The organism is Agromyces bracchium (genome assembly GCF_009709675.1).
Classification (GTDB): Bacteria; Actinomycetota; Actinomycetes; order Actinomycetales; family Microbacteriaceae; genus Agromyces; species Agromyces bracchium.
Genome location: NZ_WMLB01000025.1, coordinates 286,049 through 343,719, shown reverse-complemented (window position 1 = coordinate 343,719; position 57,671 = coordinate 286,049). Strand labels below are relative to the sequence as shown.

Below are 57,671 nucleotides of genomic sequence, written 5' to 3'. Positions count from 1 at the left end.
CCCAGTGGTCGCGGCCGCGGCGGGCGTTCGTCGCCGCGGTGAACCCGGCGTCCAGCAGCACGTCCTGTCCGGGCGAGCGGATGACCCAGACGAAGTAGTCGAGCTGCATGTGCTCGTCGTGCGGGTCGCCGTCCGGTCCCATGAAGTAGTGGCCGCGGAGGCCGGTGAGGTTCTGCCCGTACTTGACGGCGTAGATCTCGTGGACCGCGGGATCGGTCATCAGACCGCTCCCTCGATCACGCGCACGACGGCCGTGTGGTACGCCGTGCCGAGGCCTCCGTCGACGGCCTTGCCGAGGAGGTCGTGCGCGAGCGTGGCCGACGGGAGCGTCGTGTCGAGCTGCTCGGCCAGCTCGAGCGCGTAGCCGAGGTCCTTTCGCATGTACGCGGCGGGGAACACCCCTTCGGCGTGCACGTCGGGCAGGAGCGCCTTTCTGCCGTGGTTCTCGAGGGTGAAGCTCGCGGCCGAGCCCTGGCCGAGCGCATCCCACGCGAGCGCGGGGTCGACCAGCCCGCTGCGCCGGATGAGCGTCAGCGCCTCGGCGAGCGCGACGACGGTCTCGAACACGACCATGTTGTTGACGAGCTTGATGAGCGCGCCGGCGCCGTTCGCGCCGCACCACGTGACATCCGTCGCCATGGTTCGCAGGAGCGGTTCGACGCGGTCGAACACCGCGCGGTCACCGCCCGCAGTGATGCTCAGCGTGCCATCGATCGCGGCCTGCCGGGTCCGCGCCACAGGCGCGTCGATGAAGGCGAGACCGCGCTCGTCCGCGGCCCGGCCGATGCGCTGGGCGACCGCGACGGGGACCGTCGAGAGGTCGACGACGATGGTGCCGGGCCGGGCGTTGGCGAACACGCCGTCCTCGCCGAGCACGACCTCCTCGACCTGAGGTCCGCCGGGAAGCGACAGGAACACGACGTCGCTGCCGGCCGCGACCTCGGCCACGGAGCCCGCGGCACGGGCGCCCGCCTCGACGAGGCGATCGACCGCCTCGGGGAACATGTCGAACACCGTGACGGGCAGCTCCGCCTTGCGGGTCAGGTTGGCGGACTGGCCGCTGCCCATCACGCCGAGGCCGATGAACCCCAGGCGATCGAACGGCCGCTCGGCGGTCATCGGGCCACCGCCTCGAGTTCGCGGACCCGCTCGGCGGCCGCGTTGCGGCCGGCGATCCGCCCGAACACGGCGCCGCGCACCAGCCCGGCACCTGCGCCGTAGTTGTGGTAGAAGAACCCGCCCGTGATCTCGCCCGTGGCGTACAGACCGGGCATGGCGTGGCCCTCCTGGTCGATCACGCGAGCGTCGGCGTCGATCCGGATGCCGCCGTAGGTGAAGGTGATGCCGCACATGACGGGGTAGCAGACGAACGGGCCCTCTTCGAGCCTGCGCGCCCAGTTCGACTTCGCGGGCTGGTCGGCGGGCTCTGCCGAGACCCCGTCGAGCGCGAACGGGTCGACCCGATCCTCGGCGTCGTCGGCCACGGCGTCGTTGAACTCGGCGACCGTCTTGAGCAGGTTGCGGGTGTTGATGCCGAGCACGGCGGCGAGTTCCTCGAGCGTGTCGGCCACGATGGGAGTGCCGGTCGCGTACCGGGGCTCGAGGAGGTGGATCGTCTTCTGGTCGAAGATCTGGTAGGCGATGCCGCCCGGCTGCGCGCGCACCGCCCAGCCCGTCTTGGCGTAGGTGAGGAACACGTTGTCCTCGCCCTCGTCGATGAAGCGGCGGCCGTCGCGATTGACGAGCAGGGCGTACGGGTAGGAGTAGCGGCTCATCTTGTCGGTGATCCTGAGGTCGCCGACGGGCGGAGCGGATGCGTCGATCGGCACGGCGTGCGCGCCGCCCCAGTGACCGACGGGCTGCGCGCCGGCAGCGATCGACTTCGTGTGCATCTGGCCCATGTTGAAGCGCGTCCCGCGGACCTTGACGAGGTCCCATCCGTAGCCGAGGTACCGCAGGCGCATCTCGGGGTTCGCCTCGAAGCCGCCCGACGCGAGCACGACGGTGCCGAGGACGTCGACGAACTCGTCGCCCTTGCGCACGCGGATGCCGAGAACAGTCGATCCCGAGGTGATGAGGTCGTGCGCGGGCGAGTCATACCAGACGTCGATGTCGGTCGCCTCGACCGCCGCGAAGAGGTCGTCGACAAGCCCGACGCCCTCGTGCAGCACGCGCAGGGCCCCGCCCGGCGCGAGCGTGATCGTCGTGTGCTCGTCCTGCTTGTCGGGGTCGACGAGCTTGTTCGCGGTGAGCTCCCACTTGACGCCCTTGCCGTGCATCCACTGCACGGTCTCGAACGACTTCTCGATGGTGAGCCGCATGAGCTCGTCGTCCTGTCGGCCCTCGGAGGTGCGGTTCCAGTCCGCCGCGTAGTCCTCGGTCGAGTAGGGCGCGACCGCGACGCGGTGGTACCACTTCTCGTTCATGGGGTCGAGGATCGGCTTCAACGAATCGAGGCCGTCGTGGATGACACGGAAGATGGCACCGGTGAAGCGGCTGTTGCCTCCCCGCTCCTCCCGGCTCGCGGCTTCGAGCACGAGCACTCGGGCGCCTTCGTCGTGCGCGGCCAGAGCCGCCGTGAGGGCCGCGTTGCCGGCGCCGGCGACGATGACGTCGTAGTGGAGTTCGGTCATGGTGTTGCTCCTTGCTTCGTGGGTCGTGCGGGTTCAGGTGCGGATGACGAACGGGTCCCGGGCCTCGCTCGAGGTGTCGACCATCACGTTCTTGACGTAGGTGTAGTCCTCGAGCGCCTCCTCGCCGCGTTCCCTGCCGTAGCCGCTCTGCTTGGTTCCGCCGAAGGGCGCCTGCGCGGCGGAGGCGCGGTAGGTGTTCACCCAGACCACGCCGGCGTCGAGCGCGTTCGTGAGCCGGAAGGATCGGGCGAGGTCGTTCGTCCACACGCCGGCGGCGAGACCGAAGCCGGTGCCGTTCGCGATGCGGATCGCCTCGGCCTCGTCGTCGAACGGGATGATCGCGAGGACCGGACCGAACACCTCCTCCTGGGCGAGGGTGCTGTCCGGGTCGACGTCGGCGAACACGGTGGGTTCGATGAAGAACCCTCGCTCGAGATCGGCGCCCTCGGCACGGTTCCCGCCCGCGGTCGCGGTCGCACCGGCACCTCGCGCGGCGTCGATGATCGACAGGATCCGCTCGAACTGCGGGCGGTTCGCGACAGGCCCCATCTCGGTCGCGCGGTCGCGCGGATCGCCGAGGCGGACCTGCCGCGCTCGAGCCGACACCGCGTCGCGGACGTGCGCGTACGCCGATCGTTCGACGAGCAGCCGCGAGCCGGCGACGCAGGTCTGGCCGGCGGCGCCGAAGATGCCGGCCACCGCGCCCTGCACGGCGCGGTCGAGGTCGGCATCGGCGAAGACGATGTTCGGCGACTTGCCGCCGAGTTCGAGGCTGACCGGCACCAACCGCTCGGCCGCGTTCGACGCGATGCGCCGCCCGGTCGGGCCGCCGCCCGTGAAGCTGATCTTGTCGACGTCGGGATGCCGCGTCAGCGCGTCGCCCACGAGGCCGTCTCCGGTGACGACGTTGATCACGCCGGGCGGGAAGCCGACCTCCGCGGCGATCCGCGCGAGTTCGGTGGTGGTGATGGACGCGTGCTCGCTGGGCTTGATCACCACGGTGTTGCCCGTGGCGAGCGCCGGGGGGAGCTTGTTCGCGAGCAGTGCGAGCGGGCTGTTCCATGCGGTGATCAGGGCGCACACGCCGAACGGCCGGCGCACCGTGTAGTCGAACATCGTGGGGGTGTCGAGCGGGATGGTGCGGCCGTAGAGCTTGTCCGCGTAGCCGGCGAAGAACCGCACGTTGCGGGCGACGAACGACATCTGCGGTCGCGTCTCGCGGATCACCTTGCCGTTGTCGGTGCTCTCCCATTCGGCGAGGCGATCCGCCTCCCGCTCGATCGCGTCGGCCAGCCGGTGCATCAACTCGGCACGGCGGATGCCCGGCGTGTCGCGCCATCCTGGGAACGCCTCTCGTGCCGCACGGACGGCGGCGTCGACGTCGGCGGCGGTCGCGGCGGGGACCGTGCCCCACGCCGTGCCGTCGAACGGGTCGACGGCATCGAAGACGGCGCCGTCCGAAGCGGATGCCGCCGAGCCGCCGATCATCATCTGTGCCTGGATCATCGCTCTCCTCCTGCGGCCTCGGCCTCGATCGACGCGATCATCGCCGCCATCGCAGCGCGCATGTGCGTCCGCATCGCGGACTCCGCGGCATCCGGGTCGCGTCGGACGACGGCGTCGAAGATCGCGTGGTGCTCGTCGAGGGCCCGACGGGCGCGTTCCGGCGGGCTGCCGGTCCGCGACCTGGCGAGGCTCAACTGCCGCTTGACGTCCCCGGCGGCGGTCGCCAGTCGGGGGTTGCCGGCCGCGGCGGCCAGCGTGCCGTGGAAGTCGACCCCACGCGGGTACGGCGTGGCCGGGTCGCACAGTGCTGATTCGATCTGCGTCATCTCGGTGCGGATCGCCTCGACGGCGTCGTCGGCGGCGCGCTCGGCAGCCAGTCGCGCGATCTCGCACTCGAGCGCGATCCGGAGGTCGCCGAGCTGCGAGACGGACTCCAGGTCGAAGCTGGCCACGGATGCGCCGCGACCCGGCGTGAGCACGACGAGCCCTTCACCGTGGAGGACGCGGAGTGCTTCGCGCAACGGTGGGCGGCTGACCCGGAGTTCCTCCGCCAGGGCGACCTCGCTGATGCGCTGCCCGGGCTGCAGCGAACCGGAGAGGATCCGGTCTCGGAGGACATCCACCGCGATGTCGGAGAACCTGCGCACCTGGAACAGGTTGGCCTCGGCGGCGTTCGCGCTCATCGTGCCACCGCCTCGGGGGAGCGGCGGCCCATCCACCGGTAGTCCGGCAGTTGGAGTGCGACCACCTCGTCGCGGTCGTCGCCGACGACGCCGCCCTTGAGCAGCGACCGCTGCTCCGACGTCGCATCGGTCGTGCTGACGGCACCGAGCTCGATGTGGTACGCCTGCGAGCTGTGCGAGATGGCGAGTGCGGCGTTCTGCTCGGCGACGAGGACGCTGAGTCCGTCGCCGTTCAGCCTCGACACGACCTGGAAGATCTCCCGCACGAGGAGCGGCGCGAGTCCGAGCGACGGCTCGTCGAGGATGAGCAGGCGGGGCGAGCCCATGAGCGCACGGGCGATCGCCACCATCTGCTGCTGGCCGCCGCTGAGGCTGCCGGCGGGCTGCCGACGCTTCTCCTCGAGGATGGGGAACAGCTCGTGCACGAGCCCGAGGTTCTCGGCCGCCCTCCGGCGACGCTCGGCGCGGGGGAGCGGGACGGTACCGACGGCGAGGTTCTCCGCGACGGTCATCGAGGCGCAGAGCTCGCGGCCCTCGGGCACGAGCATCAGGCCGCGCCGCGCTCGCTCGTCGGTCGTCGCGCGGGTGAGATCGTCGCCGTCGAACACGATGCGGCCCGACCGCGCGGGGAGCAATCCCGCCAGGGTTCGCGCGATCGTCGACTTCCCGGCGCCGTTCAGGCCGATCATGGCGACGATCTCGCCGGTGCCGACGACGACGTCGGCGTCGAGGAGCACGTCCGGTCCCTTGCCGTAACCCGCTCGGAGTCCATGCGCTTCAAGCAATGTCCTCCTCCTTCCCGAGGTATGAGTCGATGACCCGCTGGTCGTTCGCGATCTCGACCGGAGTGCCGTCGGTGATCTTCCGACCGAACTCGAGGACGACCACGTGATCCGCGATCGAGAGCACGAACGGCATGTTGTGCTCGACGAGCAGGATCGTCGTCCCCCGATCGCGGAGCGCGGCCAGGAGCTGCCGGAGCGAGTGCACCTCCTCCGGGTGGAGGCCCGCGGCCGGCTCGTCGAGCAGCAGCGTTCGCGCCCCGGTCATGAGCGCCTTGGCGATCTCGACGAGGCGCTGCTGGCCGTACGGCAGTTCGTGGACGCGGCGTCCTGCCAGGTGGTGGAGCCCGAGGGCTTCGAGGGTCGCGTGAGCCTCCGATGCGAGGGTCTCCTCGCTCGACCGTGCTCCGGGGAGGGCGAGGATCGAGTTCCAGAACCCCTGCCCCGACCGCCAGTGCCCCGCGGTCATGATGGTCTCGAGGACGGTGAGTTCCCGGAAGGACCGCACGAGCTGGAATGTCCGGGCGATGCCCGCGTCGAGCACCCGTGACGGCCCGAGTCCGGTGATGTCGCGCCCGTCGAGCGTCACCGTGCCCGAGGTCGGCCGGTGGAGTCCCGCGATGCAGTTGAACATGGTGGTCTTCCCGGCGCCGTTCGGGCCGATCAGCGCGGTGAGCTTGCCGGTCTCGACGGTGAAGCTCACGTCCTGGAGTGCGGTGTTCCCGCCGAACGTCTTCGTGACGCCGTCGACGACGAGGCTCATGCGGACACCTCCTCTCCGCTGGTGCGGGTTCGGCGCAGCGATCGGATCGCGCTGCGGACCCCGCCGACGAGCCCACCGGGGAGGAACAGCAGGATGCCGAGCACGAGAAGTCCGAACACGAGGTTCTCGCCCTCCTGGAGGAACTGCAGCCACTCAGGGACGAACACGATCACGGCCGCGCCGATCACGGCGCCGATCCGGCTCGACATCCCGCCGATGATGACGATCAGGAGGACCTCGATCGAGGTCCCGAAGCCGAATGCCTCCGGGGTGACGACCTGGGTGTGGTGCGCGTAGAGCACGCCGGCCGCCGCTGCCAGGCCGCCGCCGATCATGAACACGAGCGTCTTGTAACGCGTCACCGGCACGCCGAGGGCTGCGGCGCCGTCAGGATCGTCGCGGAGTGCGAAGAACGCGCGACCCATTCCGCGTTGGGTGAGGTTGCGCACGAGCCAGTACGCGAGCACGAGGAACCCGACGACGATGTACGGGAACCTCGCCTGCACCCATGGGCCCAGGTGGATCGCGCCGGGGAGGAGGATGCCGTCGTGCCCGCCGGTGACGGGGACCAGTTGCACGAGGAGCGTCTCGACGATGAGTCCGAGTGCAAGGGTGCCCAACGCGAGGAAATGGCCGTGGATCCGAAGGAGCGGGAAGCTCAGGATCAGTGCCGATCCCATTCCGAGGGCGATGGCCACCACCCACGCGATCGGCGCGGGGACGCCGAGCGCGGTCTGCAGGATTGCGGAGGTGTACCCGCCCACGGCGTAGAACGCCGCTTGGCCGAGCGAGATCTGACCGGTGTATCCGAAGATCAGGGTGAGGCTGAGGGCGAGGATGCTCCAGATGGCGACATCCTGCAGCAGCCGGAGCTGGTACGCGCTCGGGATGATCGCGGGAAGCGCGAGGAGGACGACGCTGCCGATGACCTCGGCCCAGAACACCGCTCGTCGTGAGCCGTGTCGGACGGGCCGGGCGATCTCGGTCTGCGTGCGGATCGCGGTGGTGCTCATGCGGTTGCTCCGCTCTTCCTCACCCGGGCCGGCATGAGCACGAGGGCGAGGAACAGGATGGTGTAGGCGATGACCGGGGCGTACGCGCTGCTGATGTAGTACGACGAGAGCATCTCGATGAGACCGATCGCGACGCCCGCGACCATGCCGCGGTACACGCTCGACATGCCGCCGAGCACGGCGGCGGCGAAGCCCTTGACCGCGATGGCGAGTCCCATGCTCGGTCCGGCGCCGATGATCGGCGCGACGAGGGCGCCGCCCACCGCCGTGACGATGACGCTCAGTGCGAAGGCGACGGTGATCAGCCGGCTGACGCGCACCCCGCTGACCGCGGCCGCGGTCCGGTTCAGTCCGACCGCCCGAAGGGAGACCCCGGTCAGCGTCTTCGTGAAGAAGAACCAGACCAGGCCCACCAGGACCCACGCGACCGCCGTGATCACGATCGACTGCGTCTGCATCGAGACGCCGCCGATGGCGATCGGTGCGCCGGGGAAGATGGGATCGACGCCGTATCGGGTGTTGCCGATCCCGAGTTCGGCGGCGGCGGTGAGGACGAGTCCGAAGGCGATGGTCGCGACGACCATGTTCTCGGTGGGTGCTCCGCGACGGACCATCGGACGATGGATCCCGTAGCGGAACACGAGGGCGAGGAGCAGGGCGACCACGACGACGCCGAGCAGCACCAGCGGGTAGCCCAGGTCGAGCTGCATCAGCAGCACGTAGGCGGTCATCGCGCCGGCCATGAGGAGCTGGCCCTGTGCGAAGTTGACGAGTCCGGTCGCGTGGTAGATCACCAGGAATCCCAGCGCGACCAGCCCGTAGATGCTGCCCAGCGCGATGCCGCTGACGGCGAGCTGGAGGAAGGTCGTCATCGTGGTCGCCCCGTCCGCACTAGGGCCGGGTCGACTGGACGTCGCGGCTGTACAGCTGGTACTCGCCGCCCTCGATCGTCCAGAAGGTCAGGAAGTCGTCGCTCGGTGCACGGTGGTCTCCGTACGTGTAGGTGAGCGTCGAGCCCTCCTTGCCCGAAGCGGCGTCCTCGAGTGTCACGTCCTCGAGCGCGGAGGCGAGCGCCTCGCCGCCCTCGAATCCACTGGCCTCGAGGCCGGCGGCGAGGAGCATGACGCTGTCATAGCCGAGGGCCGAGAAGGTGTGGGCCGGGTCGTCGTCCTCGCCGAACTTCGCGTCGTACGCCTCGATGAACTCCTGCGCGGATGCCTTCTCGGGGTCGATCACGCTCGGGAAGATGATGCCGTCGCCGGCCTCGCCCGCGATCGAGAGGAACGCCGCCTGGTTGAGACCGCGCCCACCGATGACCGGGACCTCCCAGTCGACCTGGTTCACCGTCTTCATGAACAGCGCCGCGTCCTGGCCGTAGTCGAACAGGTAGACGGCGTCGCATCCGGCGTCGCGGAGCGAGAGCACCTGCGGGGTGAGGTCGGTCGCGTTGACCTCGTGAGAGACGGCCGTCGCGATCTCGAGCCCGCGCTCTTCGAACACGGTGCGGATGGTCTGGATGCCGCCCTGGCCGTACTCGGTCGTGTCGGACACGGCGCAGATCGCGTCGTACGCGCCGTCCTCGAAGAGTTGCACGATGGCGCCGACGTCGTACGAGTTGTTCTCGGTGACCTGGTAGGTGAGGTCGGCGCCGGGGGTCTCGGGGTCGATGAGGTTGTCGCCCTGCGCGACCGTGATCAGCTGCACGACGCCCGCCCCCGTGATGATGGGGTTGTTCGCGAGCACCGTGCCCGAGTTCGGGCCGCCGAGGACCGCGACGACGCCGTCCTCGGTGACCATGCGCTGGGCCGCGGCGGCCGACTTGGTGGCGTCGGCCTCGTCATCGACCGCGACGAGCTCGAGCTCGCGCCCGAGGTCGCCGGCTTCGTTGAGCTGGTCGATCGCGAGCTCGATGCCGTGCTGGATCGGCACGCCGAGCGACGCCGAGCCGCCGCTGAGCGCGCCGATGTAGCCGATCTTCACCGGGCCTTCGGATGAGGTGTCGCCTCCGGACTGCGCTTCGCTCGAGCCGGCGGTGGCGCAGCCGACGAGAGCGATCGAGGATCCGAGGGCGAGGGCGGCCAGTGCCGCACGACGGGGACGGGGGACGTTCACGAGGGGCCTCCTTGCTCCTGTGGTCTGTATACAGCCGACAGACGGCTGACGAAAGACTACTGAGGGCAGTCGTCAACGTCAAGGGTTCCCGTGTTCCGTGCGAACCGCTGGGCCGTGGGTGCGCCGCGAGCACGCGAACTCAACCATCCGGACGATTCGACCTCGGCATCGACGCTCCTACGCTGGCGGCATGACATCCGGGATCGAGCCGTCCGCGCTGCGGAACTTCATCACGCACACCGAGGGCACCGTCTCGCCGAAGGGCGTCGCCGCCCTCTACGGTCGTGCCGAGATGCTCGCGAGGCTGCCGCTCGGCCTGCAGCGCCGCATCGTGGCGCACGCCCGCGGCGACGAGTACATGGGCTTCGTCGTCGAGCCCTACTGCACGTTCCTCGCGTACGAGATCCGCGACGAGGCGGCCGCGAGTCGGCTGCTGCCGCCGGGCTACCGCCTCGTCCCGAGCGCCATGTTCGCCGATGACGAGCCGCGCACGTGCGCGATCCTCGGCGCATTCAACGTCCACGCGTCGGTCTTCTGGGGGGCTCGGGTCGAGCTCTACCTGATCGCGGAGGACGTGCGGACGGGAATGCTCACCTGGGTCATCTGCGACTACGAGTCGAACACGATCAACTACGACCCCGCGCAGGGGTTCTCGGCCTCGACGACCAGTCGCGCCGTGGTCACGACATCGCATTCCGGCGAGGTGATCGTCGAGGTCCGAAGCGCGGAGCGGGCGAACGCGCTCACGTTCACGGCGCCGCTCGCAACGGCCTCGATGAGGCCACTCGACCAGCGGCTCTGGGTCGACGGCAACCTCTCCGTCGACTACGGCGGACGACTCGAGCACGCCGATTCCGTCCCGTTCGGGCTCGTGTTCGACCCGGGGAGATGGCTCAGGCGCTGCGCCTCCCGCCGGAGGCGGTCGAGGTGGAGCGCAACACCTTCGGCGTCGACTTCCGGGCCGACGACCCGTTCTCGGTCGCGTGCTTCCCGTACGCCCAGCACTTCCTGACGACGAGCTACCCCCGTTCGACCCCGATCCGCGACCGGTGGTCGCTGGAGCGAGCGGTGCGCTCGCACGCGGCCCAAGCCGTCTGAGGCGGCGCCGTCGATGCGCCGCGGGTGCGTCAGCCGGCGCGCATCCCGGTCGACCCCAGCACCCGCTCCACGGTCAACTCGAGCACGACCCGCCTCGGATTCGGGCGCGGATGCCGATAGCGCTCCGCGTAGAGCTCGACCGCGAAGGCCACCGATTCCGCGTCGGTCAGCACCCGTACCGGCCCCTCGAAGCTGAGCCACCTGGCGCCGTCGACGGTGTTGACGCTCGCCCGGCCGCTCCGTTCGGCGTTGACGAACTTCTGCGAACCGCGACTTCCGATCACCCGGACGATCCCGTCGTGGTAGGTGATCCCGACGGGGACCGAGTGGATCCGGCCGTCTCGCCCGAGGGTCGAGAGCGTCGCGAGGTGACGCTCCCGCAGGAACGCCCGCGCGGCGTCGGTGAGGGGCGTCCCGGCCCGCGGTCGCGGGTCGGCGTCGTCCGTCGGCATGCGCGTGCTCACCCCAGCTTCCGGATGACGCGCCCCAGCCGCTCGGTGAGGTGCCCGGCGTCGATCGGGGGCGGTGTCCCGTCGCCGGCCCGCCGTGCCCAGCTGAGGCCGACGTAGCGCATGAGGCCGGCGAGCAGGTGCGTGATGATCTCGGCCTGCTCCGGGAGATCGGCGAGTTCCGCGTCGTCCGCACCCGCCTTGATCGCGTCCTGTCGGAGCCGGAGGGCGATGATCTGGCGCAGTTCATCCTCGATCGCGGTGAGACGCTCCATCTGCCGGGCCAGCAGCATCGGGTTCTGCGAGACGGCGTCGATGCGACGCACGATGAGCGACGGATCGGCCGGCAGCCGGTCGGGCTCGATGCGGACCAGCCCGGCGGCCTCGGCGAGGAGCGGCCCGTCGGAGACGATGAACTCGCGAGCCGCCTGCTGGTCGATGGCCGGCTCGTCGGTGCCGAGCAGAGCGGCATCCTTCGTCTTGAAGTGGTTGAAGAAGGTGCGCTGGCTGATGCCGGCGGCCTGGCAGATCATGTCGACCGTGACCTGGTCGTACCCGTGCTCGATGACGAGGTCGATCGCGGCGCTCTCGATCGCGGCGGTCGTCTCGGCGACGCCGCGACGCCTCGTTCCGGGTTCGGTCGACATGATCCGCCTCCTGCTCGCTTACTCGTACCGTAGCGAGTCGATCGGATCCTGGCGGGCAGCCCGGCGGGCGGGGAGCACGCCGGAGACGAACGCGACGAGCATGATCACGAGGATCACGGCGAGCACGTTGACCGGGTCGAACAGCAGGATGGAGAGGCCCGGCAGGTCGGCCAGCGGTCCGGCCGCGAGCGCCGACGAGATCAGCGAGCCGAGGCCGATCGCCGCGAGCGCGCCGATCGCCGACCCGAGGAATCCGATGACGACCGCCTCGAGGCTGAACAGCGAGAAGACCCTGCCGTTCGACATGCCCATGGCCTTCATCAGGCCGATCTCGCGCGTGCGCTCCTGCACGCTCATGAGCAGCGTGTTGACGATGCCGAAGGATGCCGCGAGCAGGGCGATCACGGAGAACGCGCTGAGCACGCCGATGATGCCGTTGATGACGGTCTGGATGACGCCGAGCTGGTCCTCGACCGTCTGGCCGGTGAGGTCGGCGTCGGCGAGCTGCGCCTTCACCTGCCGGATGTCCTCCTCGGTGACCGCACCGCCGCCGGGACCGTCGAGATGCGCGACGGCGAGCACGTACGCCTCGGGCTGCCCCGGGATCGCCTGGGCCTCGCTGACCACGTCGGTCAGGCTCGCGTCGACGCCGGCCCCGGAGGCGAACAGGCTCGTCCGGGCGATCCCGACGACCTCGGCCTCGATGCTCCGTGCGACGTGCGCGGCGTCGGTGTAGCCCAGCTCCACGGTCTCGCCGATCGCGGACTCGGCGTCCCCGAAGCCGAGCGCGTCGACGTACTCGTCCTGCAGGACGATCTGCGCCGCACCCTTCCCGTCGTCGAGCTGCTCGCCCGCGATGAGATCGCTTCGCCCGAGCGACGAGCTCGGGTTGATGTCGAGCTCGTAGCGGTCTTCCTCGGTTCCGTCGGCGGGGGCCACCCAGTCGATCACGACCTGGCGCACGGGCTCGACACGCTCGATGCCGTCGATGCCCTGCATGGTCTCGAGGTCGTCGGCGTTCAGCAGCGTTCCGGACCCGAGCGGATTCGGCTGGGTCGACTGCTGCCGGCCGTCCGGGTCGAACCGGGTCGGGCCCTCGGACGAATCCGCCGATGCCGCCGGCGTGACGAGGAGTGCGTCGCCGGTGCTGACGGTGGCGACCTGCCTGCTGACGTAGTCGTTGACCCCCGCGCCGAGCGCCGTGGTCAGGGTGAGCGTGAACGCACCGACGAAGAGGCTCAGCACGGTGAGCGTGGTGCGGAGCTTGCTGCGGAACGCGTTCCGCGTCGCGTTGGTGACGACGTCCGTGGTCCTCATCGGTCCGCTCCTCCCACGATCAGGCCGTCGGCGATGGTGACCCGCCGGTCGCATCGGGCAGCGAGGTCGTCGTCGTGGGTCACCACGACGAGCGTGATCCCGCGCTCGCGCTGGAGTCCGAAGAGGAGGTCCTCGACCTGCTCGCCGGTGGTCGAGTCGAGGTTCCCCGTCGGCTCGTCGGCGAAGATCACGTCGGGTTCGTTCACCAGTGCCCGGGCGATCACGACGCGCTGCTTCTGGCCTCCGGAGAGGTCGTTCGCCCGGTTCCTCGCCTTGTCGGCCAGTCCGAGCGATTCGAGCACGGCCAGGCCCCGGCGGGCGCGCTCGCGGGGTGCGACGCCCGCGACGAGGAGGGGCAGCGTGACGTTCTCCAGCACCGTCTGCTGCGCGGTGAGGAAGAACTGCTGGAACACGAAGCCGAACCGTTCGTTGCGGAGCCGGTTGATCCGCCTGGTGGGGGCGGATGCCGCATCCTCGCCGTCGATCTCGACGACGCCGGTGCTCGGGCGGTCGAGGAGCGCGAGCAGGTGCATGAGGGTCGACTTGCCCGAGCCCGACTTCCCGACGATGGCGAGCGACTCGCCGCGGTGAACCTCGAGTGAGACGCCCTTCAGCGCGTCGAACCTCGACTGCCCGTCTCCGTAGGTCTTGGTCAGCGCCTGTGCGCGGAGCACCGGTGGGGCACCCGGTGCGGGGGAGCTGGTCATGGTGGACGATCCCTTCAGTCATTGCAGGATTAAGTGCAGTGACTGCAACAGTGACTGAGATTGCTGGGAGATCACCCGGAGACGCCGGCGGGTCGGACGACGTGCGTGCACCTGATCGACGACGCCGGCCGCGAGCCGGGACGCCCTGCAGAGCCGGATCGGCCTGTTCGCCGCGCTAGCGTGGGCGGATGGACCTCCAACTCACCGGTCGCGTGGTGCTCGTCGTGGGCGGCGGCGGCTTCATCGGTTCGGCGATCGTGCGGCGGGCCCGCGACGAGGGGGCGACCGTCGTCGTCGCGTCGAGGGATCCGAGCGACGGCATCGCGCTCGACGCCCGCGACGACGCCTCGGTGCGGGTCGCGATCGAGCGGCTCCTCGAGCGGCACGGTCGACTCGACGCCGTCGTCGTGACCGCGGCGCCGCCCGCCCACACGCTCGATCCCGCACGCAGCAGCGACCCGGCGCAGGTCGCCGAGGCGTTCGACGCGAAGTCGCTCGCATTCCTGCGCGTCGCGAACGCGGCCATCCCCGTGATGACCGCTGCGGGCTTCGGCCGCATCGTCGGCGTGAGCGGACAGAACGCGTTCCTCACCGGGAACATCACCGGTTCCGTGCGCAATGCCGCGCTGAACGTCATCGCGAAGAACCTCGCCGATGCGACCGCCGGCACGGGAGTGACGGTCAACACGGTCAATCCGGGGCTGGTGCGGAACGAGCCATCCGTCGACGTCGAAGCCGGGAAGGGCGGCGAGTCCTCGCCGGCGCAGATCGCCGACCTCGTCGCCTTCCTCGTCTCGCCGCGGTCGGCGGTCTCGGGCGAGGCGATCGCCGTGGGCCATCGCGTTCGCGGGGTGATCTCCGGGTAGCAGGGCGCGCGGCGCGCCCGGCGTTGCTTTACAAGGGCCGATCGCTGAGGTTCGATGGAAGGCGAGGCCGAGGAGGACCGGAACCCTGCATCCGGTCCCGTCATGGGGACGGCCTCGGAAGGTCGGGGTTGGTTCGATGATGTACGGCGACACGCACGATCGCGCGGTGACCCGACCGCGCACGTTCGGGGGTGTCCTCGGCGGGCTGCTCGGCCTCGTCGCGGTGAGCGCGGCCGCGGCACTGCTCGTGGCCGCCGCGGTGACGCCGGCGATCGCCACGGCGGGCGTCGCGGCATCCGGCACCATCTCGCTGTTCGAGAACCTGCCGAGCTACCTGAAGATCGGCGAGCTCTCGGTCAAGAGCAACATCTACGCCAAGCAGTCCGATGGCAAGCAGAAGCTGCTCGCCTCGTTCTACGACCAGAACCGGGTCGAGGTCGAGTGGGACGAGGTGAGCCAGTACGTCAAGGACGCGGCCATCGCCGGCGAGGACCCCCGCTTCTACGACCACAACGGCGTCGACCTGCAGGGCACCATGCGCGCGGCCGTCACGACGGCGAGCGGCCGCGAGACCCAGGGCGGTTCCTCGATCGCCCAGCAGTACGTCAAGAACGTGCGCGTGCAGGAATGCGAGCGCGAGGCCGTCGACGAGGAGGAACGCGACGGATGCTACGACGCCGTCACGGAGACCTCGATCGATCGCAAGCTCAAGGAGATGCGCCTCGCCATCGGCGTCGAGAAGCGCTACACGAAGAGCCAGATCCTGCTCGGGTACCTCAACATCGCCGGCTTCGGCGGCACGGTCTACGGCATCGAGGCGGCCGCCAACTACTACTACGGCACGAGCGCCTCCAGGGTGACGCTCGCCCAAGCGGCGTCGCTCGTGGCGATCGTGAACAACCCGTCGAAGTTCCGGCTCGACCAGCCCGACAACGAGGTCAACGGCGCGGCCGACGGCTACGCCGCCAACCACGGCCGTCGCGATTACATCCTGCAGAGCATGCTCGAGGAGTCGAAGATCACGCAGGCCGAGTTCGACGAGGCGATCGCGACGCCGGTCGAGCCGAAGATCACCGAGCCGAGCACCGGCTGCCAGACCGCGGGCGGGAGCGCCTACTTCTGCGACTACGTCAAGCACATCCTGCAGAACGACCCGGTGTTCGGCGAGGACGAGGCGTCGCGGCTGCTGAACTTCCGCCGGGGCGGATACAACGTCTACACCAGCCTCGACCTCGACCTGCAGGCCGCAGCGGAGCGCGCGATCGCCGCGCACGTGCCCGCGACGTACCCGGGATGGGACGTCGGCGGCGTCATCTCCACCGTCGAGGTCGGGAGCGGTCGCGTGCTCGCGATGGCGCAGAACCGCACCTACAGCCAGGACCCCAAGGTGCTCCAGAAGGGGCCGCAGTACACGAGCATCAACTACAACACCGACTTCGACTACGGCGGCTCCCGCGGCTTCCAGCCGGGATCCTCGTACAAGGTCTTCACGCTCGCCGAGTGGCTCCAGGAGGGTCACGGGCTCGCCGAACGCGTCGACTCGCGGCCGAAGAGCAACTGGGGCGTCTTCCAGGACAGCTGCCTCGGACCGCACTTCGCTGGCGACTGGAATCCGAGGAACGACGCGAACGAGGCCGGTGCCAACTACAGCGCGCTCGAGTCGACGATCGGATCGATCAACACGGGCTTCATCGGCATGGCGAAGGTCCTCGACCTCTGCGGCATCCGCAAGACCGCCGAGGCCTTCGACGTGCATCGAGCCGACGGCAACGTGCTCGTGCAGGGGCCGTCGTCGGTCATCGGCACGAACGAGGTGGCGCCGCTGTCGATGGCGGTCGCCTTCGCGGGCATCGCGAACAACGGCAGGACGTGCTCGCCGATCGCCATCGACCGGATCACCGGGCGCGACGGCGAGGAGATCCCGCCGCCGAAGTCGGAGTGCCGCCAGTCGGTGCCCGAACCCGTGGCCGCGGCCATGCACACCGCGATGGGCATGGTCATGACGCAGGGCACCGCGGTGGCGTCGCGCGCCGCGACCGTCCCGGCGGTGCCGCTCATCGGCAAGACCGGTACGACGGATGGCGCGAAGGACACGTGGATGGTCGGCGCGAGCAGCAGGGTCGCGACGGCGGCCGCGGTCGTGAGCGTCAACGGCGACGCCAACCAGCGCGGCATCTCGTTCGCGACCGGGCAGGCCGCCACGGCACGACACCGCATGTGGCCCGAGGTGATGTCCGTGGCCGCCGCCAAGTACGGCGGAGAGGCGTTCACCCAGGCGGGCATGGGGCCCGTCGTCGGCGCCGGATCCTTCCCCGACGGGCGCGTCGTCGAGCCCGATCCGCCGGCGTCGAGCGAGCCCACCTCGGGGCCCGACTCCCCGGGTGAGCCGCCCTCCGACGGTGGTGGCGACGGCGGCACGGACGGCGGAGGTGGCGGCGACGGCCTCGGCCCGGGCAACGGCAACGGCAACGGGGGTGGCGGCGGCAACGGCGGTCCGGGCGGCTGATCGGTCGACCCCGCATGCCATGAGGAGGGGCACGGCGCTCGAAGCGCCGTGCCCCTCCGTCGCGTGACGCCGTCGCGTCACGCCGCGACGTCACGCCGTGGTCGGCGCCATCCGAGCGTGTCGGAACCGGTGCACGAACCAGGCGGCGAGCGCCGTGAGGGTCAGCGCTCCGAAGACGACCAGCCACGGCAGCAGCGCGCCGGGGGAGACGCCCTGCGTGCCCGCGGCGAGCTCAGCTGATCCGGCGGCGAGCCGGCCGTTGCCGTCGCGCAGCTCGGCGGCCCCGGAGGCGAGCGTGTCGGCGCCGGTCGCGAGTTCGATCGTGCCGTCGGAGAGCGTCCGGGTGCCGGCGGCGAGTTCGGCGGAGGCCGCCGCGAGCTCGTCGAGCCCGGTCGACAGGTCGGTCGCGCCCTGGGCGAGCGAGCCGTTGCCGACCGCGAGTCCGCTGGCGCCGGTCGACAGGCGCTGCGCGCCCGCGGCGAGCTCGGCCGTGCCGGCGGCGAGGCGCCCGGTGCCGGCGACGAGCTCGTCGACCTTGAGGTCGAGCGTCGAGGTGCCGCCGCGGAGCGTCGCCGCGCCGGCGCTGAGGCGAGCGGCGCCGTCGGCGAGCTCGGCGGACTTCGCGCTCAGGGTGCCTGCGCTCGACGCGGCGAGGTCGAGCTTGCCGTCGAGCGCGGCCGCACCCGCGGCGAGCTCGCCGGACCTGGCCGCCGCGACGTCGAGCTTCGCCGCCAGCGCCTGCGTGCCCGCGGAGGTGGACTGCGCTCCGGCCGACACCTTCGCGGCGCCGGTCGACACGGCACCGGCGGAGCCGGCGAGCTGCTGCGCGGCCTGCGCGAGCGCCAGCGCGTTCGCGACCGTCGCCTGGTCGGCTCCGCCGTCGACGAGCGCCTGGTGGAACGCGACGAGCTGCTGCGCGAGCGACGTGCCGCCTGCGGCGAGGCCGGCGGTGCCGTCGGCGACGCCCTTCGCGCCCGCCGCGACGTCGCCGGTGCCCGCGACGAGGAGCGGCACGCCCGTGGGCCCGACGGCGTCGCCGAGGCCCGCGGCGAGCGCTGCTGCACCGCCTTCCACGAGGTCGCCGCCGGCCGCGAGGGCGGCGACGCCGCCGGCCAGCTGGGAGGCGCCGTCGGCGAGGCGGGCGGCCCCGTCGGCGGCGGTCCCCGCGCCGGACGCGAGGTCGGCGGCACCGGCGTTCGCGCGGCTGATGCCGTCGGAGAGGGCGCTCGAGCCGTTCGCGGCCCGAGCGGCGCCGGATGCGGCGTCGCCGGCGCCCGTCGCGCTCCGCGCCGCGCCGTCGGCGAGTTCGGCTGCGCCGGCCTGCGCCGAGGCGGCGCCCGCCTCGAGCTTCGCCGCGCCGGCGGCGGCGGACTCCGCGCCCGCACCGGCCGTCTCGGCGCCGTCGGCGGCGGCCGACGCGCCGTCGCGGAGCTCGCCCGCGCCCGCGGCGAGGGTCTCCGCCCCGTCGGCGAGCTCGGCCGCGCCCGCGTCGGCCTGTCCGGCGCCGTCGGAGAGCCGCGTGGCCCCCGCCGAGATCGTGTTCGTGGTGAGCAGGAAGAACGCCGCGAGGGCGATCAGGGCGATGGTCGTCGCGGCGGCGGCGATCCGCACGCCGAGGCCGTGGCGATGCACGGCGGGGTCGGTTCTCGTCATCGAGTCTCCTGGGTTTCCGGCGCGCCGAAGGCGCCCGTGTGCGTGGGGTGCAGGACCGACGGCGCCGGGGTGCCGGGGCGCCGCCACTCGTGTCCGCGCGAGGGCCGCGGCCGTGACATCCGGCCGACGGTCGCTCCGTCGCGGCCGAAAGTGGCACGAATCTGACAGAGGTTCCGTGAGTTCGTCAATGAACGCGGGAGAACTTCAGTGGGATCCGCCAAACGGCGCGTGGTGCGGCCGCCGAGCGTTGTGTCAGTCCGACAGCGGATGCCGCGGCATCCGTCGCCTCAGAGGTCGAACGAGTCGCCGGGCTCGAGGGGCAGGTACTCGCCGCCGCCCTGCTCGACCGCCCACGCGAGGCGGAGGTTCGAGAGGTCTTTCCCGGCGCGGGAGAGCACCATCTCGTGGGTGGGGAAGGCGCGCTTCGGGCGGACGGCCATGACGTAGTCCATGGCCTCGGAGATCTTCATCCAAGGTGCCCCGGCGGGCGCCGCGAGGGCGTCGACCTCGACGCCCTCGGGCACGGCGAACGAGTCGCCGGCGTAGTAGAGCGCGTCGTTCACGAGCACGCCGACGTTGTCGATGACCGGGATGGACGGGTGGATGACGGCGTGCCGTCCGCCGAAGAACCGAAGCCGGAAGGGCCCGACCTCGACCTCGTCGCCGGGCGCGACGCGCTCCACCTCGATGCCGGCGTCGGCGGCTGCGGCGACGACGCCGTCGGGCCCGAGGATGCGGACGCCCGGGCTCCGGTCGCGGATGCGCCCGAGCTGTTCCGGGGTCCAGTGGTCGTCGTGCAGGTGCGTGATCACGACCGCGAGTGCGCCGCCCGCCTCGGTGATCGGGGTCGTGAACTTGCCCGGGTCGACGAACAGCCGGTCGCCGGAGTGCTCGACGACGAGGGCGGCGTGCTCGAGTTTCGTGACGCGCATGTTCCGAGCCAACACCGTGCGTGTCGTGCGCGCAACCGGGTCGCCCTGCCATGATCGCTGCATGTCGCGTGGCCCCCGTCGCCTCCTGCTCGCGGTGAACCCGAGCGCCTCGTTCGGTCGGAACCGGTCGATCGGGCCTGCCGCCGCGCGGCGGCTGGAGGCGGAGGGCTACGAGGTCACCGTGCTGCGCGCCGACAACTTCGAACTCCTCCGACGCGAGGTGCAGGCGGCCTTCGAGGCGGGCACCGACGGGCTCGTCGTCGTCGGCGGCGACGGCATGGTCTCGCTCGGCGTCAACGTGCTCGCGGGCTCGCAGGTGCCCATGGGGCTCGTCGCCGCCGGGACGGGCAACGACCTCGCCCGGGCCCTCGGGCTGCCGCACGACGACCCCGAAGCGGGGGTCGAGGCGCTCGTCGAGGCGCTCCGGCGGCCGCCGCAGTCGATCGACCTCGGGCTGATGCAGCACGGCGAGCTGCGCACGTGGTTCGCCTGCGTGCTGTCGGCGGGCTTCGACGCGGTCGTGAACGAGCGGGCGAACCGGATGACCCGTCCGCGCGGTCCGAGCCGGTACACCATCGCGCTCCTCCGCGAACTCGCGACGTTCCGGCCGCGTCGGTACGCCATCACCATCGACGGCGTCCGGCGCGAGCAGGCCGCGATGCTCGTCTCCGTCGCCAACACCCCGTCGCTCGGCGGGGGGATGCGGATCGTCCCGCACGCCGACCTCGCCGACGGCGTGCTCGACGTGTTCATCGTGCATCCCCTGTCGCGCATCGGCCTGCTGGGCGTGTTCCCGCGCGTATTCGCGGGGGAGCATGTCGATCATCCGGCGGTCGAGTTCGTGCGGGCGCGGCGGGTGCGGGTGGAGGCCGACGACATCATCGCCTACGCCGACGGCGAGCGCGTCGGCCCGCTCCCGGTCGAGGTCGAGGTCGTGCCGGGAGCCCTCCGGGTGTTCGCCTGAGCGGGTGCGGGGCCCGGCCGGCCGCTCGATTTGGAATGCGCCGGAGACGTATGCCATACTCGAACACGTCGCAGCGAGGCCCCATCGTTTAGCGGCCTAGGACGCCGCCCTCTCACGGCGGTAGCGCGGGTTCAAATCCCGCTGGGGTCACCAATGACAGGCGAACGCCCCCGCACTTCCGTGCGGGGGCGTTCGTCGTTTCCGCGGGCGGTCGCTAGACTCGTCCGAGCGAAGGGGAGTATCCCACCGGGCCGTTCGGTTCCGGGCCACGATCGTCAGTACGAGCGCCGTCGATGCCGCTCCGGGCGTGGCGGCGCGTTCCGATGCGCCGGGAGAGACTTTCGGTCCTTGCCGCACCCTCCGAAAGGCCCTCCGTGACCGCACTGCCCCTCTGGTTCGAAGTCGGTTCGCTCGTCGTCCTGACGCTGATCCTCGTCGCCGACCTGCTGATGGTGATCAAGCGCCCGCACGTCCCGTCGTTCCGGGAGTCGACCCTGTGGGTCGTGTTCTACATCGCGCTCGCGCTCGTGTTCGCGGGGCTGATGTTCGTGATCGGCGACGCCGAGCACGGCGCCCAGTTCCTCGCGGGCTGGCTCACCGAGTACAGCCTCTCGATCGACAACCTGTTCGTCTTCGTCATCATCATGGCGAGGTTCGCGGTGCCGAGGAAGTACCAGCAGGAGGTGCTCATGGTGGGCATCATCCTCGCCCTGATCCTCCGCGGCATCTTCATCCTGCTCGGCGCCCAGCTCATCGAGAACTTCAGCTGGATCTTCTACATCTTCGGCGCGTTCCTGCTCTACACCGCGGCCCAGCAGGCGTTCGGCGACCACGAGGACGAGGGCGGCGACTCGGCGCTCATCCGGCTGCTGCGCCGCCGTCTGCCGATCACCAACGACTACGACGGCATCAAGCTCCGCACCATGATCGACGGTCGCCGCTTCTTCACGCCGATGCTGATCGTCTTCGTCGCGATCGGCACCACTGACCTGATCTTCGCGCTGGACTCGATCCCCGCGATCTTCGGCATCACCCAGAGCCCGTTCATCGTGTTCACGGCCAACGTGTTCGCGCTCATGGGCCTGCGCCAGCTGTACTTCCTCCTCGGCGGCCTCCTCGAACGACTCGAGTACCTCAAGTACGGCATCGCGTTCATCCTCGCGTTCATCGGCGTGAAGCTCGTGCTGCACGCGATGCACGAGAACGAGCTGCCGTTCATCAACGGCGGCGAGCACATCGAGTGGGCGCCCGACATCTCGACCTGGACCTCGCTCGCGGTGATCATCGGCGCCATGGCGGTCGCGACCGTGGCGAGCCTCGTCAAGGCCAACCTCGACGCCCGGCGTCGCGGGCACACGCTCGGCGAGGAGATCCCGCACTTCACCGAGGAGGGCGACACCGAGCGGGATCGCGACGCCGACAGCTCCTCCGTCCAGCGCTGAGCGTCGCCGCCTCGGGGTGCTGGTGACGCGAGCGCGGCGAGCGCTTGCTAGCGTGGAGCGTCTGCGCCCCACGGCGTGAACTCTGCCCTGCCCAGAGAGGACCCGATCACGTGACGTCTGACGGCAGCGGTGTCGTGCCCATCCCCACGGGATCGGCGCGGATCGCGCACAGCGCCCGCACCCACGTCGGCAACGTCCGCACGGTGAACGAGGATTCGCTGCTCGCGCAGCCGCCCGTCTACCTCGTCGCGGACGGCATGGGCGGCCACGCCCGCGGCGACGCCGCGAGCCGCGCCGTGGTCGACACGTTCCGGCGGCACCTCGACGCGGGCGCGCCGTCGACCCCCGAGCGCATGCTCGACGCGATCCACAGCTCGAACGACGTGGTCCGGGCGCTCTCCGACGAGGGTGACGAGGGCACAGCGGTGGCCGGCACGACCGTCTCGGGGATCGCGCTCGTCGACGCGGGGGACGGCCGCGGCGTGCACTGGATGGTGTTCAACGTCGGCGACTCGAGGGTCTACGCCTGGGACGGCCGGCGGCTCGAGCAGGTGAGCGTCGACCACTCGGCCGTGCAGGAGATGGTCGACGCGGGGCTCCTCCGCGCGGAGGACGCGGAGCGGCATCCCGATCGGAACGTGATCACGCGCGCGATCGGCGCCGACGCGCACGTCGAGCCCGACGTGTGGCTTGTCCCGGCGACGGGCCGCCAGGTCTTCCTCGTCTGCTCCGACGGCCTGTCGAAGGAGATCGGCGACGTCGAGATCGGGCGGATCCTGGCGGGCCACTCGATGCACGCGGCCGGGCTCGCCGGGGAACTGGTGGATGCCGCGCTGGCGGCCGGCGCGCGCGACAACGTGAGCGCGATCGTGGTGGAGTCCGATCTCGGCGGCGCCGCCGACGAGGACGGCACGACGCGCGACCGAGGTGATGGCATCGCGGCGGCGGTCGAGGAGACCACGCCGCGCGGGAATGGGGGATGACGTGGCGGAGTACCTGCCCGACCACGGCGGTCGCTGGCTGACCGCGGTGCGCGACGAGGCGATGCTGGTGCTGCCGGCCGAGCGCCGCGACGACCTGCTGGCGCTCTGGCCCCGCCTCGACGGCGACGCCGCCGCGCACGTCATCGACCGGTTGGCCGGCTCGGGCATCACGGCCGCGCCGAGCTTCGCGCTCGTGGTGCGCGAACCCGCGACGGGAATCGCCCGGGCGCTCGTGCGCGGCGATCTCCGCGTGACGCTGGGCGAGGTCGAGGTGTCCGCGGCCGGGGTCTCGACGTGGCAGGAGCGCGCCGTCGAGGGTCGCCCCGACGCCCGGGTGGTCGTCGCGGGCGGCGAGGATGCCGAAGAGGCGACGCGGCTGCCGATCCTCGAGGGCGTGGTCGCGGCATCCGTCGTCGAGTGGAGCGTCGGAGGCGCGACGGCGCGACCCGCACCGGTCGTCGCGGCCGCTGAGCGGCCGACCGAGCGCGCGGCCGAGCCGGTGGCTCCCGTCGAACCCGCCGTGGACGCCGCGTCCTCGGAGCTCGCGGCCGAGCCCGTCGTTCCCGACGAGCGCACCATGGTGCCGGAAGACACGATCGTCGGCGTCTCCCGGACCGAGCGGCCGACCTTCGACCGACACGAGCCCTCCCGTGTCGGCGCCGCCGCGGTCGCCTCGCAGCCTCCGTCGACCGATGCGTCCGTCGTGGCGCCCGTGATCGTCCCGCCCGACTTCGGCTCCGCTCCGCCCGCCCGGCCCGAGCCCGCCGCGCCCCCGGCGCCGGCGACCGGGCCCGCCGCGCCGGCGCTCGGCGACCACGACGGGCTGACGGTGGCCGCCGCCGACCTCCGCCGCCTCCGCGAGCGGCGCGACGCCGACGTGGTCCGCGAGCCCGCGGCATCCGCCCCCACGTCGCCCCCGCTCGCGCTGCGCATGCCCGACGGGTCGATCGAGCCGATCGTCGGCGAACTCGTGCTCGGGCGCGCGCCCGCGATCGGCCGCGTCGCCGGCACCCGCGTGCCGAGGCCCGTCGTCATCGGCGCGGGCGACCCCGACATCTCGCGCACGCATCTGCGCGTCGCCGTCGAGGGCGGCACCGTCGTCGTCACCGACCTCGACTCGCGCAACGGCACCCAGGTCGTCGCGCCCGGCCAGCCGCCGCTGCGGCTGCGCCCGTCGGAGGCGACCCCGGTGCTGCCCGACACCGTCATCGACCTCGGCGGCGGCTGGAGCATCCAGGTGGTGACGCGCTGATGCGACGCCCGCCCGCCGCGCCGCCGGAGCTGCCCGGCTACACCCACCTCGGCCTCCTCGGATCCGGCGGCTTCGCCGACGTCTACCTGTACGAGCAGCGACTGCCGCGCCGCAAGGTCGCCGTGAAGGTGCTCCTCGCCGACGACATCGACGCCTCGACCCGTGCGCAGTTCGTCGCCGAGGCGAACCTCATGGCGCGCCTGTCAGCGCACCCGTTCATCGTCACGATCTTCCACGCGGATGTCTCGGCCGACGGTCGCCCGTACTTCGTCATGGAGTACTGCTCGGGGCCGAGCCTGTCGGAGCGGTACAAGCGGCAGGCGCTGTCGGTCGAGGACGCGCTGCGCACCGGCATCCGCCTCTCCGGAGCGGTCGCGACCGCTCACGCCGCCGGGATCCTGCACCGCGACATCAAGCCTGCGAACGTGCTGACCAACGACTACGGATGGCCCGCCCTCAGCGACTTCGGCATCTCCTCCGACCTCGAGGGCGACCTGCCGGTCCACACGATGAGCTTCACGGGGGATGCCGCGGCGACCGGCTCGGGGACCGGCTCCGACCGCGCGGCCGTGGGCATGAGCGTGCCGTGGTCGCCGCCCGAGATGTTCGAGGACGACCCGCGACCCGACACGCGCAGCGACGTGTTCGCGCTCGCCGCGACCGTGCACACGCTGCTCGCGGGGCGGACGCCGTTCGAGGTGCCGGGCCGGTCGAACGGCCCGCTCGACCTCATCGGTCGCATCGAACGCGGCCGGATCACGCCGATCGGCCGGGACGACGTGCCGGCGAGCCTCGAATCGGTGCTCGCGACCGGCATGGCCGTGCGTCGGGAGGACCGGTTCCAGAGCGCCGTGGAACTCGGTCGGGCGCTGCAGCGCATCGAGCTCGAGCTCGGCTACTCGGTGACCGGGATCGAGGTGCCGAACCTCGTCGAGGCCGCGGGCGCGGGCGACGCGCCGGGCGGGCCCGAGCCGGGATCCGACGACGAGCCCGCGACCCGCGCGCGGTCGGTGCGGGTCGTCGAAGCCGGCCTTCCGGCGTCCGGCCCTTGGGCGGCCGGGGGTGCGGCGGGCGCGTCATCCGATCTCGTCGCGCCGCGGATCGCGGCCACCGAGGTCGGCGCCGACGCGACGCACGTCCGCGGCGTGCGCCAGGTCGCGGCGCAGGCGATCCCGGCGCCGGGGTCGGCGCCCGTGGAGGACGGCACGGTGATCCGGCCCACGCGCTCGGTCGCGACGGTGAGCGAGCCCGTCGAGGGCGCGACCCTTGCCGCGCCCGGACGCCGCGCCGGCGACGCGCCTCGCCCCGAGGAGGTCCCGAGGGGCGGCCGGCGCGCGATCGCCGGGATCATCACGGCCGTGGCCGGCATCGCGGTCATCGTCGCGGTGAGCGGGGCGCTCCTGCTCGGCGGCACGCTGGGGGGTCCTGACGACGAGGCCGACGACTCGCCGACCACGTCGGAGGACGCGGTGGTCGCCGCGACCGTCCCCGCGCCCGAGGTCGAGCCGGGCGCGATCGCCGACGGCCGCGCGGTCTTCGCCGTGCGCCACGACGACGCGGAGGACGGCGACCGCTACCGGTGGCAGCGTGCTGACGGTTCGGGTTCGACCGCCGTCGCCGACGGGCCCGAGATCGTCGTCGACGGCGTCGCGGCCGGGCAGACCGTGTGCATCGAGGTGCAGGTGCAGCGCGGCAGCAAGACCTCCGACCCGGTCACGGGGTGCACGTCGTGAGGCCGCTCCGCGTCGAGTACTGCGGCGAGTGGTACACGGTCGAGGCCGGGAGCACGTTCACGATCGGGCGCGAGTCCGACCTGACGATCGACGACAACCCGTACTTGCACCGCACGTTCCTGACCCTCTCGAGCGAGTTCGGCCTGTGGTGGCTCTCGAACGTCGGCCAGCTGCTCGCCGCGACGGTGTCGGATGCCACGGGGAGCGTGCAGTCGTGGGTGGCGCCGGGGGCGAAGCTCCCGCTCGTGTTCAAGACGGTCCACGTCATGTTCAGCGCGGGCGCCACGACCTACGACTTCACGGTGCACGCCGAGGAGGACTTCTACAACACCTCGCTCACCGCCGCGCCCGCCGACGGCGGCACGACGATCCTGCCGGTCACGCTCACGACCAGCCAGCGGCTGCTGATCGTCGCGCTCGCCGAGCACGTGCTCTCGCAGCCGAGCGCCGGCCGCGCGACGGTGCCGTCCTCGGCCGAGGCGGCCGCACGGCTCGGCTGGAGCATGACGACGTTCAACCGCAAGCTCGACAACGTGTGCGAGAAGCTCGACAAGATCGGCGTCGACGGCCTGCGGGGCGGCCGCGGCAGGCTCGCCGTGAACCGGCGGGCCCGGCTCGTCGAGTACGCGGTGGCGACCCGCCTGGTGAGCGCGGAGGACCTGGAGCTGCTCGACGGAGCCGGCGCCGGCGGCGGCGGGGGCGCAGCGGGCGACGCCTGACGGGGTGTCCGACGCCGGAGGTCCATCTCCGATTCGCGTCCGTGCGCTGCGGGGGATCCTCTCCGCATCGGTCGCCGGTGGGGACCGCTCCCCATTTCGGGGGCCCCGAAACGGCGTGTTAGCGTATGCCCGACCCGCCGGTCTCTTCGGCGGTGAAATCCGACGCCCTACCGACGGAACGCACCGGGGGAGACGAAGCTGTGGTCACGTTGAGGTCATGGGCGCGGTCGCGCCGGAACGTCGCCTCGGCCGCCGCGCTCGCCGTGCTCGCGGGCGTGCCCGTCGGGCTCGCCGTGGCGCATCAGGGCTTCCCCGTGACCGACCCCGACCTCCGGGCGCGCGAGGTGTGGGTCACGAATGCCGAGGAGCTGCTCGCCGGCCGCCTGAACCGCCAGATCGAGGAGCTCGATGCGGCGGTGGCGGCCGCCACGAACGAGATCGACGTCTTCCAGGACGGCGAGGACGCGTTCCTCTTCGATCCGAGCGTCGGCTCGATCGAGCGCATCGACCCGTCGTTCACGACGCTCGTGCAGCGCATCGACGTGCCCCCGGCGTCCGAGGTCGCGTACGGCGGCGACGTGCTCGCGATCCTCTCGCCCGAGGGGGAGCTCTGGCGCGTGAACGCCGACGGGGATCTCGCCTTCGACTACCGGGGCACCGACCCGATCGCCGACCTCGGGCCAGACGCGCACGTCGCCGTCTCCCGCGAGGGCACGATCCTCGCGACCGCGCCGGGCGACGGCGAGCTCGTCTCGCTGGCCCGCGAGGCGTCGGAGTCGACGACCACCGAGCTTCCCGCGATCGGCGAGCACCAGCTCGCGGCGGTCGGCGAGCGGGCCGTCGTGCTCGACGAGGAAGCCGACCGCGTGATCGTCGACGGTCGGGCGATCGACCTGCCCGAGCCGGCCCTGCGCCTCCAGCAGTCCGGGCCCGAGCACGAGCGCGCCGTGCTCGCCACCGCGACCGGCCTCCTCGACGTGCCGCTCGGCGGCGGCGCGGTGCGCACCGTCCCGAACGGGGGCGACGTCGCGGCCGCTGACGCCGGCGAGGTCGCGGCCCCCGTGCGCCTCGGCGTGTGCGCGCACGGCGCGTGGGGCGGGGCCGTCGGCCGCTACCTGCTCGCGTGCGACGACGCCGAGCCGCAGTCGACCGCGATCGAGCAGCCGACCGCCGGGTCGCGGCTCGAGTTCCGCGTGAACCGCGACGTGATCGTGCTGAACGACCTCACGAACGGCAACGCCTGGCTCGTCGACTCCGACCTGCGACTCGTCGACAACTGGGAGGAGGTCACGCCGCCCGAGGAGAGCGACGAGCTCGAGGGCGACGAGAAGTCGGCCCAGCAGACCTTCGAGGACACGCTCGCCGAGCGCACCGACGTGAACCGTCCGCCGGTGGCGCGCGACGACGACTACGGGGTCCGGCCCGAGCGCACGACCGTCCTCGAGGTGCTCGAGAACGACACCGATCCCGACGGCGACGTGCTCACGATCGCGAGCACGTCGGAGGTCTCGGAGGCGGCGGGCCGGCTCGAGCTCATCGACGGCGGCCGCGCGCTCCAGTTCACGCCGGCGGCCGGCGCAGCCGGCAGCGTGTCGTTCCGCTACGGCGTCGACGACGGCCGCGGCGGCGTGGCCGAGGCATCCGTGAACGTGCGCATCGTGCCGGCGAGCGAGAACACCGCCCCCGCGGCGCTCCGGCAGGCGGCGATCAGCGTCGAGCAGGGCCAGCAGCTCTCGTACAACCTGCTCGCCGACTGGAACGACCCCGACGGCGACGACCTGTACCTCGTGAACGCGTCGCCGACGGGCGGCGACGCCGTGCGTTCGAGTCCCGACGGCACCATCACCTTCGAGCACCGTTCGGCCGAACTCGGCACCAAGGAGGTGCAGTACACGGTCTCCGACGGGCAGACGACGGCCGCGGGCACGCTCAGCGTCGAGGTGAAGCCGACCGGCACGCTGAACCCCATCGGCACCCCCGACTTCGCACAGGTCTTCGCCGGCGAGACGACGCTCATCGAACCGCTCGCCAACGACCTCTCGCCGTCCGGCGCCGGACTGGAGCTGCTCGGCATCGAGGAGGCGCCCGAGGTCGCCGAGATCACGCCGAACGTCGAGCGCGGAACCATCGCGTTCTCGAGCACCGAGCCGGGGGAGTACGTCTTCCTCTACACGCTGGGGGCCGGTGCCGCGACGAGCAAGGGCCTCCTGCGCGTCCAGGTGGTCGAGGCGCCCGCCGAGGCGCTGCCACCCATCGCGGTCAAGGACACCGCCTACCTCCGGGCGGCGGAGCCCCTCACCGTGCCGGTGCTCGCGAACGACGTCTCGCCCTCCGGGCGCGTGCTCGCCGTGCAGTCGATCGACGACTCCGCCGCCGACGGGCTCGTCTCGGTCGAGATCCTCACCAACACCGTGCTCCGCGTGACCGCATCGCAGGCCCTCGACGAGCAGCTTCAGGTCTCGTACACCGTCTCCGACGGCGTGAACTCGTCGAGCGCGAGCGTGACCATCGTCCCGGTCCCGCCGCTCGTCAAGCACCAGCCGCCGGTCGCGGTCGACGACGGCGCCATCGTTCGCGCCGGCGACATCGTCACGGTCGACGTGCTCGAGAACGACACGCACCCGGATGCCGCGACGATGCACCTGCTCCCGGAGCTCATCGAGGTCGACGCGCCCGACGGCCTCGCCTTCACCGACGGCGACACCGTGCGCTTCCAGGCGCCCGAGCAGCCCGGCGTGTACAGCGCCGTCTATACGGTCGCGGACGACTCCGAGCAGACCGCGCGTGCGACCGTGCGCTTCACGGTCGTGGGTCGCGACGCGGGCGAGAACCGCGCCCCGCTGCCGACGCCGCTGACCTCGCGCACCTTCGCCGGATCGGCCGTGAAGGTCGACGTGCCGCTCGACCAGCTCGACCCCGACGGCGACTCGGTGACGCTGACGGGTATCACGGTCGCCCCCGAGCTCGGCCGGGTGATCGAGCGCACCAGCACGTCGTTCACCTACGAGGCGTTCGCCGGCTCGGCGGGCACCGACGAGTTCGGGTACGAGGTCCGCGACACGTTCGGCGCGACCGCCGAGGGCACCATCCGCATCGGCGTCATCCCGCGGCCCGAGGTGCAGCTGCCGCCGAAGGCGGTCGACGACGCCATCGAGATGAAGCCCGGCCGCATCGCGTCGGTCGAGGTGCTCCTCAACGACTCCGACCCGAGCGGCTACCAGCTGCACGTCGCCGACCTGCCCGAGGTCGACGACGGCATCGAGGCCGAGATCCGCGACCGCCGCCGCATCGTCGTGACGGCACCCCAGCAGGAGGCCGCGTACACGATCCGCTACGAGATCTCGAACGGCCATGGCGGCGCGGACACCGCCTTCCTGCAGATCGCGGTGACGGAGGATGCCGTGATCGACCCGCCGACGGCCGAGGACCAGGTGATCGAGCCGGAGGAGGTGGTCGACGGCGAGCTCGTCACGGTCGACCCGCTGGCGGATGCCACGAACCCCGGCGGACTCGTGGAGGACCTCGCCGTCTCGCTCGAGGGCCCGAACGCCGGACGCGCAGAGGTCGCCTCGGACGGCACGATCGACGTGACGCCAGGGCGCGAGCGCTACGCGGTCGCCTACCGGCTGACCAACGAACTCGACGACCTCTCGGCGATGGCGTTCGTGATCGTGCCGCCCGTGCCATCCGGCGACGACACCGTCGAGGAGACGCAGCGGCCGAAGACGCCCGAGGAGCTCCTCGCCGAGGAGAAGGCGAAGTTCCCCGCGCCGTACCTCAAGGACCTCGGCGAGGTCATCGTGCCGATGAACGGCAGCATCAGCTGGAACGTCGACGACCTCGTGGTCGTGCCGTCGGGCAACCCCGCGCTGATCCTGTCGGCGTCGTCGACGAACGCGGGCGAACCCGCGTTCGTGAGCGGCACGGCGGTGCAGTACGTGCCGGCCGCGGACTACCGCGGCGCGGCGTCGCTGACGTTCGAGGTGACGGATGGCGAGAGCGCCGACGATCCCGTCGGGCGCACCGCCATCCTGACCATCCCGATCACGGTCGGCGACCCCGACTTCAACGACACCCCGCCGACGTTCACGCCGCGGAGCGAGACGATCGAGGCCGGCGAGGCGCCGCTCGACGTCGACCTGCGCTCATCGACCGACCAGCCGAACCCCGACAACATCGAGCGAGTCGAGTACCGCAACCTGCAGGGCTCGAACTCCGACATCGAGGCGAGCATCGTCGAGGGCTCGATCCTCCGGCTCTCCTCGCCGCTCGGCGTGCAGCCGGGCACCGAGGCGCGCATCTCGTTCGACGTCGTGTTCAACGAGTTCACGGTGCCGGGCTACGTCGACGTGAAGGTGGTCTCGTCGACGCGGGCGATGCCCAAGGCGAACGACGACGGGCCGGTCGAGATGGTCCGCGGCGGTACCGCGACCGTCGACGTGCTCGCCAACGACTTCAACCCGTTCGCACCCGACGCGCCCCTGACCGTGGTGAGTGCCCAGATCGACCAGGCCGACGTCGGCGCCGGCGCGTCCGTATCGCATACGGCGTCGAACGTGACCGTGAATGCGGGCGCGGCGTTCACCGGAACGCTGAGCGTCGTCTACCGCATCCAGGACGGCACGAAGGACCCGGCGCGCGAGGTCCAGGGCCGCGTCACGGTCGTCGTGCGCGACGAGCCCGATCGTCCGGCAGCCCCGACGATCCAGAACTCGGGAGACCGCTCCGTCACCATCCGGTGGACGGCCCCGGCGAACAACAACTCGCCCATCACCGACTACGAGGTCCGGTACAACGGCCAGACGAGGCCCTTCGGCGCCGGAGCCGCGGGCGTGAACCAGCAGTTCACGGGCCTCACCAACGGTACGGCGTACACCTTCCAGGTCAGGGCGAAGAACGCGATCGGGTGGGGCGAGTGGTCGGCGGAGTCGGCGTCGGCGACGCCGTACGGCACGCCGGGTGCGCCGACCGGCGTGAACGCGCAGGTCAACGGCTACGCGCCGACGAGCGTCGACGTGAGCTGGAACGCGCCGTCGAACACCGGCGGCGGCGCGGTCCGCTACGACGTCCGGATCGACGGCGGGTCGTGGCAGAACTCGGGACAGGACACCAGCCACCGCTTCACGGGCGTCGGCGCCGGTTCGCACACCGTGTCGGTGCGTGCGGTGAACCTCGGCAGCGGCAACCCGGGAACCGCGTCCTCCGACTCGTTCGCCGTCCAGAACCCGCCGCCTCCGCAGCCCGCCGGGTCGATCGGCAAGGGTCCGAGTCGCGCGTGCGACAGCGGCGGCAACGGATGCGCGAACGTGCGCATCACCTGGACCGACATGGACCCGGGGCGCTACCAGGTGTACGTGACGGTGAACGGCGGCTGGAGCAACTGGAAGGGCACCTACGACGTCGCCGCGAACGGGCGGCTCGAGCTGCTGAACCACCTGGGCATCCGCGCGGCGGGCGAGACGATCGCCGTGCGCTTCGAGAACGTCAGCGGCGGCACTTCGCGAACGCTCGGCGCGATCAGCGGGTCCCAGTGGAACAACATCGGCTACAACACGTGGTGACGGGCCGCCCCGTCCCGAACGTACGACTCGAAGGAACGAACATGACCGTGACCCAAGACCAGGCCAGCTGGTTCCAGGACGCCTTCTCGAAGCTCGTCGACAACGTCGACCGGGCGATCCTCGGCAAGCGCGAGATCATCGAGCTCGTCGTGACCGCCATGCTCTCGGAGGGGCACGTGCTGCTCGAGGACTACCCGGGCACGGGCAAGACGGTGCTCGCGAAGGCGCTCGCGAACACGCTCGACGGCACGCACTCGCGCATCCAGTTCACGCCCGACCTGCTGCCGTCGGATGTCACGGGCGTCACGATCTACGACCAGGGCAAGGGGCAGTTCGAGTTCCACCGCGGTCCGATCTTCGCCTCGGTCGTGCTGGCCGACGAGATCAACCGGGCGAGCCCGAAGACCCAGTCGGCGCTCCTCGAGGTCATGGAGGAGGGTCGGGTCACGGTCGACGGCGTCGGCTACGAGGTCGGCAGCCCGTTCATGGTCATCGCGACCCAGAACCCCGTCGAGCAGGCGGGCACGTACTCGCTGCCCGAGGCGCAGCTCGACCGCTTCCTCGTCAAGACCTCGCTCGGCTACCCCGACCACGACACCGCCGTGACGCTCCTGCTGGACTCGGCGAACCGCGCCCGCGCGTCGAAGGTGTCGCCGATCATCGCCTCGAGCTCGGTGACGACGATGGCGCGGCTCGCCGCGGACGTGCACGTCGACGCGGCGGTGCTGTCGTACCTCAACCAGATCGTCTCGGCCACGCGCGACCACCGCGACTCGGCGCTCGGCGTCAGCATGCGCGGCGCGCTCGCGCTCGCACGTGCGGCGAAGACCTGGGCGATCTCGCGCGGACGCACCTACGTCACGCCCGACGACGTGCGCGAGCTCGCCGTGCCGGTGCTCGCGCACCGCATCATCGTCGACCCCGAGGCCGAGTTCGCGGGCGCGACGGCCGACGACATCGTGCGCACCGTGCTCGTCGAGATCGCGCCCCCGGCGTACCGCGCGGCATGACGACCGGCATCGACGCGCCCGCGTCGACGCCGCCCGAGCCGGCGGCGCCGGCGCCGAATGCGCCGTCCCGAGCGGCGCGCGCGGCGGCGCCGTCGCAGTCCCGCATCGCGCTCCGGTCCGCGGGGCGCTCGCTCGCGGCATCCGCTCGCTCGCTCGCCGACGGCCTGCGCCGCGCCGGCCGAGCCGTGGGCGCCATCGCGGCACCCGTCACGGGCGTGATCTCGCCGGTCGGATGGCTCGTGCTCGCCGCCAGCCTCGTCGCGCTCGCGCTCGCGTGGCCGCTCGGCTGGATCGAGCTCGCCTTCGTCGGGGCGACGCTGCTCGCCGCGCTCCTCGTCGCCGTGCCGTTCGTGTTCGGCCGGATGGCGTACCGCGTCGAGATCGAGCTGCAGCCGCGCCGCGTGGTGGCCGGCGAGCGCGCGCTCGGCCGGCTCGTCGTGCACAACGTCGGCGACGGGGCATCCGTGCCCTCGCAGCTCGAACTGCCCGTCGGCAACGGCCTCGCCGAGTTCGTGATCCCGACGATCCCCGCGGGCGGCGAGCACGAAGAGCTGTTCGCGGTGCCGACGCAGCGCCGCGCGGTGATCGTCGCCGGCCCCGCGGCATCCGTTCGCGGCGACCAGCTCGGCCTGCTGAGGCGCGAGGTGCGCTGGACCGACCCCGTGGAGCTCTTCGTGCACCCCGTGACGGCGCGACTGAAGCCGTCGGCGGCGGGCCTCGTGCGCGACCTCGAGGGCGAGATCACGAAGACCATCACCGACAACGACATCTCCTTCCACGCGCTGCGCGCCTACGAGCCCGGCGACGCGCTGCGGAACGTGCACTGGCGCACGTCGGCGCGCACCGGCCAGCTCATGGTGCGCCAGTACGAGGAGACCAGGCGCTCGCGGCTGCTCCTCGTGCAGCCGACGAGCGCCGAGCACTACGCCTCCGAGGAGGAGTTCGAGCTCGCGGTATCGGTGCTCGCCTCGCTCGGGGTCCAGGTCATCCGCGACGCCACGCGGCTCGCCGTCGCCACCGACCGCCTTCGGCTCGGCACGGCGACGCCCACGGCACTCCTCGACGACACGTGCCGGATCGCGCCGCTCGAGGACGCCGCCGTGCCCGTGCGCGACGTGGTCCGCGAGGCTGGCCGGCGCATCCCCGCGCCGAGCGTGCTCATCGTCGTCGGCGGCTCGCGTGCGCCGCTCGCCGAGTTCCGCGCCGCCGAGACCGTGTTCGGTTCCGACACCCAGGTGATCGTCTTCCGCACCGAGGTGGGCGCGGCGTCGCGCATCACGCGCGTGGGGGAGTCGACGATCGTCACGGTCGGCTCGCTCGACGAGCTGTCGCGCCTCGTGAGGAGGGTCCGCCCGTGAACCGGATCCCGCGCACCGCCCTCGTCGACCTCGGCGTGCTCTCCGCGCTCTCGCTCCTCGCGATCGCCGGGTACGAGACGAGCTTCGGCGGCCTCGACTTCCTCGCGGCCGCGCTCGCCGGCATCGTCGTGGGCACGCTCGCCGCGGTGCTCGGCACCGTGCTGCGCCTGAACGTGCTGGTCACGGTGCTGCTCGGCATCGTGCTGTACTTCCTCGTCGGCACGCCGTTCGTCATGCCGGGCGAGGCCTTCCTCGTCGTGCTGCCGACGCTCACGTCGCTCGCCGGCCTCGCGGTCGGCGCCGTGCACGGCTGGGCCGACATCGTCACGATCGCCGCGCCAGTCGAGGCACCCGACTACGTCGCCGCGGTCCCGTACGCCGCGGCCGCGGTCGTCTCGCTCGTCGGCGGCATGCTCGTGCTGCGCTGGCTGCCCGGTCGGCGCACGCCGCTCCGCGCGGCGGTCGTGCTCGTCGGGCCGGTGCTGCTGTTCCTCTCCGGCATCCTGCTGGGTACCGACCAGGCCTTCCTCGCGGCCGTCCGAGGCGTCGCGTTCGCGGCGATCGGGCTGACCTGGATCGCATGGCGTCGTGGCGCGAGCGTCGAGGCCGGCGGCGACGGCGCCGCGCGCCTGCGTCGGCGCAAGCTCACCGGCTCGGCCGTCGTCGTCGCCGGCGCCGTGACCGTCGGTGCGGTCGCCGGCCTCGCGGTGGCCCCCGTCGCACCCGACCGGTTCGTGCTGCGCGAGCAGGTCGTGCCGCCGTTCGATCCGCTGCAGTTCCCCAGCCCGCTCGCCGGGTACCGCGAGTACACCAAGGAGCTCGCCGAGTCGCCCGTCTTCGTCGTCGACGGGCTGGAGCCCGGCGACACGCTGCGGCTCGCGGCGATGGACTCCTACAGCGGTCGCCTCTGGAACGTCGCCGGCCCCGAGGACGCCGCCGCCGACGGCGGATACTCGATCGTGGGATCGACGCTGCCCGCGCCCGAGCTCGCCGACCTCGGTGGCGCCCGGTCGATCGAGGTCGAGGTCGCGGCGTACTCCGACGTGTGGCTTCCGACGGTGGGCTACGGCTCCACGCTCGAGCTGCTCGACCGCGGGTCGGTCGAGCGGGCGGGCGACGTGCGCTACAACCCCGCAGCGGGCACCGCCGTGCTCACGAGCGGCGCCGCGGAGGGAACCCGCTACCGCCTCGACGCACGTGTGCAGGTCCAGCCCGACGACGCCGACCTCGCCGACGTCCCCGTCGCGCAGCTCGCGCTGCCGCCGGTCGAGAACCTGCCCGACGTCGTCGCCGCGAAGGCCGACGAGTACGCGGGCGACGCTCCGAGCCCGATCGAGCAGCTCCGCAACGTCGAGCGCGCGCTGAAGACGAACGGGTTCCTGAGCCACGGGCTCGCGAGCGACGCGGTCGCCTCGCGCGCCGGGCACGGCGCCGATCGGCTCATCGAGCTCTTCACCCGAAGCCAGATGGTGGGCGACGAGGAGCAGTACGCGGCCGCTATGGCGCTCATGGCGCGCCACCTCGGCTACCCGTCCCGCGTGGTCATGGGCTACGCGCCCGAGATCGCCGAGGGCGGCGGCGCGGTCGAGGTGCTCGGCGAGGACGTCACCGCGTGGGTCGAGGTGCCGTTCGAGGGCGTCGGCTGGATCGCGTTCCATCCGACCCCCGACAACGTCGACGTGCCGCAGGAGCAGACGCCGAAGCCGAAGTCCGAGCCGCAGCCGCAGGTGCGCCAGCCCCCGCGCGCCGAGCAGGCCGAGGACGAGCTGCTCACGACCACCGAGATCGACGACACCGACGACGAGGACCGCGACCGGCCCTTCCAGCTGCCCGCGTGGGCGTGGATCGTCATCGGTGCGATCGGGATCCCGGCCGCGATCCTCCTGCTGCCCATGCTCGTCGTCGCGATCGCGAAGCGCCGCCGACGCGCCATCCGCCACCGCGGCGCCGCGCACCGACGGGTCGCGGGTGCCTGGGAGGAGCTCGTCGACCGCTACGCCGAACTCGGCTTCGAGCCGCCCGAGCGGTCGTCGCGACTGCAGACCGCTCGGGCGCTCGAACGGCAGCTCGACGAGCAGGGCCTCGGCGACGTGCGCATCGCCGGTCGCGCGCCGCTCGCCACGCTCGCGGCCACGGTGGACCGCGACGTGTTCGGCGGCGACGAGGTCGCGTCGGCGTCGGTCGAACGCCGATGGACCGAGGCGGATGCCGCGGCCGCGGCGGTCGCGGCGGCCGCCGGCCGGATGCGACGGTTCGTCGCGAGGTACCGGCTCCGCCGCCGTCGATGACGCCGGGTTACGACGACGGTGCGGGTTAAGGTGGGGGCGTGAGCGACCCGGACTTCATCGTGCCCCCGCCGGGGCTCGTGCCGGACGTGCCCGCGTCGGATCGTCGAAGCGAGGCGGGCGGCGCGGAGCAGGCCGAGGGTGCGGTGCGCGCCGAGGGCACGGTACGGGCCGAGCGGGCGCTCCCCGGGTTCCGGCCGCCACCAGGCATCCGCCCGCCGTCGGCGCTGCCGATCGCGCCGCCGGCAGCGCTGCCGATCGCGCCGCCGTCGACGCCGCCCACTGCTCCGGCGCAGGCGGAGCCCCCGGCCCGACCCGCGCCGACCGGCCCCTGGCGCCTCCGGAGCGCCGACGGCATCGAGTTCCCGGTACGGGATCGCGTCGTCGCCGGCCGCGACCCGAGTCCGCCGGCGTGGCTCCAGGGCGCCGTCGTCGTGGCCGTCCCGGACCACACGCGATCGATGTCGAAGACCCACGCACTCCTCGAGTCTCGGGGCGGCCGGCTGCTCGTCACCGACCTCGACTCCACGAACGGCGTCCGCGTGTGGCCCGAAGGCGAGGAGCCCGTCGACCTGGAGCCCGGCGTGCCCGCCGAGGCGCCGCTCGACGCGGTGATCCTGCTCGGCGACGTCGCCTTCCTCGTGGAACGGGCTCCCACGCAGTCGGTGTAACCTGTCGGCATGCGTGCTCGGCGACTTCTCCTTCGGTGCCGCGGCGGGGCCCAGTCCTGAGGCCTTCCCCGCCGCGGAGTCCGTCGACGGCCGATCACCCTCCCGAAGGAAGACGAACCGCATGAACGACAGCACCCCGATCCCGTCGCGTCCGCGCACCCTGGCCGAGAAGGTCTGGGACGCCCACCTGGTGAAGAAGGGCGAGCACGGCACCCCCGACCTCATCTACATCGACCTGCACCTCGTGCACGAGGTGACGAGCCCGCAGGCGTTCGACGGCCTCCGCATGGCCGGGCGCCCGGTCCGGCGCCCCGACCTGACGATCGCGACGGAGGACCACAACACCCCGACGCTCGACATCGACAAGCCCATCGCCGACCCGACGAGCCGCACGCAGATCGAGACCCTCCGGCGCAACGCCGCCGAGTTCGGCGTGCGCCTGCACTCGCTCGGCGACAAGGAGCAGGGCATCGTCCACGTCGTCGGACCGCAACTCGGACTCACGCAGCCCGGCATCACCGTCGTCTGCGGCGACAGCCACACCTCGACGCACGGCGCCTTCGGCGCCATGGCGTTCGGCATCGGCACGAGCGAGGTCGAGCACGTGCTCGCCACCCAGACGCTGCCGCTGAAGCCCTTCAAGACCATGGCGATCACGGTCGAGGGCTCGCTCCGCCCCGGCGTCACGGCGAAGGACATCATCCTCGCGGTCATCGCGAAGATCGGCACCGGCGGCGGGCAGGGCTACGTGCTCGAGTACCGCGGCAGCGCCATCCGCTCGCTGTCGATGGACGGTCGCATGACGATCTGCAACATGTCGATCGAGGCGGGAGCGCGCGCCGGCATGGTCGCGCCCGACGAGACGACCTTCGCGTACCTGAAGGGCCGCGCCCACGCGCCGGAGGGCGACGACTGGGACGCGGCGGTCGAGTACTGGAAGACCCTGCCGACCGACGAGGGCGCGGTCTTCGACGCCGAGGTGTTCATCGACGCCGGCGCACTCGAGCCGTTCGTCACGTGGGGCACGAACCCCGGCCAGGGCGTCTCGCTCAGCGAGGCCGTGCCCGACCCGGCGGCGATCGAGGACCAGCACGAGCGGGCCGCCGCCGAGCGCGCGCTCGAGTACATGGACCTGGAGCCCGGCACGCCGCTCAAGCAGATCCCCGTCGACGCGGTCTTCATGGGCTCGTGCACGAATAGCCGCATCGAAGACCTGCGGGCCTTCGCGTCGATCATCAAGGGCCGCCGAAAGGCAGAGGGCGTGCGCGTCATGGTCGTTCCCGGCTCGGCGCGCGTGCGCCTCGAGGCCGAGGCCGAGGGCCTCGACAAGGTGTTCGAGGCCTTCGGCGCCGAGTGGCGCTTCGCGGGCTGCTCGATGTGCCTCGGCATGAACCCCGACCAGCTCGCCCCGGGCGAGCGCTGCGCGTCGACGTCGAACCGCAACTTCGAGGGCCGGCAGGGCAAGGGCGGCCGCACGCACCTGGTCTCGCCGCTCGTCGCGGCCGCGACCGCCGTTCGGGGCACGCTTTCGAGCCCATGGGACCTGGAACAGGATGGACCCGCGGGTCTCGACACGGTCGTTCCGTCCTACTCGACCACCGTTGCGGAGGGGAACTGACCATGGAGAAGTTCAGCACCGTCACCGGCGTCGCCGTCCCGCTGCGCCGCTCGAACGTCGACACCGACCAGATCATCCCCGCGGTCTTCCTGAAGCGCGTCACGAAGACCGGATTCGACGACGCCCTGTTCTCCGCGTGGCGTCAGGACCCGGAGTTCGTGCTCAACCAGCCGGCTTTCGCCGGCGCCGAGATCCTCATCGCCGGGCCCGACTTCGGCACCGGCTCGAGCCGCGAGCACGCCGTGTGGGCGCTCCGCGACTACGGCTTCAAGGTCGTCGTGTCGAGCCGCTTCGGCGACATCTTCCGCGGCAACTCGGGCAAGCAGGGCCTGCTCGCGGCCCAGGTCGCGTACGAGGACATCGAGCGGCTGTGGGAGGCCATCGAGGCCCAGCCGGGAATAGCCGCGACGGTCGATCTGGTTGAGCGTACGGTGAGCATCGGGAGCCTCACAGTCGCCTTCGATATCGATGACTACACTCGGTGGAGGCTGCTCGAGGGGCTCGACGACATCGGGCTCACCCTCCGGGACGAGCAGGCCATCTCCGACTTCGAGGCGACTCGGGCGGGATGGCGGCCGACGACGCTCCCCATCAGGGAGCCGGCAGAGACAGGGAACTGAGTGAACACACTCGTGGATGACGCGAAGCAGCACGGCACGGCGGTCGGACTTCCGGTCGACCGCATCACGATCAACGGGGGCAAGCCGCTTCGCGGTCGGATCGAGTTGAAGGGCGCCAAGAACCTCGTCACCAAGGCGATGGTCGCGGCGATCCTCGGCGACACGCCGAGCCTCCTGAAGGACGTGCCGAACATCAGCGACGTCCGCATCGTGCGCGGGCTCCTCGAGGTCCACGGCGTGACCGTGACCGAGGGCCCCGAGCCGGGCGACCTCGTCCTCGACCCGGCCGCGGTCGAGTCGGCGCACATGGCCGACATCGACGCGCACGCGGGCTCGAGCCGCATCCCGATCCTCTTCTGCGGGCCGCTGCTGCACCGCCTCGGCGAGGCGTTCATCCCCGACCTCGGCGGCTGCCGCATCGGCGACCGGCCGATCGACTACCACCTCGAGGTGCTGCGCAACTTCGGTGCGATCGTCGAGAAGCTGCCGAGCGGCATCCGCATGTCGGCGCCCGACGGCCTGAAGGGCGCCAAGGTGTCGCTGCCCTACCCGAGCGTCGGCGCGACCGAGCAGGTGCTGCTCACCGCCGTGCTCGCCGAGGGCATCACCGAGCTCACGGGCGCGGCGATCGAGCCCGAGATCATGGACCTCATCAACATCCTGCAGAAGATGGGCGCCATCATCACGGTCGACACCGACCGGGTGATCCGCATCGAGGGCGTCGAGCGCCTGCAGGGCTACTCGCACCGCGCGCTCTTCGACCGCAACGAGGCGGCGAGCTGGGCCGCGGCCGCGCTCGCGACCGAGGGAGACATCTTCGTCGGCGGGGCCCGCCAGCCCGAGATGCTCACCTTCCTCAACATCTTCCGCAAGGTCGGCGGCGCGTTCGAGATCGAGGACGACGGCATCCGCTTCTACCACCCCGGCGGCGAGCTGAAGCCGGTCATCATCGAGACCGACGTGCACCCCGGCTTCATGACCGACTGGCAGCAGCCGCTCGTCGTGGCGCTCACCAAGGCCAAGGGCGTCTCCATCGTCCACGAGACCGTCTACGAGCAGCGCTTCGGCTTCGTCGACGCGCTCGTCGAGATGGGCGCATCGATCGACGTGCACAAGGAGTGCCTGGGCGGGCGCCCGTGCCGGTTCGGCCAGCGCAACTTCAAGCACTCCGCGGTGATCTCCGGTCCCTCGCAGCTGCGCGGCGCCGACATCGAGGTGCCCGACCTGCGCGGCGGCTTCAGCCACCTCATCGCGGCGCTCACCGCCGAGGGGCGCTCGACGGTGTCGAACGTCGGGATCATCGCGCGCGGCTACGAGAACTTCATCACCAAGCTGGAGCTGCTCGGAGCGGACTTCGCGCTCGAAGGATAATGGGTCAGTGCCCCACCGTGACCCCTCCGCCGTGCCCGCAGTGAAGCCCGGCGCCGAGAAGCGCCGCCCGTCGTTCTTCTGGGTGCTCGCCGCCCTGATCCTCCCGCTGTGGAGCCTCGGCGTGAAGTACCGATTCCACCACCCCGAGCGGATGCCGCAGGCCGGCGCCTTCGTGCTGTCGCCGAACCACTACAGCGAGATCGACCCGCTCGTGATGGGCGTCGCCTCGTGGCACCTCGGTCGGCTCCCTCGCTTCATGGCGAAGGCGTCGCTGTTCAAGAACCCCGTGCTCGGCTGGTTCCTGCGCACGTCCGGCCAGATCCCCGTCGAGCGCGCAGGCAGCAGCAGCCACGCCGCGATCCGCGCCGCGGAGGAACTCGTCGAGAAGGGCCGCATGGTCATCGTCTACCCCGAGGGTTCGCTCACGCGCGACCCCGACATGTGGCCGATGCGCGGCAAGACGGGTGCGGTGCGCATCGCGCTCGAGCGCGGTATCCCGGTCGTGCCCGCCGCCCACTGGGGCACGCAGCAGATCATGCCGCGGTACGCGAAGAAGGTCAGCTTCTTCCCGCGGAAGACCGTCGACGTCGTCATCGGCGAGCCGCTCGACCTGTCGGCCTACGAGGGCAAGCCGCTCGACCAGGCGACGCTCCTCGCGGCCACGAACGACCTGATGAACGCGATCGCCGCGCTCGTCGGCGAGCTGCGCGGCGAGCAGCCTCCGGCCGAGCGATGGGATCCCGCCAAGCACGGCCAGAAGGAGACGGGGCGCCTCGATGGCTAGGGCCGGACGCCGCCCGCCGGGCAAGCGCGTCGCCGTGCTCGGCGCAGGCAGCTGGGGCACCACGTTCGCGAAGATCCTCGCCGACGGCGGCGCCGACGTCATGCTGTGGGCCAGGCGCCCCGAGCTCGCGCGCGAGATCCAGGAGGCCAAGCGCAACAGCGATTACCTCCCGGGCATCAACCTGCCGATCGGGCTGCGCGCGACGAGCCGGCTCGACCTCGCGCTCGCCGGCGCCGAGCAGGTCTACATCAGCGTGCCGAGCCAGACGCTCCGCCAGAACCTCATCGCCGCCGAGCCGCACCTGCACGCCGAGGCGACGATCGTCTCGCTCATGAAGGGCGTGGAGAAGACCACGGGCCACCGCATGAGCGAGGTCATCGCCGAGGTCCTGCCGATCTCCGAGTCGAAGATCGCGGTGATCTCCGGGCCGAACCTCGCCCTCGAGATCGCGAAGGAGCAGCCGACCGCGGCCGTGGTCTCGTCGGCGAGCCTCGAGACCGCGCAGTCGGTGGCCTCCGTCTCCCGCAACCGGTACTTCCACTCGTTCGTGAACACCGACGTCATCGGCACCGAGTTCGGCGGGGTCCTGAAGAACCTCATCGCGGTCGCGATCGGCATCGTCGACGGCGCCGGCTACGGCGAGAACACCAAGGCCTCGATCATCACGCGGGGCCTCGTCGAGATGACCGACTTCGCGGTCGCCTACGGCGCGCACCGCGACACGCTCTCCGGGCTCGCCGGCCTCGGCGACCTCATCGCGACCTGCCAGTCGCCGCTGTCGCGCAACAACACCGCCGGGCGCCTGCTCGGCCAGGGCTACAAGCTGCCCGAGGTCGTCAACCAGATGCAGCAGACCACCGAGGGGCTCGCATCCGTCGGCCCGATCCTCGAACTGGCGCGCGCCAAGGGCGTCGAGATGCCCATCGTCGAGCAGGTCCGGCAGGTGCTCGCCGGAACGCTCGCACCCAAGGACATCGCGCCGCACCTCACGACCGACGACGAGCCGCAGGGCGAAAGGACGATGGATGGACAAGCTCAGGGTGGTTCTGCTCTTCGGCGGGCGCTCCAGCGAGCATTCGATCAGCTGCGCCACGGCGGCGGGAGTGCTCCGGGCGATCGACCGTGACCGCTACGAGCTGATCCCGGTCGGGATCACGCGCGAGGGCGCGTTCGTGCTCGAGGCCGACGACCCCGATCGCTTCCGGCTCGATCCGGAGCACCTGCCCGAGGTCCACGACAACGGCACGCGCGTGCGCTGGCCGCAGTCGGCGGCCTCCCGCGAGCTGCACGTCGTGACGGCGAGCGGCGAGGAGGCCTCGCTCGGCGAGGTCGACCTCGTCTTCCCGATCCTGCACGGCCCGTTCGGCGAGGACGGCACGATCCAGGGCCTGTTCGAGCTCGTCGGCCTCCCGTACGTCGGCTCGGGCGTGCTCGCGAGCGCGCTCGGCATGCACAAGCACTTCACGAAGACGGCGCTCGCGGCCGCCGGCATCCCGGTCGCGCCGTGGCGCACCGTGACGTCACGGCAGTGGGCGGACGACCCGGCCGCGGTGCGCGCGGACGCGGCATCCCTCGGCCTGCCCCAGTTCGTGAAGCCGGCGCGCGCCGGCTCGAGCGTCGGCGTCAGCAAGGTGGCGGATGCCTCGCAGCTCGACGCGGCCCTCGAGGTCGCGTTCGCCGAGGACGACACCGTGCTCGTCGAGTCCGCCGTGATCGGGCGCGAGGTCGAGATCGGCGTGCTCGGCGGCGCGCCGGGCGAGCGCCCGCGCGCCTCGGTCGCGGGCGAGATCGTGCTCACCGGCGACGGGTTCTACGACTTCGCGGCGAAGTACCTCGACGCGCCGGGCGTCGACCTCGTGTGCCCGGCCGACCTCGGCGACGGGCGGCTGGAGGAGATGCGCGACCTCGCGATCCGCGCGTTCGACGCGATCGGGGCCGAGGGCCTCGCGCGCGTGGACTTCTTCCTCACGGACGAGGGCTTCATCGTGAACGAGCTCAACACGATGCCGGGATTCACGCCGATCTCGATGTTCCCGCGCTGCTGGCAGGAGTCGGGCGTGAGCTACCCCGAGCTGATCGACGAGCTCATCCGGGTCGGGATGGCGCGGGGCGTGCGCGTCGGCTGACGCCTGCGGGCGGCGCACGGCGCCCGCGCGGCCCGGCCCGCGGGCCGCGGACTCAGCCGGCGTCCGTCGCCTCGCCGGTGGCGGGCGCGAGCTCCTCGAGGTCGGTGCACCCGCCGTCGGCGGGGATCGCCGCGACCGCGCCGGAGAGGTCGGCGATGGCCGTCGATCCGGCGACCGCGTCGTTGTCGACGACGACCTCGACGGCCGGGGTGCGGCCGTAGGTCACGAAGCGGTAGGTCGGCGCGTCGGATTCGTCGATGATCCAGTCGACGTCGTCGACGCTCACGCAGCGCAACGTCGTCGGCCCGGGGGGTTCGACGCCGCAGCGCAGCAGCACGGCGGCCGGCGAACCCCATGCGCCCGTGCCCTGCGCGGTCGTCTCGCGGGCGTCGAGCCCGGCGACCTGGTCGGGCAGTCGCACCACGACCGACGCGCAGTCGGCGTCGGCGGCATCCGGAGCCGGATCGAACGGGACCGGCTGGCTGCAGGCGGCGAGGAGCGGAACGGCCGTGGCGGCGACGAGGGCCGCGGCGAGCAGGCGCGCGCGGCGGCGCCGGGGGCGGCCTGACGGGGGAGTCGACATCGTCGATCAGGCTACCGTGGGAGCCATGGAGCAGCCTGCACGCGAGCCGTCGCCCACGATCGGGGAGCTCGGCGAGAGCGCGGTGCTGCGCCGCATCCTGCCGCGTCTCGAGCCGGGCGACGCGGCGCTCCTCGGCGCGGGCGACGACGCGGCCGTCGTGGCGGCCCCCGACGGCCGGTTCGTGGTCACGACCGACCTCATGGTCCACGGCCCCGACTTCCGGCTCGCGTGGTCGCGCCCGCACGATCTCGGCTGGAAGGCGGCCGCCACCAACCTCACGGACGTCGCGGCGATGGGCGCGCGGCCGACGGCGCTCGTCGTCTCGATCGCCGCGCCGCCGACCACGGGCGTCGCCCTGCTCGAGGGCATCGCCGACGGGTTGCGCGATGGTCTCGCCGCACTCGCCCCGGGCGCCGGGGTGGTGGGCGGCGACCTGTCGGCGTCATCGGTGCTCACGATCGCGGTGACCGCGTTCGGCGACCTCGACGGGCGGGCGCCGGTCCTGCGTTCGGGGGCGCGACCGGGCGACCTCCTCGCCCACGCCGGGGCTCGCGGCGACGCGGCACGCGGGCTCAAGCTCCTCTTCGCCGAGGCGCGCGACGCCGACGGCGAACCCGACGCGGGCCTCGCCGACCTGGCCCGGGCGCGGCATCCGCACCTCGTCGGCGCACAGCTCGCGCCCTCGCCGCCGGTGTCGGCCGGGGTGGTCGCCGCCGAGGCCGGCGCGACCGCGATGCTCGACGTGAGCGACGGGCTCGCGCGCGACGCGCGGCGCCTCGCCGAGGCCAGCGGGGTCGGGCTCGACTTCCGCGCCGCTGCGCTCGGCTCGGACCCGCTGACGGCACTCGCCGGCGCGGAGGACCACGGCCTGCTCGCCGCGTTCCCGCCCGGGACCGTGCCCCCTGCGCCGTTCGAGGTGATCGGCGTCGCGAACGGCGACGCGGGGCGACTCACGCTCGACGGGGCGCCCGTCGACACGAGCGGATGGGATCCCTACTCGGGCTGGGACGGCGCGGCGGGCTGACCCGCGTCGGTCGCCGGCGCGAAGGTCGCCGACGCGTCGGTCGCCGACGCCCACCACAGCGTCGTCTCGCCGTAGTCGCGCCGCCGCTCGGGCTCGATGCCGCCCGGCCAGGCCGGTTCGGGGGAACGACTGCTGCGCTCGACGACGACCGTCGCCGTGTCGGCGAGGAGCGGGGCGAGCAGCTCCAGGTCGCGCGCGAGCTCGGTCTCGCCGAGGTCGTACGGCGGGTCGATGAAGACGAGGTCGACGCCGCCCGGCGCCGACTCGAGGTAGGACGCGACGCTGCGCGCCTCGACGCGCACCCGCGGCGCCGGCCCGCCGCGGGCCGCCTTCGCGAGCGCCGCGGCGTTGCGCCGGCAGACCTCGGCCGCGGGCCGGGCCTTCTCGACGAGCACGACCTCCGCGGCACCGCGGCTCGCGGCCTCGAGCCCGAGCGCCCCCGAGCCCGCGTACAGGTCGAGCACCGAGGCATCCGCCACGGCATCGCGCGCCTCGAGCGCGGAGAAGATCGCCTCGCGCACCCGGTCGCTCGTCGGTCGCGTGCCCGAGCGGGGCACGGCGAGGGTGAGCGAGCCGGCGAAGCCGGCGATGATGCGCGTCATGTCTCGGGAGCATAACGGCCCCTCCTCCGGCGCTGCCATGATGGTGAGGTGGATGACTCGACCGACGCCCTGCACGCCGATCCGTCCCATCACCGGGGGCACGAGCAGCAGGCCATCGACCGGATGTGGGACTTCGCCGACCCCGCCGCGAGCGAGGAGCGCTTCCGCGCGGCCGCGGCCGACGAGACGCTGAGCGTGCACGGCCGCGCCGTGATGGCCACGCAGCTCGCGCGCGCGATGGGCCTCCAGCATCGCGACGACGAGGCGCTCGCCGTGCTCGCCGAGCTCGAGGAGGCCGATCCGGGCGAGTCCGACGAGGAGGCCGCCGAGCTCCGCGCCCGCATCTTCCTCGAGCGCGGTCGCATGGCCGCCGCTGGAGAGCGCCTCGACGAGGCCGTTCCCGAGTTCACCCGGGCCGTGCGCGAGGCCGCGCTCGGCGGCTCGACGTTCCTGGTGCTCGACGCGCTGCACATGCTCGCGCTGAACGACACCGGCCACGAGGAGGAGTGGGCCGCCGAGGGCTTCGACATCCTCGAGGGCGTCCGCGACCCGCGCCTCAAGCGCTGGGGCGTGGCACTCCACAACAACCTCGGCTGGACCAAGCACGACGGCGGCGACGCGCAGGCCGCGATGTACCACTTCCAGAAGGCCGTCGACGCGGCCGACCGGTACGGCACCGCGGGGCAGCAGCACGTCGCGCGCTGGTCCGTCGGGCGCGCGCTCCGCACGCTCGGCCGCACCGACGAGGCGCTCGAGATCCAGCGCGAGCTCGCGCTCGCGCGCCCCGACGACCCCTACGTGCGCGCCGAGATCGAGGCCCTCGCGCCCGCGCCGACGGAGGCGGAGCCTACGATCGAGCCATGACGGCCGATCGCGTGGCGGAAGGGGCGCTGACCCTCGACAGCCGCCTCACGGGCGCGCTCGGCGGTCGCACCGCGCAGGCGCTGCAGCGGGCGTTCGGCTACTCCAGCGTCGGCGACCTGCTGGCGCACTACCCGCGCCGCTACGCCGCACGCGGCGAGCTCACGGCGCTCGCCGAGCTCCCGCTCGACGAGAACGTCACGATCGTCGCCGAGGTGCTCGAGGTACGCGAGCGCACGATGCGGTCGCGCCGCGGCTCGATCCTCGAGGCGAAGATCTCCGACGGCACCGGCATCCTCACCCTGACGTTCTTCAACCAGAAGTGGCGCGCGAACGAGCTGAAGCCCGGCGTGCGCGGCATGTTCGCCGGCAAGGTCTCCGACTACCGGGGCGCCCGCCAGCTCGCGCATCCCGACTACCAGCTGTTCGACGACGCGGTGCCGACGAGTGGGGCGGATGCCGCGGCCGTGCGCTGGGCGACGGCGCCGATCCCGATCTACCCGGCCACCGGCACCCTCTCCAGCTGGCAGCTGCAGACCGCGGTCGGCGTGCTGCTCGACGGGCTCGGCGCGGTCGACGACCCGATCCCCGACGCGGTGCGTCGCGCACGCGGCATCCGCTCGCACCGCGACGCCCTCGAGGGCGTGCACCGACCCGAGCGCGACGAGGACTGGAAGGCCGCGCGCCGCACGCTGCGCTTCACCGAGGCGTTCGTGCTGCAGACCGCGCTGCTCGAGCGCCGCGCGGCCGCCCGCGCCCACGAGGCGGTGCGACGCGAGCCGCGCCCCGGCGGGCTGCTCGAACGCTTCGAGGCGTCGCTGCCGTTCACGCTCACCGACGACCAGCACGAGGTCGGCGGCGAGATCCTCGCCGACCTCGCCGCGCCCGTGCCCATGAACCGGCTCGTGCAGGGCGAGGTCGGCTCGGGCAAGACCGTCGTGGCGCTGCGCGCCATGCTCGCGGTCGCCGAGTCCGGCGGGCAGTCGGCGCTCCTCGCCCCGACCGAGGTCCTTGCCGCGCAGCACCTCCGCTCGATCGCGAAGATGCTCGGGCCCGAGCTCTCCGCCGAGCTCATGCCCACCCTCGTCACGGGCCAGCTGCCCGCCGCGGAGCGCCGGAAGGCCGCACTGCGCGTCGCGGCGGGCCAGTCGCGCATCGTCGTGGGCACGCACGCGCTCCTCGGCGACACGACCACGTTCGCCGACCTCGGGCTCGTCGTCGTGGACGAGCAGCACCGCTTCGGCGTCGAGCAGCGCGAGGCGCTGCGCCTGAAGGGGCGTCACCCGCACGTGCTCGTGCTCACCGCGACGCCGATCCCGCGCACGGTCGCGATGACGGTGTTCGGCGACCTCGACGTGAGCACCATCCGGCAGCTGCCCGCGGGCCGGGCCGGCATCGAGACGCACCTGGTGCCGCTCGCGGAACGTCCTGCCTGGCGCGCCCGCGTGTGGGAACGCCTCGCCGAGGAGCTCGCGCAGGGCCGGCAGGGGTTCGTCGTCTGCCCGGCGATCGAGCCCAAGGTGGCGGAGGACGACGGCGAGCCCGTAGAGGGCGAGCCCGCCCCGGGCGCCGGCCCCGCGGCATCCGTCGCCTCGGTGCTCGCCGAACTGCGGGCGCTGCCCGCGCTCGCGGGCGCGCGCATCGCGCCCCTGCACGGGCGGATGTCGGCCGAGGAGAAGGACGACACAATGCGCGCGTTCGCCGCGAAGGAGCTCGACGTGCTCGTCGCGACGACCGTGATCGAGGTGGGGGTCGACGTGCCGAACGCGAGCACCATGGTCGTCGTCGACGCCGACCGCTTCGGGGTCTCGCAGCTGCACCAGCTGCGCGGCCGGGTGGGCCGGGGGAGCGTGCCCGGGCTGTGCCTGCTCGTCTCGCACGCCGAGGCCGGGAGCGTCGCGCGCGAGCGCCTCGAGGCCGTCGCCGCCACGGTCGACGGCTTCGAGCTCGCGCGCGTCGACCTCGAGCTCCGGCAGGAGGGCGACGTGCTCGGCGCCGTGCAGTCGGGCGGGCGATCCTCGCTCAAGCTGCTCCGCGTCGCGCGCGACGGCGACCTCATCGCCGACGCCCGCGAGGCCGCCGCAGACCTGCTCGCGGAGGACCCGAGGCTCGCCGGCCACCCGGCCCTCGCGGCCGCCGTCCGTCGCCGCCTCGACGACGAGGCGAGCGAGTACCTGAGCAGGGGCTGAGACTCTCCGCGACCCCTCCCGCGGCGTCGAACGCGCACTACGCTGGCACGTATGCAGCGGATCGCCGTCGTCCCCGGATCATTCGACCCAGTCACGCGCGGGCACCTCGACGTCATCGAACGGGCCGCCGGCCTGTACGACCAGCTGCACGTCGTCGTCGTGCACAACCCCGACAAGTCGGCGCTGCTCCCGATCGCGCAGCGCGTGGCGCTCATCGAGCAGTCGATCGCCGACGCCCGCATCCCCGGCGACATCGTCGTCGCCTCGTGGAGCATGGGCCTCCTCGTCGACTACTGCACCGACGTCGGCGCGTCGGTGCTCGTGAAGGGCATCCGCTCGCAGGTCGACGTCGGCTACGAGACGCCCATGGCGATCGTGAACCGGCACCTCGCCGGCGTCGAGACCGTCTTCCTCCTGCCAGACCCGGCGAACGCGCACGTGTCGAGCTCGCTCGTGCGGCAGGTCTCCGCGCTCGGCGGCGATGTCGCGCCGTACGTCCCGCGGTCCGTCGCCGAGTACCTGCAGGGGGCGATGCGACCGTGACCGACACCGAGGGCGCCGTCGGCGTCGCGCCGACGATGGGCATCGACGAGGTCGGCGAACGCGCCGCCGCGATCGTCCGCAACGTCGAGACCGTCATCAGCGGCAAGCGCGAGGCCGTCACGGCGGCCCTCACGGTCCTCCTCGCCGAGGGGCACCTGCTCATCGAGGACGTGCCCGGTGTCGGCAAGACGATGCTCGCCAAGGCGCTCGCCCGCTCGGTCGACTGCACCGTCAGCCGCATCCAGTTCACGCCCGACCTCCTCCCGAGCGACGTCACGGGCGTCTCCGTCTTCGACCAGGTGTCGCGCCGGTTCGAGTTCAAGCCCGGCCCGGTGTTCGCGAACATCGTGATCGGCGACGAGATCAACCGGGCCAGCCCGAAGACGCAGTCGGCCCTCCTCGAGTGCATGGAGGAGCGCCAGGTCACCGCCGACGGCACGACCTACCGCCTCGAGCAGCCGTTCACGGTCGTCGCCACGCAGAACCCCGTCGAGATGGAGGGCACGTACCCGCTGCCCGAAGCGCAGCGCGACCGGTTCATGGCGCGCATCTCGATGGGCTACCCGGCGACCTCCGACGAGCTCGCGATGCTCGCCCAACGCGAGACCGCGAGCCCCCTCGACACCCTCGAGCCCGTCGTCTCGCTCGCCGAGCTCCGGGCGATGATCGAGACCGTGCAGCGCGTCTTCACGTCCGAGCCGGTCAAGCAGTACGCGGTCGAGCTCGCCCGGGCCACGCGCGAGGACCGCCAGCTGCGGCTCGGGGCGAGCCCGCGCGCCACGCTCCAGCTGATCCGCGCCGCCAAGGCGCACGCCGCCATGCACGGCCGCGACTTCGTGCTGCCCGACGACGTCGACGCCCTCGCCGTGCCCGTGTTCGCGCACCGCCTCGTGCCGACGAGCCGTGCGGTCGGCGGGCACGACCACGACGGCGGTCCCCTCATCGACCAGATCGTGCGACGCATCGTCGCCGAGACGCCGGTTCCGGTCGGCAGCGCGCGGAGGGAGTGATCGGGATGTCGCGGGTCGGCCGGACACGGCACCAGGCGCGTCCTCGCCTGACCCCGCGCGGGATCGCGCTCATGGTCGTCGGCGGCATCCTCTTCGGTTTGGCGCTCTGGTTCGACCTCCGCGACATCCTCCTCCTCGCCTCGGTCGGCATCGCGATGCCGCTCGCGGCGCTCGGCTTCCTCGCCGTGCGGCCGCCGCGACTCGCGGTCCACCGCACCTTCGAGCCGCCGATCGTCGCGGCGGGGCATTCGACGACGGTCCGGTTGCGCGTGCACAACCGCAGCCGCCGCGCGTTCGACGGCGCGCACTGGCGCGACCTCGCCTCACCGGCGCTCCGGCCGCCGCCCGAGGCGATCCTCCCCGCGCTCGGGCGCACGGAGGGCGTGCTGCCCTCGGGCGACGACACGGTCGGATTGGAGTATCGGATGCGGACGCCGCGGCGCGGCGTGTTCGACGTGGGGCCGCTGCGGGTGAGCGTGACCGACCCCTTCGGCCTCGCCCGCATCGATCGCGTCGCCGGCGGCGCGAGGGACCTGGTGGTGACCCCGAGGGTCACGCCCCTGGAGCCGGCGGTCGGACTGCTCGCGAGCGTCGACGGCACGGTGCACGCGCTCCAGCGCCGCACGCGCCCGAACAGCGACGAGCTCATCGCGCGCGAGTACCGGTACGGCGATCCGCTCCGACGCGTGCACTGGGCCGCCACGGCACGTCGCGGCGAGCTCATGGTGCGCGACGAGGAGCAGCGCGGCGACCCGGAGCTCCGCATCCTCCTCGACACGGCGCTCGGCGGCCGCGTGTCGCATCCGGCGTCGGGTGCGCGCGACGCCGCAGGCGCCCTCGATCCCGCGTTCGAGCTCGGCGTCGAGATCGCCGCATCGCTCGGCGTGCACCTGCTCGGCCGAGGGTTCCGGGTGCGGCTCGACCCGGTCGATGATCCCGCGGCCCACCTCGAGCCGATCGCGCCGGAGGCGGGCGGCTACCGATCACCGGGCGGCGATGTCGCACTGCTCGAGGACCTCGCCCGGCTGGAGCCGCCGCGACGGGAGACGCCCCGCGGCGAGCCGCGCGAGACCAAGCGGCATCCGACCGCGCCCGTGGCCCCGGTGCGCCGCGACATGCGGATGCCGGCGATCGCGGTGCTGGTCGACCCGTCCGGCGATGCCGCCGAGACGCTCGTCGCGCTGCGTCCGTCCGTCGAGCCCGCGATCGCGTTCGCCGCCGACAGCGTCTCCGCGCGGATCGTCGACCGGCTCGAGGAGGCGGACTGGCGGGTCATCCGGGTCCGTCGCGCGGCCGACCTGCCGGCGGCGTGGCAGGAGGCCTGGCGGTCCGCTCGCGAGGCCGTGCGATCGGGAGGCCGCAATGGGTCCTGACCGCTATCCGTTGACGCGCGCGCAGTCGATCGCGCTGTCGGGGGCGAGCCTGCTGCTGCTGCTCGTGGCGACCACCGCGCTCGGGCCGTTGATCGCGGGCAGCGGATGGTGGTGGGCCGGCGCCGTCGTCGCGGTCGCGGTGATCGGCGGCGGAGCGGGGCTCCGCGCCCTCCGCACCCCGCCCTCGCTGGTCCCGCCGCTCGAGCTCGTCGTCATGCTGCTCGCGCTCACCCTGCTCTTCGGCGGTGCGACGAGCCTCGCACTGGTGATCCCCACGCCCGACACGTTCGCGGTCTTCGGCGAGCTCGCCGAGGGTGCGCGTCGCACGATCGAGCAGCAGTCGGTGCCGGCGATCCCCGTGCCCGCGCTGGTCTTCGCGATCGCGGTCGGCGTCGGTCTCATCGCCGTGTTCCTCGACCTGCTCGTGCAGACCGTGCGGGTTCCGGCCCTCGCCGCCATCCCGATGCTCGTGCCCGTGCTCGTGCCGGGCCTGTTCGTCGCGGAGGGCGCCGAGGTCCCCGCGCTGGTGCTCACCGCGGCGACCTACCTGCTGCTCCTCCGCGTCGACGTGCGGGTGCGACGCGCCGCCGAACTCGTCCAGGAGGACGATCGCGACGACGCGCCCGTGGTCAGCGCGCCGAAGCGCGCGCCCATCGTCTCGACCATGGGCGCCTCGCTCGGGCTCGCCGCGATCGGCCTCGTCGCGGCATCCGTCATCGCCGCCGCGACGCCGAGCGTCAGCACCAGCTTCCTGGTCGGCACCGGCGGCCCGGCCACGCTCTTCGCGCGCGGAGTGAGCCCGTACGTCGACCTCGGTCGCGACCTCCGCAGGCCGGAGCCGGTCCCCGCGTTCTCGTACGTCTCACCGGAGGGCGAGCGGCCGTACTTCACGCTGCTCACGGTGGAGCGGCTCGAAGGGCAGATCTGGTCGGCGACCGACCGCGCGGTCGACGGCGAGAACACCCTCGGGACGCTCCCCGGCCCCGACGGGCTCGACGACGACGTGCTGGTCGAACCGCGGCCGATCGCCGTGCAGGTCGACCAGGTCCGCACCGCCTGGCTGCCGGTGCCGTATCCGACGACCGAGGTCAGCGGCGTCAGCGGGTCGTGGTTCTGGGACCAGGGCACGCTGAACGTCCGCAGCGTCGACACCACCACGCTGGGACAGCAGTACCGGCTGACGCACCTCGACGTGCAACCCGACGTCGCGCAGCTGCGTTCCGCGCCGGCCGCGCCATCCGACGCGGTCGCCGAGATGACGCGGCGCCTGCCCGCCGACCTGCCGCCGATCATCGCGGAGACCGCCGCGTCGGTCACCGCGTCGGCCGCGACGCGCTACGACGCCGCGGTCGCGATCCAGGCGTTCCTGCGCGGCTCGGACTTCGAGTACTCGGAGAGCGCGCCGGTGGCGGACGGCTACGACGGCGCCGGGTTCGAGGCGATCGCCGCGTTCCTCGATCAGCGCGCGGGCTACTGCGTGCACTTCGCCTCGACGATGGCCGTGCTCGCGCGCGAGGTCGGCATCCCGTCGCGCATCTCGATCGGGTACACGGCAGGGACGCCCGGTGACGAGCGCGTGGACGGCGAGGTCGTGATCGAGGTCGACTCGCACGACCTGCACGCGTGGCCCGAGCTCTACTTCGAGGGCGTCGGGTGGGTGCCCTTCGAGCCCACGCCGGGTCGGGGCAACGTGCCCGACTACTCGCGGCCGAACGCCGGACAGGACACCCCGGGGGTCGTCCCGACCGGCCCGGCCGCGACGCCCGGAGCGACGGGTCGGCCGGAGGGCGACCCCGACCGCGCGCTCGGCGGCCCCGGCGGCGCGCAGTCGGTCGGCGCCCAGACCGCGCAGCTCGCGATGATCGGCCTCGCCGTGGCGTTCGTCCTGCTGATCCCGGCGATGATCCGCGTCGGGATCCGCGCGGCACGCCGTCGGCGGATCCGCTCCGGTGAGCGACCGGCGGATGCCGCGTGGCGCGAGCTCCTCGCGACCGCCGTGGACCTCGGGCTGCCGGTCGATCCGAGACGCACGGTGCGGGGGGTCGCCGCCGAGCTCGCCGAGCGTCCAGCGTTCCGGTCCGATGCGGAGTCGCCGCCCGGCGAGCGCGTCGGGCCGCGCGCCGCACTCGAGCGCGTCCGCGACGCGGTCGAACGCGAGCGGTACGGGCGCGTGCGCGGGACCCGAGGCGCCGCAGCCGGCGTCGCTGCGGCCGGCGGCCCGGGCGCAGGCGCCACGGCCGCCGGCGGCGCAACGCCGCCCGCGCCGGCGGGCGGCTCCGGCGAGCACGACGAGCGCGAGCATGCGCGCCGGGCCGCGCTGGCGGCCGACCTCGCGTCGGTCTGCGACGCGCTCCGCGTCGACGCGCCCGGCGCCCGTCGCGCCGCCGCGGTGCTCCTGCCCGCATCGCTCCGGCCGTCGGCGCGCGTCGCGCTCGGCCGACCCGTGCCGCCCGGCGAGTAGGATCGTCGTTCGTGGCCGTACAGCATTCCCCTTTCCGCATCAACGTGCGCGACCTCGTCAACCGACCGGGCGAGATGCGCGAGCAGGAGCTCGACGTGCCCGCGCCCGAGCAGTTCGGCGAGGGATTGGTCTCGGTCCGGCAGGGTTCCGAGCTCGCCCTCGACGTGCGTCTCGAGTCCGTCCACGAGGGCATCCTCGCGACCGCGGAGGTCGACGCGACGGCCGAGGGCGAGTGCGGCCGATGCCTCATCGACATCGCGCTGCCCGTCCGAGTCGAGTTCCAGGAGCTTTTCGCGTATCATTCTGGGGAAGCTTTCGAGTATGAGGTTCAAGACGACCACGTGGATCTTGAACCGCTCATCCGAGATGCGGTAGTGCTGGCACTGCCCTTCCAGCCGGTGTGCCGGCCTGACTGCCCGGGTCTCGACCCCGAGACCGGACAGCGTCTGGCCGATCATCCGGAACTCGTCACCCCTGAAGAGAACGACCCGCGTTGGGCTGCGCTCGCAGGGTTCACGGCTTCCGAAGACGAGGGCGCGGATGCTGCATCCGACGCCGACCAGCAGAGAGATTGAGAGAGAGTCATGGCTGTTCCCAAGCGGAAGAAGTCACGCGCCAACACCCACGCGCGCCGTTCGCAGTGGAAGGCCGAGGCCCCCACGCTCGTCAAGACCGTCGAGAACGGCAAGGTCACCTACAGCCTTCCCCACCGCGCACGCGTGGTCGAGGACTCGGCGGGCACCCCGCTCTTCCTCGAGTACAAGGGCCGCAAGGTCGCCGACGTCTAGTCGGCCCGTGAACGACGAACGACCGGTCGTGAGGCGCGCGGAGCGCACGGACACCGGGGCCGACGAGCTCGTCGAGCTGCAGCGCACGCTGCGGGTCGAGCTCGACCCCGAACTCCTGCTCCTGGCGCTCACGCACCGGTCGTTCGCGTACGAGAACGGCGGCATCCCGACCAACGAGCGCCTGGAGTTCCTCGGCGACTCGATCCTCGGGCAGGCCGTGACGGTGAAGCTGTTCACCGACCATCCCGAACTCGACGAGGGCGAGCTGGCCAAGCGCCGGGCGAGCCTCGTCTCGAGTGTCGCGCTCGCCGAGGTCGCGCGCACCATCGGGCTCGGCCCGTACATCCGCCTCGGTCGCGGCGAGACCATGACCGGCGGGGCCGACAAGCCGTCGATCCTCGCCGACACCGTCGAGGCGATCATCGGCGCGGTCTACCTCTCGCGGGGCGGCGAGATCGCGACCGACTTCGTGCTGCGGCTCATCACGCCGCTCATGCGCGACCCCGACCGGTTCGGGGCGGCGATGGACCCGAAGACGAGCCTGCAGGAGATCGCCGCACGGCGCGGCGCGACGGCGCCGTCGTACACGGTGAGCGCGAGCGGGCCCGACCACGACAAGCACTTCGTCGCGACGGTCACCGTCGCGGGGCTGGTCTCGGCGTCGGGCGAGGGCTCCAGCAAGAAGCAGGCGGAGATGGCCGCCGCGCTCGAGGCCTGGACCACCCTGAACGTCGGCTGACGTGCCCGAACTGCCCGAGGTCGAGGTCGTCCGCGCCGGGCTCGCGCCCGCCGTCACCGGCGCGCGCGTCGTCGCGGTCGAGGTGCTCGACGCCCGATCGCTGAAGCGCCACGAGGCGGCATCCGGCGACTTCGAGACGCTGCTCACGGGCGAGCGCATCGAGGCCGCCGTCCGGCGCGGCAAGTTCCTCTGGATGCCGCTCGCCGGCGGCGCCGCTCTGGTCGGCCACCTCGGCATGAGCGGTCAGCTCCTGCTCCGCACCCCCGATCATCCCGGCGACGACCGGCACGCCCGGATCCGCCTCCACCTCGAGCATCCGGATCACGGTGAGCTCCGCGTCGACTTCGTCGACCAGCGCATCTTCGGCTCGATGGCGATCGATCGACTGCTCCCCACGTCCGACGGGCGCACGGCGGGGTTCTCGGCCGACGTCACCGGGCCGTGGGCCCGCTCGATCCCGTCGCAGGTGGCGCACATCGCGCGCGACCCGCTCGACCCGGCGTTCGACGACGCGGCGTTCGTCGCCGCGCTCGCCCGGCGCGCCACGGGCGTCAAGCGCGTGCTGCTCGACCAGGGCGTCGTGTCGGGCATCGGCAACATCTACGCAGACGAGGCGCTCTGGGCGGTGCGCATGCACGGCGAGCAGCCCGCGGCGAGCCTCAGCCGGCGTCGGGTCCGCGAGCTGCTCGCGGCCGTGCGCGCGGTGCTGCAGAAGGCGCTGGCCGAGGGCGGGACGAGCTTCGACGCGCAGTACGTGAACGTCAACGGCGCGTCGGGGTACTTCGCGCACTCGCTGAACGCCTACGGCCGCACGGGTCGACCGTGCCCGCGGTGCGGGACGCCGATCGTGCGCGAGGCGTTCATGAACCGCTCGTCGCATCGGTGCCCGCGCTGCCAGCGGCTGCGGGCCGGCTCGCGTGGCGGCGCCGTCGTGACGGCGGCCACCCCGCCACCGCCCGAGGTCGACCGGTCGCTCACGGCCGCTGCCAGACCGACTCGAGCGCGAACGGCCGGAAGCCGAGCTCGAGGTTGATGGCGAGCATGTGCTCGTTCTCGTCGGCGTTCCACGTGTAGATGCGCTCGCGCTCGGGGTCGGTCTCGGCGAGGCGAACGAGGTTGACGAGCTTCAGGCGCATCCCGAGCCGGTGGCCCCGGTGCGCGCCGAGCACGATCGTGTCCCACTGCTCGACCGCGGTGGATCCGTCGAGCAGCGAGAGCGCGGTGAAGCCCGCCACCGTCCCATCGGGTGCGATGGCCGCGGCGATCAGCGTCGTCCGCCCGCGCTCGAGGGAGCGACGCTCGTCGTCCCGGATCCTGGCGGCGTCCCAGCGCTC

At 72.4% G+C, this 57,671-nt stretch carries 50 protein-coding genes and 1 tRNA gene (2 of these 51 running past the window's edge); 32 read left to right on the top strand and 19 right to left on the bottom strand.

What is annotated here, in order from left to right; translation table 11 throughout:
• The 10 genes in view from GJ743_RS12980 to GJ743_RS12935 are tightly spaced (at most 40 nt apart) and all read right to left on the bottom strand, a layout consistent with a single transcriptional unit that may run on beyond the window.
• Window positions 1–220, bottom strand: the 5' end (the start) of a protein-coding gene (locus GJ743_RS12980; protein ID WP_155052287.1) for an N-acyl homoserine lactonase family protein. 569 nt of this gene lie to the left of the window's left edge; 220 of the gene's 789 nt are visible here — the first part of the coding sequence; it begins with the start codon at window positions 218–220; its stop codon lies off the left edge, out of view.
• Window positions 220–1,119 carry an NAD(P)-dependent oxidoreductase gene (locus tag GJ743_RS12975; RefSeq protein ID WP_155052286.1) on the bottom strand — a complete coding sequence of 300 codons (900 nt, stop codon included), beginning with the start codon at window positions 1,117–1,119 and terminating at the stop codon, window positions 220–222. Before GJ743_RS12975 ends, GJ743_RS12980 begins: the two co-directional genes overlap by 1 nt.
• Window positions 1,116–2,633 carry an FAD-dependent tricarballylate dehydrogenase TcuA gene (gene tcuA / locus GJ743_RS12970; RefSeq protein ID WP_155052285.1) on the bottom strand — a complete coding sequence of 506 codons (1,518 nt, stop codon included), beginning with the start codon at window positions 2,631–2,633 and terminating at the stop codon, window positions 1,116–1,118. The genes GJ743_RS12975 and tcuA overlap by 4 nt, the downstream gene beginning before the upstream one ends.
• A 33-nt stretch (window positions 2,634–2,666) precedes the next feature.
• Window positions 2,667–4,139 (bottom strand): aldehyde dehydrogenase, encoded by a 1,473-nt coding sequence (locus tag GJ743_RS12965; protein WP_155052284.1) that lies wholly within the window; start codon window positions 4,137–4,139, stop codon window positions 2,667–2,669.
• Window positions 4,136–4,822 carry a GntR family transcriptional regulator gene (locus tag GJ743_RS12960; protein ID WP_155052283.1) on the bottom strand — a complete coding sequence of 229 codons (687 nt, stop codon included), beginning with the start codon at window positions 4,820–4,822 and terminating at the stop codon, window positions 4,136–4,138. Before GJ743_RS12960 ends, GJ743_RS12965 begins: the two co-directional genes overlap by 4 nt.
• Entirely contained in the window at window positions 4,819–5,559 is a 741-nt protein-coding gene (locus tag GJ743_RS12955) for an ABC transporter ATP-binding protein (RefSeq protein WP_328289160.1), read from the bottom strand. The genes GJ743_RS12960 and GJ743_RS12955 overlap by 4 nt, the downstream gene beginning before the upstream one ends.
• Window positions 5,560–5,599: 40 nt before the next feature.
• Entirely contained in the window at window positions 5,600–6,367 is a 768-nt protein-coding gene (locus GJ743_RS12950; RefSeq protein WP_155052281.1) for an ABC transporter ATP-binding protein, read from the bottom strand.
• A complete protein-coding gene (locus tag GJ743_RS12945) occupies window positions 6,364–7,380 on the bottom strand; it encodes a branched-chain amino acid ABC transporter permease (RefSeq protein ID WP_155052280.1) in 1,017 nt (338 codons plus the stop codon). Before GJ743_RS12945 ends, GJ743_RS12950 begins: the two co-directional genes overlap by 4 nt.
• Complete coding sequence (locus GJ743_RS12940) at window positions 7,377–8,252, bottom strand: branched-chain amino acid ABC transporter permease (RefSeq protein ID WP_155052279.1); 876 nt, start codon at window positions 8,250–8,252, stop codon at window positions 7,377–7,379. The genes GJ743_RS12945 and GJ743_RS12940 overlap by 4 nt, the downstream gene beginning before the upstream one ends.
• Window positions 8,253–8,271: 19 nt before the next feature.
• Window positions 8,272–9,492, bottom strand: a complete 1,221-nt coding sequence (locus GJ743_RS12935) for an ABC transporter substrate-binding protein (RefSeq protein WP_196216995.1) — start codon at window positions 9,490–9,492, stop codon at window positions 8,272–8,274.
• A gap of 190 nt (window positions 9,493–9,682) precedes the next feature.
• On the opposite strand from GJ743_RS12935, the gene GJ743_RS12930 reads away from it, so the two are divergent.
• Window positions 9,683–10,504 carry a hypothetical protein gene (locus tag GJ743_RS12930; RefSeq protein WP_155052277.1) on the top strand — a complete coding sequence of 274 codons (822 nt, stop codon included), beginning with the start codon at window positions 9,683–9,685 and terminating at the stop codon, window positions 10,502–10,504.
• 115 nt (window positions 10,505–10,619) lie between these two features.
• Here GJ743_RS12930 and GJ743_RS12920 read toward each other — a convergent pair whose 3' ends face one another.
• From GJ743_RS12920 to GJ743_RS12905, 4 genes are read right to left on the bottom strand one after another with little or no spacing between them, the layout of a single operon-like run.
• The gene (locus tag GJ743_RS12920; RefSeq protein ID WP_328289159.1) at window positions 10,620–11,054 is read right to left on the bottom strand and encodes a PPOX class F420-dependent oxidoreductase; all 435 of its coding nucleotides are present in this window, start codon (window positions 11,052–11,054) and stop codon (window positions 10,620–10,622) included.
• Window positions 11,051–11,686 (bottom strand): TetR/AcrR family transcriptional regulator, encoded by a 636-nt coding sequence (locus tag GJ743_RS12915; RefSeq protein WP_155052275.1) that lies wholly within the window; start codon window positions 11,684–11,686, stop codon window positions 11,051–11,053. The genes GJ743_RS12920 and GJ743_RS12915 overlap by 4 nt, the downstream gene beginning before the upstream one ends.
• Before the next feature lie 18 nt (window positions 11,687–11,704).
• Window positions 11,705–13,003 carry an ABC transporter permease gene (locus GJ743_RS12910; RefSeq protein WP_155052274.1) on the bottom strand — a complete coding sequence of 433 codons (1,299 nt, stop codon included), beginning with the start codon at window positions 13,001–13,003 and terminating at the stop codon, window positions 11,705–11,707.
• Window positions 13,000–13,710, bottom strand: coding sequence for an ABC transporter ATP-binding protein (locus tag GJ743_RS12905; protein WP_155052273.1), 711 nt, complete (start codon window positions 13,708–13,710; stop codon window positions 13,000–13,002). The genes GJ743_RS12910 and GJ743_RS12905 overlap by 4 nt, the downstream gene beginning before the upstream one ends.
• A gap of 188 nt (window positions 13,711–13,898) precedes the next feature.
• Here GJ743_RS12905 and GJ743_RS12900 point away from each other — a divergent pair, with 188 nt between their 5' ends.
• Window positions 13,899–14,576 (top strand): SDR family oxidoreductase, encoded by a 678-nt coding sequence (locus tag GJ743_RS12900; protein WP_155052272.1) that lies wholly within the window; start codon window positions 13,899–13,901, stop codon window positions 14,574–14,576.
• A gap of 166 nt (window positions 14,577–14,742) precedes the next feature.
• Entirely contained in the window at window positions 14,743–17,082 is a 2,340-nt protein-coding gene (locus GJ743_RS12895; RefSeq protein WP_196216994.1) for a transglycosylase domain-containing protein, read from the top strand.
• A 90-nt stretch (window positions 17,083–17,172) separates the two neighbouring features.
• Here GJ743_RS12895 and GJ743_RS12890 read toward each other — a convergent pair whose 3' ends face one another.
• Together GJ743_RS12890 and GJ743_RS12885 are read right to left on the bottom strand one after the other, a co-directional pair.
• Window positions 17,173–18,735 carry a hypothetical protein gene (locus tag GJ743_RS12890; RefSeq protein WP_155052270.1) on the bottom strand — a complete coding sequence of 521 codons (1,563 nt, stop codon included), beginning with the start codon at window positions 18,733–18,735 and terminating at the stop codon, window positions 17,173–17,175.
• A 287-nt stretch (window positions 18,736–19,022) separates the two neighbouring features.
• Window positions 19,023–19,667 (bottom strand): MBL fold metallo-hydrolase, encoded by a 645-nt coding sequence (locus GJ743_RS12885; RefSeq protein ID WP_155052269.1) that lies wholly within the window; start codon window positions 19,665–19,667, stop codon window positions 19,023–19,025.
• A 61-nt stretch (window positions 19,668–19,728) separates the two neighbouring features.
• On the opposite strand from GJ743_RS12885, the gene GJ743_RS12880 reads away from it, so the two are divergent.
• From GJ743_RS12880 to GJ743_RS12795, 18 genes are all read left to right on the top strand, one after another.
• Entirely contained in the window at window positions 19,729–20,631 is a 903-nt protein-coding gene (locus GJ743_RS12880) for a diacylglycerol/lipid kinase family protein (RefSeq protein WP_155052268.1), read from the top strand.
• A 77-nt stretch (window positions 20,632–20,708) separates the two neighbouring features.
• Window positions 20,709–20,784: transfer RNA gene (locus tag GJ743_RS12875), tRNA-Glu, on the top strand.
• A 170-nt stretch (window positions 20,785–20,954) separates the two neighbouring features.
• Window positions 20,955–22,073: a TerC family protein gene (locus tag GJ743_RS12870; protein WP_155052267.1), complete on the top strand. Its 1,119-nt coding sequence runs from the start codon at window positions 20,955–20,957 to the stop codon at window positions 22,071–22,073.
• 110 nt (window positions 22,074–22,183) lie between these two features.
• Window positions 22,184–23,056: a PP2C family protein-serine/threonine phosphatase gene (locus GJ743_RS12865; RefSeq protein WP_328289158.1), complete on the top strand. Its 873-nt coding sequence runs from the start codon at window positions 22,184–22,186 to the stop codon at window positions 23,054–23,056.
• 1 nt (window position 23,057) lies between these two features.
• The gene (locus tag GJ743_RS20205; RefSeq protein ID WP_155052265.1) at window positions 23,058–24,308 is read left to right on the top strand and encodes an FHA domain-containing protein; all 1,251 of its coding nucleotides are present in this window, start codon (window positions 23,058–23,060) and stop codon (window positions 24,306–24,308) included.
• Complete coding sequence (locus tag GJ743_RS12855) at window positions 24,308–26,041, top strand: protein kinase domain-containing protein (RefSeq protein WP_155052264.1); 1,734 nt, start codon at window positions 24,308–24,310, stop codon at window positions 26,039–26,041. Before GJ743_RS20205 ends, GJ743_RS12855 begins: the two co-directional genes overlap by 1 nt.
• The gene (locus tag GJ743_RS12850) at window positions 26,038–26,760 is read left to right on the top strand and encodes an FHA domain-containing protein (RefSeq protein WP_328289157.1); all 723 of its coding nucleotides are present in this window, start codon (window positions 26,038–26,040) and stop codon (window positions 26,758–26,760) included. Before GJ743_RS12855 ends, GJ743_RS12850 begins: the two co-directional genes overlap by 4 nt.
• A 200-nt stretch (window positions 26,761–26,960) precedes the next feature.
• Entirely contained in the window at window positions 26,961–32,321 is a 5,361-nt protein-coding gene (locus GJ743_RS12845; RefSeq protein ID WP_155052263.1) for an Ig-like domain-containing protein, read from the top strand.
• A 41-nt stretch (window positions 32,322–32,362) separates the two neighbouring features.
• Window positions 32,363–33,331 (top strand): AAA family ATPase, encoded by a 969-nt coding sequence (locus tag GJ743_RS12840; protein WP_155052262.1) that lies wholly within the window; start codon window positions 32,363–32,365, stop codon window positions 33,329–33,331.
• On the top strand, window positions 33,328–34,689 hold the full coding sequence (locus GJ743_RS12835; protein WP_155052261.1) for a DUF58 domain-containing protein: 1,362 nt from the start codon (window positions 33,328–33,330) through the stop codon (window positions 34,687–34,689). Before GJ743_RS12840 ends, GJ743_RS12835 begins: the two co-directional genes overlap by 4 nt.
• Complete coding sequence (locus tag GJ743_RS20200; protein ID WP_155052260.1) at window positions 34,686–36,977, top strand: transglutaminase-like domain-containing protein; 2,292 nt, start codon at window positions 34,686–34,688, stop codon at window positions 36,975–36,977. The genes GJ743_RS12835 and GJ743_RS20200 overlap by 4 nt, the downstream gene beginning before the upstream one ends.
• Window positions 36,978–37,015: 38 nt before the next feature.
• Window positions 37,016–37,645, top strand: a complete 630-nt coding sequence (locus GJ743_RS19995; protein ID WP_155052259.1) for an FHA domain-containing protein — start codon at window positions 37,016–37,018, stop codon at window positions 37,643–37,645.
• A gap of 121 nt (window positions 37,646–37,766) precedes the next feature.
• The gene (leuC, locus tag GJ743_RS12820) at window positions 37,767–39,263 is read left to right on the top strand and encodes a 3-isopropylmalate dehydratase large subunit (protein ID WP_155052258.1); all 1,497 of its coding nucleotides are present in this window, start codon (window positions 37,767–37,769) and stop codon (window positions 39,261–39,263) included.
• Between the two features lie 2 nt (window positions 39,264–39,265).
• Window positions 39,266–39,883 carry a 3-isopropylmalate dehydratase small subunit gene (leuD, locus tag GJ743_RS12815; protein WP_155052257.1) on the top strand — a complete coding sequence of 206 codons (618 nt, stop codon included), beginning with the start codon at window positions 39,266–39,268 and terminating at the stop codon, window positions 39,881–39,883.
• Window positions 39,884–41,254: a UDP-N-acetylglucosamine 1-carboxyvinyltransferase gene (gene murA, locus GJ743_RS12810; RefSeq protein ID WP_328289156.1), complete on the top strand. Its 1,371-nt coding sequence runs from the start codon at window positions 39,884–39,886 to the stop codon at window positions 41,252–41,254.
• Between the two features lie 7 nt (window positions 41,255–41,261).
• Entirely contained in the window at window positions 41,262–42,038 is a 777-nt protein-coding gene (locus GJ743_RS12805) for a lysophospholipid acyltransferase family protein (RefSeq protein ID WP_328289155.1), read from the top strand.
• The gene (locus GJ743_RS12800) at window positions 42,031–43,164 is read left to right on the top strand and encodes an NAD(P)H-dependent glycerol-3-phosphate dehydrogenase (protein WP_155052256.1); all 1,134 of its coding nucleotides are present in this window, start codon (window positions 42,031–42,033) and stop codon (window positions 43,162–43,164) included. Before GJ743_RS12805 ends, GJ743_RS12800 begins: the two co-directional genes overlap by 8 nt.
• On the top strand, window positions 43,064–44,164 hold the full coding sequence (locus GJ743_RS12795) for a D-alanine--D-alanine ligase family protein (RefSeq protein ID WP_155052255.1): 1,101 nt from the start codon (window positions 43,064–43,066) through the stop codon (window positions 44,162–44,164). The genes GJ743_RS12800 and GJ743_RS12795 overlap by 101 nt, the downstream gene beginning before the upstream one ends.
• A gap of 52 nt (window positions 44,165–44,216) precedes the next feature.
• Here the strand turns inward: GJ743_RS12795 and GJ743_RS12790 are convergent, their stop codons facing one another.
• Window positions 44,217–44,747, bottom strand: coding sequence for a DUF3515 family protein (locus tag GJ743_RS12790; RefSeq protein WP_155052254.1), 531 nt, complete (start codon window positions 44,745–44,747; stop codon window positions 44,217–44,219).
• 25 nt (window positions 44,748–44,772) lie between these two features.
• On the opposite strand from GJ743_RS12790, the gene thiL reads away from it, so the two are divergent.
• On the top strand, window positions 44,773–45,771 hold the full coding sequence (thiL, locus tag GJ743_RS12785; protein WP_155052253.1) for a thiamine-phosphate kinase: 999 nt from the start codon (window positions 44,773–44,775) through the stop codon (window positions 45,769–45,771).
• Here the strand turns inward: thiL and rsmD are convergent.
• Window positions 45,741–46,373, bottom strand: a complete 633-nt coding sequence (gene rsmD / locus GJ743_RS12780; protein WP_155052252.1) for a 16S rRNA (guanine(966)-N(2))-methyltransferase RsmD — start codon at window positions 46,371–46,373, stop codon at window positions 45,741–45,743. The genes thiL and rsmD overlap by 31 nt on opposite strands.
• 48 nt (window positions 46,374–46,421) lie before the next feature.
• Between rsmD and GJ743_RS12775 the strand changes: the two genes are divergently transcribed.
• The 10 genes from GJ743_RS12775 to mutM all read left to right on the top strand — a co-directional run bounded on the left by GJ743_RS12775 (window position 46,422) and on the right by mutM (window position 57,370).
• Entirely contained in the window at window positions 46,422–47,237 is an 816-nt protein-coding gene (locus GJ743_RS12775; RefSeq protein WP_155052251.1) for a tetratricopeptide repeat protein, read from the top strand.
• The gene (locus tag GJ743_RS12770) at window positions 47,234–49,423 is read left to right on the top strand and encodes an ATP-dependent DNA helicase RecG (RefSeq protein WP_155052250.1); all 2,190 of its coding nucleotides are present in this window, start codon (window positions 47,234–47,236) and stop codon (window positions 49,421–49,423) included. The genes GJ743_RS12775 and GJ743_RS12770 overlap by 4 nt, the downstream gene beginning before the upstream one ends.
• Window positions 49,424–49,474: 51 nt before the next feature.
• Window positions 49,475–49,966: a pantetheine-phosphate adenylyltransferase gene (coaD, locus tag GJ743_RS12765; protein WP_155052249.1), complete on the top strand. Its 492-nt coding sequence runs from the start codon at window positions 49,475–49,477 to the stop codon at window positions 49,964–49,966.
• A 35-nt stretch (window positions 49,967–50,001) separates the two neighbouring features.
• Complete coding sequence (locus GJ743_RS12760; RefSeq protein ID WP_155052345.1) at window positions 50,002–50,976, top strand: AAA family ATPase; 975 nt, start codon at window positions 50,002–50,004, stop codon at window positions 50,974–50,976.
• A gap of 5 nt (window positions 50,977–50,981) precedes the next feature.
• On the top strand, window positions 50,982–52,349 hold the full coding sequence (locus GJ743_RS12755) for a DUF58 domain-containing protein (RefSeq protein WP_155052248.1): 1,368 nt from the start codon (window positions 50,982–50,984) through the stop codon (window positions 52,347–52,349).
• Window positions 52,339–54,810, top strand: coding sequence for a transglutaminase family protein (locus GJ743_RS12750; protein ID WP_155052247.1), 2,472 nt, complete (start codon window positions 52,339–52,341; stop codon window positions 54,808–54,810). Before GJ743_RS12755 ends, GJ743_RS12750 begins: the two co-directional genes overlap by 11 nt.
• 74 nt (window positions 54,811–54,884) lie before the next feature.
• A complete protein-coding gene (locus tag GJ743_RS12745) occupies window positions 54,885–55,385 on the top strand; it encodes a YceD family protein (protein ID WP_155052344.1) in 501 nt (166 codons plus the stop codon).
• Window positions 55,386–55,394: 9 nt separating this feature from the next.
• Window positions 55,395–55,598 (top strand): 50S ribosomal protein L32, encoded by a 204-nt coding sequence (rpmF, locus tag GJ743_RS12740; RefSeq protein ID WP_092669520.1) that lies wholly within the window; start codon window positions 55,395–55,397, stop codon window positions 55,596–55,598.
• Between the two features lie 76 nt (window positions 55,599–55,674).
• Complete coding sequence (gene rnc, locus GJ743_RS12735; RefSeq protein WP_155052342.1) at window positions 55,675–56,337, top strand: ribonuclease III; 663 nt, start codon at window positions 55,675–55,677, stop codon at window positions 56,335–56,337.
• Window position 56,338: 1 nt separating this feature from the next.
• On the top strand, window positions 56,339–57,370 hold the full coding sequence (gene mutM / locus GJ743_RS12730; RefSeq protein WP_328289154.1) for a bifunctional DNA-formamidopyrimidine glycosylase/DNA-(apurinic or apyrimidinic site) lyase: 1,032 nt from the start codon (window positions 56,339–56,341) through the stop codon (window positions 57,368–57,370).
• On the opposite strand, the gene GJ743_RS12725 is transcribed toward mutM, so the two are convergent.
• On the bottom strand, window positions 57,312–57,671 hold the 3' portion of the coding sequence (locus GJ743_RS12725) for a GNAT family N-acetyltransferase (protein WP_155052246.1). Its footprint extends 711 nt past the window's final position; the window shows 360 of its 1,071 coding nt (coding positions 712–1,071); its start codon lies beyond the right edge, outside the window; it ends in the stop codon at window positions 57,312–57,314. The genes mutM and GJ743_RS12725 overlap by 59 nt on opposite strands.

Coding starts and splice junctions, on each gene's coding strand:
- GJ743_RS12855 (WP_155052264.1), top strand. CDS start 24,308: ATGCGACGCCCGCCCGCCGCGCCGCCGGAGCTGCCCGGCTACACCCAC.
- GJ743_RS12960 (WP_155052283.1), bottom strand. CDS start 4,822: ATGAGCGCGAACGCCGCCGAGGCCAACCTGTTCCAGGTGCGCAGGTTC.
- tcuA (WP_155052285.1), bottom strand. CDS start 2,633: ATGACCGAACTCCACTACGACGTCATCGTCGCCGGCGCCGGCAACGCG.
- GJ743_RS12800 (WP_155052256.1), top strand. CDS start 42,031: ATGGCTAGGGCCGGACGCCGCCCGCCGGGCAAGCGCGTCGCCGTGCTC.
- GJ743_RS12900 (WP_155052272.1), top strand. CDS start 13,899: ATGGACCTCCAACTCACCGGTCGCGTGGTGCTCGTCGTGGGCGGCGGC.
- GJ743_RS12755 (WP_155052248.1), top strand. CDS start 50,982: ATGTCGCGGGTCGGCCGGACACGGCACCAGGCGCGTCCTCGCCTGACC.
- GJ743_RS12940 (WP_155052279.1), bottom strand. CDS start 8,252: ATGACGACCTTCCTCCAGCTCGCCGTCAGCGGCATCGCGCTGGGCAGC.
- GJ743_RS12760 (WP_155052345.1), top strand. CDS start 50,002: ATGGGCATCGACGAGGTCGGCGAACGCGCCGCCGCGATCGTCCGCAAC.
- GJ743_RS12880 (WP_155052268.1), top strand. CDS start 19,729: ATGTCGCGTGGCCCCCGTCGCCTCCTGCTCGCGGTGAACCCGAGCGCC.
- thiL (WP_155052253.1), top strand. CDS start 44,773: ATGGAGCAGCCTGCACGCGAGCCGTCGCCCACGATCGGGGAGCTCGGC.
- leuC (WP_155052258.1), top strand. CDS start 37,767: ATGAACGACAGCACCCCGATCCCGTCGCGTCCGCGCACCCTGGCCGAG.
- GJ743_RS12745 (WP_155052344.1), top strand. CDS start 54,885: ATGCGCGAGCAGGAGCTCGACGTGCCCGCGCCCGAGCAGTTCGGCGAG.
- GJ743_RS12975 (WP_155052286.1), bottom strand. CDS start 1,119: ATGACCGCCGAGCGGCCGTTCGATCGCCTGGGGTTCATCGGCCTCGGC.
- GJ743_RS12885 (WP_155052269.1), bottom strand. CDS start 19,667: ATGCGCGTCACGAAACTCGAGCACGCCGCCCTCGTCGTCGAGCACTCC.
- GJ743_RS12835 (WP_155052261.1), top strand. CDS start 33,328: ATGACGACCGGCATCGACGCGCCCGCGTCGACGCCGCCCGAGCCGGCG.
- GJ743_RS12945 (WP_155052280.1), bottom strand. CDS start 7,380: ATGAGCACCACCGCGATCCGCACGCAGACCGAGATCGCCCGGCCCGTC.
- rpmF (WP_092669520.1), top strand. CDS start 55,395: ATGGCTGTTCCCAAGCGGAAGAAGTCACGCGCCAACACCCACGCGCGC.
- GJ743_RS12770 (WP_155052250.1), top strand. CDS start 47,234: ATGACGGCCGATCGCGTGGCGGAAGGGGCGCTGACCCTCGACAGCCGC.
- GJ743_RS12840 (WP_155052262.1), top strand. CDS start 32,363: ATGACCGTGACCCAAGACCAGGCCAGCTGGTTCCAGGACGCCTTCTCG.
- leuD (WP_155052257.1), top strand. CDS start 39,266: ATGGAGAAGTTCAGCACCGTCACCGGCGTCGCCGTCCCGCTGCGCCGC.
- GJ743_RS12890 (WP_155052270.1), bottom strand. CDS start 18,735: ATGACGAGAACCGACCCCGCCGTGCATCGCCACGGCCTCGGCGTGCGG.
- GJ743_RS12795 (WP_155052255.1), top strand. CDS start 43,064: ATGGACAAGCTCAGGGTGGTTCTGCTCTTCGGCGGGCGCTCCAGCGAG.
- GJ743_RS12950 (WP_155052281.1), bottom strand. CDS start 6,367: ATGAGCCTCGTCGTCGACGGCGTCACGAAGACGTTCGGCGGGAACACC.
- GJ743_RS12905 (WP_155052273.1), bottom strand. CDS start 13,710: ATGACCAGCTCCCCCGCACCGGGTGCCCCACCGGTGCTCCGCGCACAG.
- rsmD (WP_155052252.1), bottom strand. CDS start 46,373: ATGACGCGCATCATCGCCGGCTTCGCCGGCTCGCTCACCCTCGCCGTG.
- GJ743_RS12930 (WP_155052277.1), top strand. CDS start 9,683: ATGACATCCGGGATCGAGCCGTCCGCGCTGCGGAACTTCATCACGCAC.
- GJ743_RS12965 (WP_155052284.1), bottom strand. CDS start 4,139: ATGATCCAGGCACAGATGATGATCGGCGGCTCGGCGGCATCCGCTTCG.
- GJ743_RS12750 (WP_155052247.1), top strand. CDS start 52,339: ATGGGTCCTGACCGCTATCCGTTGACGCGCGCGCAGTCGATCGCGCTG.
- GJ743_RS12915 (WP_155052275.1), bottom strand. CDS start 11,686: ATGTCGACCGAACCCGGAACGAGGCGTCGCGGCGTCGCCGAGACGACC.
- GJ743_RS12870 (WP_155052267.1), top strand. CDS start 20,955: ATGCGCCGGGAGAGACTTTCGGTCCTTGCCGCACCCTCCGAAAGGCCC.
- coaD (WP_155052249.1), top strand. CDS start 49,475: ATGCAGCGGATCGCCGTCGTCCCCGGATCATTCGACCCAGTCACGCGC.
- GJ743_RS12910 (WP_155052274.1), bottom strand. CDS start 13,003: ATGAGGACCACGGACGTCGTCACCAACGCGACGCGGAACGCGTTCCGC.
- GJ743_RS12790 (WP_155052254.1), bottom strand. CDS start 44,747: ATGTCGACTCCCCCGTCAGGCCGCCCCCGGCGCCGCCGCGCGCGCCTG.